General features: G+C 70.2%; 47 protein-coding genes (2 of these 47 only partly in view). 17 read left to right on the top strand and 30 right to left on the bottom strand.

Annotated elements, in window-relative coordinates; translation table 11 throughout:
• A protein-coding gene (locus IPN03_20680) for a DUF2238 domain-containing protein (GenBank protein MBK9376066.1) crosses the window boundary here: on the top strand, window positions 1–312 show its final stretch. 336 nt of this gene lie to the left of the window's left edge; only the last 312 of its 648 coding nucleotides appear in the window; its start codon lies off the left edge, out of view; it ends in the stop codon at window positions 310–312.
• Window positions 313–370: 58 nt separating this feature from the next.
• Here IPN03_20680 and IPN03_20685 read toward each other — a convergent pair whose 3' ends face one another.
• Window positions 371–703, bottom strand: a complete 333-nt coding sequence (locus IPN03_20685) for a hypothetical protein (GenBank protein MBK9376067.1) — start codon at window positions 701–703, stop codon at window positions 371–373.
• A 217-nt stretch (window positions 704–920) separates the two neighbouring features.
• A complete protein-coding gene (locus tag IPN03_20690; GenBank protein ID MBK9376068.1) occupies window positions 921–1,118 on the bottom strand; it encodes a YfhL family 4Fe-4S dicluster ferredoxin in 198 nt (65 codons plus the stop codon).
• A gap of 352 nt (window positions 1,119–1,470) precedes the next feature.
• On the opposite strand from IPN03_20690, the gene IPN03_20695 reads away from it, so the two are divergent.
• A complete protein-coding gene (locus IPN03_20695; protein MBK9376069.1) occupies window positions 1,471–1,887 on the top strand; it encodes a hypothetical protein in 417 nt (138 codons plus the stop codon).
• Between the two features lie 78 nt (window positions 1,888–1,965).
• Here IPN03_20695 and IPN03_20700 read toward each other — a convergent pair whose 3' ends face one another.
• A complete protein-coding gene (locus tag IPN03_20700) occupies window positions 1,966–2,583 on the bottom strand; it encodes a DUF502 domain-containing protein (GenBank protein MBK9376070.1) in 618 nt (205 codons plus the stop codon).
• Between the two features lie 178 nt (window positions 2,584–2,761).
• Here IPN03_20700 and IPN03_20705 point away from each other — a divergent pair, with 178 nt between their 5' ends.
• Complete coding sequence (locus IPN03_20705; GenBank protein MBK9376071.1) at window positions 2,762–4,543, top strand: long-chain fatty acid--CoA ligase; 1,782 nt, start codon at window positions 2,762–2,764, stop codon at window positions 4,541–4,543.
• 10 nt (window positions 4,544–4,553) lie between these two features.
• Here the strand turns inward: IPN03_20705 and IPN03_20710 are convergent, their stop codons facing one another.
• From IPN03_20710 to IPN03_20730, 5 genes are all read right to left on the bottom strand, one after another.
• Window positions 4,554–7,442 (bottom strand): FAD-binding oxidoreductase, encoded by a 2,889-nt coding sequence (locus IPN03_20710; GenBank protein MBK9376072.1) that lies wholly within the window; start codon window positions 7,440–7,442, stop codon window positions 4,554–4,556.
• A 79-nt stretch (window positions 7,443–7,521) separates the two neighbouring features.
• Complete coding sequence (locus IPN03_20715) at window positions 7,522–8,622, bottom strand: hypothetical protein (GenBank protein MBK9376073.1); 1,101 nt, start codon at window positions 8,620–8,622, stop codon at window positions 7,522–7,524.
• Between the two features lie 8 nt (window positions 8,623–8,630).
• On the bottom strand, window positions 8,631–10,328 hold the full coding sequence (locus tag IPN03_20720) for an L-lactate permease (protein MBK9376074.1): 1,698 nt from the start codon (window positions 10,326–10,328) through the stop codon (window positions 8,631–8,633).
• Window positions 10,329–10,511: 183 nt separating this feature from the next.
• The gene (locus IPN03_20725; protein ID MBK9376075.1) at window positions 10,512–11,159 is read right to left on the bottom strand and encodes a response regulator transcription factor; all 648 of its coding nucleotides are present in this window, start codon (window positions 11,157–11,159) and stop codon (window positions 10,512–10,514) included.
• Entirely contained in the window at window positions 11,156–13,474 is a 2,319-nt protein-coding gene (locus IPN03_20730; protein ID MBK9376076.1) for a PAS domain S-box protein, read from the bottom strand. The genes IPN03_20725 and IPN03_20730 overlap by 4 nt, the downstream gene beginning before the upstream one ends.
• A gap of 152 nt (window positions 13,475–13,626) precedes the next feature.
• On the opposite strand from IPN03_20730, the gene IPN03_20735 reads away from it, so the two are divergent.
• Entirely contained in the window at window positions 13,627–14,190 is a 564-nt protein-coding gene (locus tag IPN03_20735; GenBank protein MBK9376077.1) for a lactate utilization protein, read from the top strand.
• A complete protein-coding gene (locus IPN03_20740; GenBank protein ID MBK9376078.1) occupies window positions 14,187–16,349 on the top strand; it encodes an LUD domain-containing protein in 2,163 nt (720 codons plus the stop codon). Before IPN03_20735 ends, IPN03_20740 begins: the two co-directional genes overlap by 4 nt.
• A gap of 9 nt (window positions 16,350–16,358) precedes the next feature.
• Here IPN03_20740 and IPN03_20745 read toward each other — a convergent pair whose 3' ends face one another.
• Window positions 16,359–18,314, bottom strand: coding sequence for a transglycosylase domain-containing protein (locus IPN03_20745; GenBank protein ID MBK9376079.1), 1,956 nt, complete (start codon window positions 18,312–18,314; stop codon window positions 16,359–16,361).
• Between the two features lie 154 nt (window positions 18,315–18,468).
• Here IPN03_20745 and IPN03_20750 point away from each other — a divergent pair, with 154 nt between their 5' ends.
• From IPN03_20750 to IPN03_20760, 3 genes are all read left to right on the top strand, one after another.
• Window positions 18,469–19,110 carry a TetR/AcrR family transcriptional regulator gene (locus IPN03_20750; protein ID MBK9376080.1) on the top strand — a complete coding sequence of 214 codons (642 nt, stop codon included), beginning with the start codon at window positions 18,469–18,471 and terminating at the stop codon, window positions 19,108–19,110.
• Window positions 19,111–19,188: 78 nt separating this feature from the next.
• Window positions 19,189–20,223 carry a D-cysteine desulfhydrase family protein gene (locus tag IPN03_20755; GenBank protein ID MBK9376081.1) on the top strand — a complete coding sequence of 345 codons (1,035 nt, stop codon included), beginning with the start codon at window positions 19,189–19,191 and terminating at the stop codon, window positions 20,221–20,223.
• Window positions 20,220–21,836 (top strand): serine hydrolase, encoded by a 1,617-nt coding sequence (locus IPN03_20760; protein MBK9376082.1) that lies wholly within the window; start codon window positions 20,220–20,222, stop codon window positions 21,834–21,836. The genes IPN03_20755 and IPN03_20760 overlap by 4 nt, the downstream gene beginning before the upstream one ends.
• 36 nt (window positions 21,837–21,872) lie before the next feature.
• Here IPN03_20760 and IPN03_20765 read toward each other — a convergent pair whose 3' ends face one another.
• The 13 genes from IPN03_20765 to IPN03_20825 all read right to left on the bottom strand — a co-directional run bounded on the left by IPN03_20765 (window position 21,873) and on the right by IPN03_20825 (window position 37,206).
• Window positions 21,873–22,730, bottom strand: coding sequence for an alpha/beta hydrolase (locus IPN03_20765; GenBank protein ID MBK9376083.1), 858 nt, complete (start codon window positions 22,728–22,730; stop codon window positions 21,873–21,875).
• A 58-nt stretch (window positions 22,731–22,788) separates the two neighbouring features.
• Window positions 22,789–23,994 carry a thiolase family protein gene (locus tag IPN03_20770; GenBank protein ID MBK9376084.1) on the bottom strand — a complete coding sequence of 402 codons (1,206 nt, stop codon included), beginning with the start codon at window positions 23,992–23,994 and terminating at the stop codon, window positions 22,789–22,791.
• Window positions 23,991–24,836, bottom strand: a complete 846-nt coding sequence (locus tag IPN03_20775; protein ID MBK9376085.1) for an alpha/beta fold hydrolase — start codon at window positions 24,834–24,836, stop codon at window positions 23,991–23,993. The genes IPN03_20770 and IPN03_20775 overlap by 4 nt, the downstream gene beginning before the upstream one ends.
• Window positions 24,833–26,374 carry a long-chain fatty acid--CoA ligase gene (locus IPN03_20780; protein MBK9376086.1) on the bottom strand — a complete coding sequence of 514 codons (1,542 nt, stop codon included), beginning with the start codon at window positions 26,372–26,374 and terminating at the stop codon, window positions 24,833–24,835. The genes IPN03_20775 and IPN03_20780 overlap by 4 nt, the downstream gene beginning before the upstream one ends.
• Entirely contained in the window at window positions 26,371–27,363 is a 993-nt protein-coding gene (locus IPN03_20785; GenBank protein MBK9376087.1) for an alpha/beta hydrolase, read from the bottom strand. The genes IPN03_20780 and IPN03_20785 overlap by 4 nt, the downstream gene beginning before the upstream one ends.
• A gap of 29 nt (window positions 27,364–27,392) precedes the next feature.
• A complete protein-coding gene (locus IPN03_20790; protein ID MBK9376088.1) occupies window positions 27,393–28,385 on the bottom strand; it encodes a ketoacyl-ACP synthase III in 993 nt (330 codons plus the stop codon).
• Window positions 28,386–28,396: 11 nt separating this feature from the next.
• A complete protein-coding gene (gene fabG / locus IPN03_20795; GenBank protein ID MBK9376089.1) occupies window positions 28,397–29,179 on the bottom strand; it encodes a 3-oxoacyl-ACP reductase FabG in 783 nt (260 codons plus the stop codon).
• A 119-nt stretch (window positions 29,180–29,298) separates the two neighbouring features.
• Entirely contained in the window at window positions 29,299–32,091 is a 2,793-nt protein-coding gene (locus IPN03_20800; GenBank protein MBK9376090.1) for a TonB-dependent receptor, read from the bottom strand.
• A 286-nt stretch (window positions 32,092–32,377) separates the two neighbouring features.
• Window positions 32,378–34,240: a tetratricopeptide repeat protein gene (locus tag IPN03_20805; GenBank protein MBK9376091.1), complete on the bottom strand. Its 1,863-nt coding sequence runs from the start codon at window positions 34,238–34,240 to the stop codon at window positions 32,378–32,380.
• Window positions 34,237–35,115, bottom strand: coding sequence for a 3-hydroxybutyryl-CoA dehydrogenase (locus tag IPN03_20810; protein ID MBK9376092.1), 879 nt, complete (start codon window positions 35,113–35,115; stop codon window positions 34,237–34,239). The genes IPN03_20805 and IPN03_20810 overlap by 4 nt, the downstream gene beginning before the upstream one ends.
• Window positions 35,116–35,167: 52 nt before the next feature.
• Window positions 35,168–36,088 carry a polymer-forming cytoskeletal protein gene (locus tag IPN03_20815; protein ID MBK9376093.1) on the bottom strand — a complete coding sequence of 307 codons (921 nt, stop codon included), beginning with the start codon at window positions 36,086–36,088 and terminating at the stop codon, window positions 35,168–35,170.
• A gap of 13 nt (window positions 36,089–36,101) precedes the next feature.
• A complete protein-coding gene (locus tag IPN03_20820) occupies window positions 36,102–36,611 on the bottom strand; it encodes a hypothetical protein (protein ID MBK9376094.1) in 510 nt (169 codons plus the stop codon).
• Between the two features lie 13 nt (window positions 36,612–36,624).
• Window positions 36,625–37,206, bottom strand: a complete 582-nt coding sequence (locus IPN03_20825) for a sigma-70 family RNA polymerase sigma factor (protein MBK9376095.1) — start codon at window positions 37,204–37,206, stop codon at window positions 36,625–36,627.
• A 131-nt stretch (window positions 37,207–37,337) separates the two neighbouring features.
• Here IPN03_20825 and IPN03_20830 point away from each other — a divergent pair, with 131 nt between their 5' ends.
• The gene (locus IPN03_20830; GenBank protein ID MBK9376096.1) at window positions 37,338–38,474 is read left to right on the top strand and encodes a hypothetical protein; all 1,137 of its coding nucleotides are present in this window, start codon (window positions 37,338–37,340) and stop codon (window positions 38,472–38,474) included.
• Window positions 38,475–38,865: 391 nt separating this feature from the next.
• Here the strand turns inward: IPN03_20830 and IPN03_20835 are convergent, their stop codons facing one another.
• Window positions 38,866–40,920, bottom strand: coding sequence for a M13 family metallopeptidase (locus IPN03_20835; protein ID MBK9376097.1), 2,055 nt, complete (start codon window positions 40,918–40,920; stop codon window positions 38,866–38,868).
• A gap of 96 nt (window positions 40,921–41,016) precedes the next feature.
• Between IPN03_20835 and IPN03_20840 the strand changes: the two genes are divergently transcribed.
• The gene (locus IPN03_20840; GenBank protein ID MBK9376098.1) at window positions 41,017–41,763 is read left to right on the top strand and encodes an ABC transporter ATP-binding protein; all 747 of its coding nucleotides are present in this window, start codon (window positions 41,017–41,019) and stop codon (window positions 41,761–41,763) included.
• Complete coding sequence (locus tag IPN03_20845) at window positions 41,760–43,415, top strand: hypothetical protein (GenBank protein ID MBK9376099.1); 1,656 nt, start codon at window positions 41,760–41,762, stop codon at window positions 43,413–43,415. Before IPN03_20840 ends, IPN03_20845 begins: the two co-directional genes overlap by 4 nt.
• Window positions 43,416–43,419: 4 nt before the next feature.
• Here the strand turns inward: IPN03_20845 and IPN03_20850 are convergent, their stop codons facing one another.
• Complete coding sequence (locus IPN03_20850) at window positions 43,420–44,334, bottom strand: D-glycerate dehydrogenase (GenBank protein MBK9376100.1); 915 nt, start codon at window positions 44,332–44,334, stop codon at window positions 43,420–43,422.
• A 95-nt stretch (window positions 44,335–44,429) separates the two neighbouring features.
• On the opposite strand from IPN03_20850, the gene IPN03_20855 reads away from it, so the two are divergent.
• A complete protein-coding gene (locus tag IPN03_20855) occupies window positions 44,430–46,859 on the top strand; it encodes a SpoIIE family protein phosphatase (protein ID MBK9376101.1) in 2,430 nt (809 codons plus the stop codon).
• A 34-nt stretch (window positions 46,860–46,893) separates the two neighbouring features.
• On the opposite strand, the gene IPN03_20860 is transcribed toward IPN03_20855, so the two are convergent.
• Together IPN03_20860 and IPN03_20865 are read right to left on the bottom strand one after the other, a co-directional pair.
• Window positions 46,894–47,808 carry a formamidopyrimidine-DNA glycosylase gene (locus IPN03_20860; GenBank protein ID MBK9376102.1) on the bottom strand — a complete coding sequence of 305 codons (915 nt, stop codon included), beginning with the start codon at window positions 47,806–47,808 and terminating at the stop codon, window positions 46,894–46,896.
• 1 nt (window position 47,809) lies between these two features.
• Complete coding sequence (locus IPN03_20865; protein ID MBK9376103.1) at window positions 47,810–48,721, bottom strand: hypothetical protein; 912 nt, start codon at window positions 48,719–48,721, stop codon at window positions 47,810–47,812.
• 121 nt (window positions 48,722–48,842) lie between these two features.
• Between IPN03_20865 and IPN03_20870 the strand changes: the two genes are divergently transcribed.
• A complete protein-coding gene (locus IPN03_20870; GenBank protein MBK9376104.1) occupies window positions 48,843–49,847 on the top strand; it encodes an aldo/keto reductase in 1,005 nt (334 codons plus the stop codon).
• 4 nt (window positions 49,848–49,851) lie between these two features.
• Here IPN03_20870 and IPN03_20875 read toward each other — a convergent pair whose 3' ends face one another.
• The 3 genes from IPN03_20875 to IPN03_20885 form a co-directional block, all read right to left on the bottom strand.
• Window positions 49,852–50,958, bottom strand: a complete 1,107-nt coding sequence (locus IPN03_20875) for a hypothetical protein (GenBank protein ID MBK9376105.1) — start codon at window positions 50,956–50,958, stop codon at window positions 49,852–49,854.
• A 73-nt stretch (window positions 50,959–51,031) separates the two neighbouring features.
• The gene (locus IPN03_20880) at window positions 51,032–52,156 is read right to left on the bottom strand and encodes a glycosyltransferase (protein MBK9376106.1); all 1,125 of its coding nucleotides are present in this window, start codon (window positions 52,154–52,156) and stop codon (window positions 51,032–51,034) included.
• Window positions 52,153–53,328, bottom strand: coding sequence for a class I SAM-dependent rRNA methyltransferase (locus tag IPN03_20885; GenBank protein MBK9376107.1), 1,176 nt, complete (start codon window positions 53,326–53,328; stop codon window positions 52,153–52,155). The genes IPN03_20880 and IPN03_20885 overlap by 4 nt, the downstream gene beginning before the upstream one ends.
• A 53-nt stretch (window positions 53,329–53,381) precedes the next feature.
• Here IPN03_20885 and IPN03_20890 point away from each other — a divergent pair, with 53 nt between their 5' ends.
• Both IPN03_20890 and IPN03_20895 read left to right on the top strand, forming a co-directional pair.
• On the top strand, window positions 53,382–54,533 hold the full coding sequence (locus IPN03_20890; GenBank protein ID MBK9376108.1) for a hypothetical protein: 1,152 nt from the start codon (window positions 53,382–53,384) through the stop codon (window positions 54,531–54,533).
• A gap of 35 nt (window positions 54,534–54,568) precedes the next feature.
• A complete protein-coding gene (locus IPN03_20895) occupies window positions 54,569–55,114 on the top strand; it encodes a hypothetical protein (GenBank protein ID MBK9376109.1) in 546 nt (181 codons plus the stop codon).
• Window positions 55,115–55,126: 12 nt separating this feature from the next.
• Here IPN03_20895 and IPN03_20900 read toward each other — a convergent pair whose 3' ends face one another.
• Window positions 55,127–55,762, bottom strand: coding sequence for an O-methyltransferase (locus IPN03_20900; GenBank protein ID MBK9376110.1), 636 nt, complete (start codon window positions 55,760–55,762; stop codon window positions 55,127–55,129).
• 81 nt (window positions 55,763–55,843) lie between these two features.
• Between IPN03_20900 and IPN03_20905 the strand changes: the two genes are divergently transcribed.
• Window positions 55,844–57,067: a peptidase C1 gene (locus IPN03_20905; GenBank protein MBK9376111.1), complete on the top strand. Its 1,224-nt coding sequence runs from the start codon at window positions 55,844–55,846 to the stop codon at window positions 57,065–57,067.
• Between the two features lie 169 nt (window positions 57,068–57,236).
• Window positions 57,237–57,671, top strand: partial view of an AbgT family transporter gene (locus IPN03_20910; protein MBK9376112.1) — the start only. Its footprint extends 1,059 nt past the window's final position; 435 of the gene's 1,494 nt are visible here — the first part of the coding sequence; the start codon lies at window positions 57,237–57,239; its stop codon lies beyond the right edge, outside the window.

Here is a 57,671-nt window from a genome sequence, read left to right on the forward strand (position 1 = left end):
GGCTTCGTTCCGGCGATCCTCGCCCGGGAAATCCTCCTTCGGAGGACGCCGATCGGGCGGGGCGGCTGGCTCCTCACCCTGACGACCTCGGTCTGCCTCGCCTTCAGCGCGCTCTACGAGCTCCTCGAATGGGCCACGGCGCTCGTCACGGGTGAGGCGGCCACGGCTTTCCTGGGCACCCAGGGCGACATCTGGGACACGCAGTGGGACATGTTCCTCGCCCTCTGCGGCGCTCTCCTGGCCCAGGCGCTGCTCTCGCGCCTCCACGACCGCCAGCTCGCACGTCTGGCCTCGCACCGAGTCTCCGTGTAGCGAAAAGGCCGGGCTCCCGCAGGAGCCCGGCCTCGTTTCGCGCTCGGCGCGGAGGGTCTTACTTGGCGCCGGGGTTCGTACCGGCCTTGAGCTCGTCGAGGTTGCTCTTGCCGTCGGCGTCGCTGTCGAGGGTCTCGATCTTCGCGAAGTCGAAGGTCTTCTTCTCGGCCTTCGGGTCGACGAGGGCCTTCGCCATCATGTCCTTGCCGAAAGCGTTGATCTCGGCGTCGCCCTTCTTGGCCATCGCCTTGACGTGGCAGCTCGCGCACTTGGCCTTCGCCGTGGGGTACTTGCCGTTGAGGTCCTTCTGCATGTCCATCGTGGCGATGCCCGTGGAGGCGAGGACGATCGCGAGAACCGCGACGAGAACGGCGGCGGTGGTCTTCTTCATGTCTCTGGCTCCTTCTGGTCGGGGCGTAAGGCCCCTTTCACAGCTCGCTTCTTTCAAGTTCCCTGCCATCCGGAAAAGGGGACACCATGCGGCATCGGCTCGTGCCCGGACTGCTCCGAGATCATGTCGCGATATCGCCCTCCCGGAACGAGATCGACCGGGCGGCGGACCTTGTCGGTCTCCAGCGCCCGGCCCGTTCCGATCGTGTCTGAGGTCCTCAGGCGGTCGCGGGGACGATCGAACCCTCGGTCGGGCAGACCTCGACGCACTTCGGCGCATCGTAGACGCCGGAGCACTCGGTGCACTTCGCGGGGTCGATGACGTAAATCATGTCCCCCGGGCTGATCGCCTGGTTGGGGCACTCGGGTTCGCAGGTACCGCAGCTGATACAGTTCTCGGTGATCATCATCGCCATGACGGCCTCCTCAGGTGCGGGGGTCCCCTTCTCGATCCCGGCGGCCCCTCGCGAGCGCGGTCCGCGGAAGCGGCCCGGCGCCGAAAGGGAGGCTAGGCGAGGACCGCCGAGCCGCGCAATGATGCGAACGGATCATTCCCGTCGAAGGAGTCACGAGACCCTGTATCCCGTTGACATCGCGCCGGATCCGGTTCCAAATTCCCCTCGGGTGCCCGGCGGCGCGAGGACCGCGGGCGGGCGGGAGGAGACCGTCGGGGCGTCGGAGGCACCAGCGAAGAGAGAACGCCGCTGGAAGGCAGGGGAAGCCGGCGTCCGGCCCGTTTTCGAAAGCACGAACCGAAAGGAGACCGAAGTGAGAGTTCCGACCCGGATCCTTCTCGTCGCCCTCGTCTCGATTGCGCTGGCGCCGGCCCTCGTCGCGCAGGAGAAGGGACGCATCGACACCGCGATCGCCTCCGACAGCCGGGAGACGATGGCCGAACGCACCACCTTCCCCCCCACCCAGGCGAAGATCTACATCTTCGCGATGGTGGCCGACGCCCCGAAGGACACGCCGGTGAAGGCGGTCTGGATCGCCGAGAAATGCGAAGGCGTCGACGCGAACACGAAGTTCGCCGAGACCACGATGAAGTTCCCCGGTGGCGCCACCTGGATCCCCTACTCGTACTCGAAGCCGAACCCGCAGTGGGCGCCAGGGAACTACCGCGTCGAGCTCTTCCTCGGCAAGGAGCTCACGACCACCGTCAAGTTCACGATCGCGTCGAAGTAGCTCCCCCGGCAGCACGACGATCCCGAAACGGCCGCCCGACCCGGGCGGCCGTTTCGTCGTCGTGCGAGGCACGAGACGCTACGGGAATCGGAGGGTTCTCGCCGCCAGGACGTTCGCGACCGTCTCTGGTCCGTCCGTCGGTCGACGCGCCGCCCGGATCTCGGCCGCGCCCCCCGAGACGATGAACGCCATCGCATCGGCGCCCGGCGCCCCGAGCGGCGACACGAGACGCCGCGGGACGACGAGCATCTGCCCGGCGAAGTTGTAGGACTGTGGGAGGTAGACCGAGACGTGGTCCGGAAGGCCGATCTCGGGAAGCGCGTCGCGTGTGAGGAACCCGACTGCCCGGATGTCCGCGGCCTCGTTCACGACGACCGTCACCGGCCGGTCGAAGCCCTTCCGGTCTCCGACGAACGCGTCGGTCACGTCGCGGATCGCCGAGTAGAGGATCTTCACGAACGGGAGCCGGCGGAAGACGCCCTCCACGAGCTCGATCAGGCGCCTCGTGATGAAGTTCGAGGCGAGGGCTCCGATCACGACGATGAGAACGATCGTCGCGAGGAAACCGGCACCCGGGATCGGGAGCCCCACGACGGAGTCGATCGTCCTGAAGACGAACACGACGATGGCGATCGTCAGGACGGTTGGCACGAAGACGAGGAGCCCGCGGAAGAAGTAGCGGAGAAGGAGGCGCATGGCGCGCGCAGTCTACGGCTCGGCCCGGCCGAGGCCGGACGATCCGGGAGCGGGTCTCATTTCGAAGCCGCGTGAGCGCAGGTGCCGCCATTCCGCGAGGGACGTGGTAGAACTTCCACTTCCGAGACAGGCTGAGAGGAGGAGCGCCGTGGCCGAGACGTTCCGATCCGTCCCCCAGATGTTCCTGCAGCGCGTGGCGAAGACGCCCGATCGCGACGCGTTCCTGTTCCCGGAGGGAAACGGGTGGACCACCTTGAGCTGGCGCCAGGTCGGCGAGAAGGTGAAGGCGATCGCCTGCGGCCTCCGCGCGCTCGGGCTCGGGGACGAGGAACGCGCGTCCATCCTCTCCGCGACGCGGATCGACTGGATCCTCGCGGACCTCGGGATCCTCGCCGCGGGCGGCGCGACGACGACGATCTACCCGTCGAGCACGACCCCCGACTGCCTCTTCATCCTCCAGGACTCGGGAACGCGCATCCTCCTCGCCGAGAGCCGCGAGCAGGCCGACCGGATCGCCGCCAAGCGCTCCGAGGTCCCCGACGTCAAGGCGATCGTCGTCTTCGAGGGCGCCGGAACGGACGACGGGTACGTCCTGACGATGGACCAGCTGATGGCGAAGGGCCGGGCCTGGGACGCCGCCAACCCGGGACGTTACGAGGCGACCGTCGACGCCGTGAGGACCGACGCCCTCGCGACGCTCATCTACACCTCCGGGACGACGGGTCGCCCCAAGGGGGTGGAGCTGACGCACGATTGCTGGCTCTACGAGGCGGAGGCGATCGACGAGCTGAAGCTCCTCAACGAGGACGACCGGCAGTACTTCTGGCTCCCGCTCGCCCACTCCTTCGGCAAGGTCCTCGAGGCGGCCCAGCTCCGGATCGGCTTCTCCACCGCGGTCGACGGCCGGGTCGAGAAGATCGTCGAGAACCTGGGCCAGGTGAAGCCGACGTTCGTCGCCGCCGTGCCTCGCATCTTCGAGAAGATCTACAACAAGGTCACGACCGGGGCCAAGGACGCCGGCGGCGCCAAGTGGGCCATCTTCTCCTGGGCCTTCGGCGTCGGCCGCGAGGTCTCGAAGCTCCGCCTGGCCGGCCAGGAGCCCTCGGGTCTCCTCGCCCTGAAGCACAAGGTCGCCCACGCGCTCGTCTTCTCGAAACTCCACACGCTCTTCGGAGGCCGCCTCCGCTGCTTCGTTTCCGGGAGCGCCCCGCTCGCCAGGCCGCTCGGCGAGTTCTTCCACGCGGCGGGGATCGTCGTTCTCGAGGGCTACGGCCTCACGGAGACGAGCGCCGCCACCTGCGTGAACACGCTCGGGAAGCTCCGCTTCGGGACGGTCGGGGCGCCGCTGCCCGGGACGCGCATCCGGATCGCCGAGGATGGCGAGATCCTCATCCAGGGTCGCGGCGTGATGCGCGGCTACCACAACCTCCCCGATCAGACGGCCGAGACGCTCGACGCGGACGGCTGGCTCCACAGCGGCGACATCGGGCACGTCGAGGACGGCTTCGTGAAGATCACGGACCGCAAGAAGGACCTCATCAAGACTTCCGGCGGGAAATACGTCGCCCCGCAGATGCTCGAGAAGAGGCTCACGGTCGCCTGCCCCTACGTCAGCCACTCGCTCGCCCACGGCGACAACCGGAATTTCGTCTCGATGCTCGTCGCCCTGGATCCGGAGGCGATCACGAAGTGGGCGACCACCCACGGGCTCGAGGGGAAGAGCTATCCGGAAGTCGTGGCCTCGAAGGAGGTCCGTGACCTCATCGCGCCCTTCATCGACGAGGTCAACAAGGACGTCGCCACCTGGGAACAGGTGAAGAAGTGGACCATCCTGCCGGCCGACCTGACGCTCGAGTCGGGAGACCTGACCCCTTCGATGAAGCTCAAGAGAAAGACCGTCGAGCAGAAGTACCGCTCGCAGCTCGACGGGTTCTACGAGGAGACGACCGTCCGGCTCTGAGGGACGGACCTCAGCCCCGCGTCACCCTCTCGAGCAGGAACATGTACGACCGGTATATCTCCCCGGTCGCGCGCGTCATCCCGATCTCGCAGGTCCGGCTGCTCGAGAGGTGCTCCTGGCATCCCTTCGCCTTCACCTCGGCCGCCTCGTGCTTCGTCGCCGAGGCGGTCAGCTCGGGGTGGAGGAACCCTCGGTCCCCCGCGAAGGCGCAGCAGCCCGCCGACGCCGGAACGGTCACGTCGTCGCTGCAGAAGCGGGCGATCCCCTCGAGCTTGCCGCCGAGGTTCATCTTCGTCACCGAGCAGACCGGGTGCAGCGCGACCGGGCCGGACCTGAGCTTCGCCGCGAGTCGGGGAAGAAGCGTGTCGTGCGTGAACGCGACGCCGTCCAGGATCGTCAGCCGGTCGAACCGCGTCTGGTTCTCGGGCGTCAGCTGCGACCGGCACGTCTTGACGCCGTAGGTGCAGGGGCTCGTGTCGACGACGACCGGGAGCTTCCCGCCGTCCGACCAGGCCCAGAAACGCTCGATGGCGCGGTTCACGGTGAAGGCGTTCGCGTCGGTGTACCCCTTCGAGGAGAAGGGGACGCCGCAGCAGGTGCCTTCGACGTCTTCGGGGATCCAGACCGGTGAGCCGGCCCGCTTCGCGACCGTGACGAACGCCTCCATGAGCGACGTCTCGCCCGGCTCACCCGGCAGGGCCCCCATCGTCCGGGAGATGCACGCAGGGAAATAGACGGCAGCCGCCCCGTCCCTTGCGGTCGCGGGTCGCGCGGCCTTCGCCGCGTGCGGCATCTCGGCGCTCCACTGCGGGAAGGGCTGCCCGACGACGGCGCGGATCGCCCGGGTGACGCCGGCCATCGCCCCCGCCCCGAAGATCGAACTGACGGCGTGCCCGGCCCTGAGGCCCATCCTCATCGCCGGCTCGATCGTCGCGAAGCGACGGGCCAGACCGAGGGCGACCTTCTTCGCCCGCTCGGAGTGGCGCGCCTTCCGGAGCCTCTTCGTCAGCTGGCCGGTGTCGATGGAGACGGGACACGCCGTCGCGCAGAGGCCGTCCACGGCGCAGGTGTCGACCGCCGCGTACGGGAAGTCGGCCTCGAGGGCCGCGAGAAGGGGTGCGTTCCCGCCGGTCGTCTCGAGGCGCGTCATCTCACGCCTCAGGACGATCCTCTGGCGCGGGGTGAGGGTCAGCTCGCGGCTCGGGCACTTCGGCTCGCAGTAGCCGCACTCGATGCACTTGTCGACCTCTTCCTCGACGGTCGGCATCGGCTTGACGTCCTTCAGGTGGGCCCTCGGGTCGGGGTTCAGGATGACGCCGGGGTTGAGGATCCCCTCGGGGTCGCAGAGCTCCTTCACCCGCTTCATCACGGCGTAGGCCTCGGGCCCCCACTCCGTCTCGACGAACGGGGCCATGTTCCGGCCCGTGCCGTGCTCGGCCTTCAGCGCGCCGTCGTACTTCTTCACGACGAGCTCGACGACGTCCTCGATGAAGCGCGCGTACTGGTCGAGCGCCGCCTGGTCGTTGAACGACTGCGTGATGACGAAGTGGAGGTTCCCGTCCTTGGCGTGGCCGAAGATGATCGCCTCCGGGTAGCCGTGCTTGCCGAAGAGCTTCGTCAGGTCGACGGCGGCGTCGGCGAGGTGCTCGATCGGGAAGGCGACGTCCTCGATGAGGACCGTCGTGCCGCTCTTGCGGGCCGCGCCGACCGACGGGAACGTCCCCTGCCTGACCTTCCAGAGGAGCGCCTGCTCCACAGGGTCGTGCGTGAAGCGGGCCGGCTCGAGAAGGGCGAACGTCGCGACGACCGCGGCGGCGACGTCCTCGAGGCCCTTCCGCTCGGACTCCTCCGCCGCCTGGTACTCGACGAGGAGGGCGGCGGTTCCTTCGGGCACGGTGCGAATCGAGGCCGGTACCCCGGGCTGGGTCTCGACCGATCTCAGCGAGGCCCGGTCGAGGAGCTCCAGGGCCTTCGCGCCGGAGTCGCGCAGCGGGACGATCGCCGCGCAGGCGGCATGCATCGTCGGGAAGAGGAGGAGACCGGTGTACTTGACGGGGAGGTCCGGCACGGTGGAGAGGACCGCCTCGGAAATGAAGGCGAGCGTCCCCTCCGCCCCGACGAGGAGGTTGCGGAAGATCTCGACCGGCTTCTCGAAGTCGAGAAAGGCGTTCAGCGAGTACCCGGTCGTGTTCTTCATCCGGTACTTCGACCGGATGCGTGCCACGAGCGCAGGGTCGGCCTCGAGCTTCGCCTTCAGGTCGACGAGCCCCTGCCAGAGCGCCGGCTCGGCCTCGCGGAACTGCGCGTCGGCCCCCGGCGCCGCGGTGTCGATCCGCGTCCCCGAAGGGAGGAGGAACGAGAGCGACTCCAGCGTGTGGTAGGCGTTCTGGGTCACGCCGCAGCACATGCCGCTGGAGTTGTTCGAGAGGATGCCGCCCATCGTGCAGGTATTGATGGAGGCCGGATCGGGCCCCATCTTCACGCGGTAGGGCCTGAGCGCGTTGTTCACGGAGGCGCCGATGACGCCGGGCTGCGCCCGGAACCTCTTCCCGCCGTCCTCGACCTTCACGGTCCGCCAGTGGCGGGCGACCTCGACGAGGAGGCCGTCCGTGACGGCCTGCCCCGAGAGCGAGGTTCCCGCCGCGCGGAGCGTCATCGGGATCTTCGTCTCGCGGGCGAGGCGGAAGAGCGCGGCGACCTCGTCCACGGACTCCGTCAGAACGACGGCCTTCGGGATCAGCCGGTAGAAGCTCGCGTCGGAGGCGAACGCGATCCGGTCGATCGGCCTGTCGAGGACCCGGCCCGGGCCCGCGATGCGTTCCAGGGCGGACCGGAGGCCTCCCTCGTGAAACGCGGCTGCGGCCGGCAGGCCTTCGAGGACTTCCGTGGCGGTCGTCATGAGAGGCCCTCCTGCGCAGGCTCTTCGGGAAGTGCGGCGCCGGGAGGATTCTCCTCCCCGGCGCCGCCCGGGACCGGGTTCAGAAGTAGAACGCCTGCATCTGGACCGTGAACTGGTTCGTCGACTTCAGGGCCGAGCTCTTCGGATCGACCCGGAGGTACTGCGCCGTGATCTTGAAGTTCTGGCCGGAAACGTAGTAGCTCAGCCCTCCGCCGAACCTTTCCTGGTCCTTCGCCTTGTCGACGTCGTACGCGAATTTCTGGCTCTCGTACTTGAGGAAAGGCTGGACCTTGACCTTGGAGAGGTAGTAGGCGGCTTCGACGAGGAGGTCGTCCTGCTTCGGGATCGTCTTGATGAAGTCGCCGCCGTCGTAGTGGATCCACTGCACCTGGCCGCCGATCTCGTCGCCCTTGGCGACCGGGATGGAAGCGAAGACGTCGCCGCTGTAGGCCTTGTAGTCCTTCTGGACGTCGAACCCGCCGTTGACGTTGAGGATCTTCTTCTTCCCGAGGTTCGTGCCGGCGAAGACGTACCCCTTCTCCTTCTCGAAGAAGTTGTACTGGAGGTAGCCCGCCGTCCGCAGCGAGTTCCGCGAGGCGGCGTCGCGCACGCCCTGCATCACGGCCGCGCGGTACTCCAGGCGGCCGCCGTCCACGAGGTACCCCTTCGCCTGGACGCCGGTGTCGCGCAGGCCGACCGTCTGCGTCGGGCCGGCCATGACGGTGGACGTGGGGCTGATGTCGAGCGTGTAGAAGCTGAGCGTCGACTGGAGGATGTTCCGGCTGAGCGGCACGAGGAAGAGTCCCGCGTCGAGGATGAACGCGTCGTCGATCTTCCACGACACCCAGGCGTCCTGGATGATGAACCCGGTGTTCGTCGCCTTCACGCCGTTCGTCACCTTGCCGAGGTTGCCGCTGTCGGTCTGGAAGAAGAACGTGACGTCCTTGGCGACCTGGCCGCCCATGAGGAGCCGGGCGCGCCGCACGAAGAGGTTCTGCGCGTACCCGCCGTCCGCGGCGCTCTGGCTCCAGTCGGCCCAGCCCTGGAACTGGAAGCCGAACTTGAAGTTCACGTTGTCGTTGACCTTGATGAGGGCCTGGGCGTCGGCCGGCGCCGGGGCGAGGAGAAGGACGGCGGCGGCGGTCGCCAGGGCACGGCCCAGGAGGCGGGTGATCTTCATTTCTCTCCTCACTTTGCGACCGCTTCGACGGTCGGGATCATCCAGGGGAAGACGTAGGCCTGCAGGAAGACGAGGACGCCGACGAGGCACGCCAGGACGATCGAGTGCCAGAAGACGTAGCGGAGGATGACGCCCTCCTGCCCCTGCTGGTTCGTCGCGACGCTGGCGACGACGATGCTCTGCGCGTCGATCATCTTGCCCATGACGCCGCCGCTGCTGTTCGCCGCGGCCGCGAGGATCGGGTTGATGCCGAGCTTCTCGGCGCTGATCATCTGCAGCCCGCCGAAGAGGACGTTCGAGGAGGTGTCGCTCCCCGTCAGCGCGACGCCGAGCCAGCCGAGGAGCGGGGAGAAGAAGGGGAAGAGGACGCCGGTCGAGGCGAACGCGAGCCCCATCGTGGCGTCGAGTCCCGCATAGCGCGTCGAGAAGCCCAGCGCCAGCATGGCCCCGATGGTGAGGAGCGAGATCCTCACGCGCATCAGCGTCCCCCAGAAGACCTTGGCGATCTCCTTGAACGAGAAGCCGATGAGCAGGCCGCTCACGATGCCGGAGAGAAGGAGGCTCGTCCCGGTGGCCGAGAGCCAGTTGAACGTGAAGACCGCCTCTTCCGGCTTCTCGGCCTTCACGACCGGCGGGGCCTTGATGACCGCCTTGTGGAGGCCGGGGGCCTCCCACTTCAGCATCGAGACACCCTTGAGGACGTTCGGGGAGTCTTTCTTGCCCCCGTTGAGGACGTCCTTCACCTGCGGGAGACCCCACGCGAAGACGAAGACCGAGAGGAGGATCCAGGGCATCCACGCCATGAGAGCCCGCTTCGGAGTGTGGATCGGCCGGTTCGCAGCCTCGCTGGCCCGTTCCGCCTTGTTCTCGTGCTCGAAGCTCCAGGTCTTCTTCGGCTGCCAGAACTTCAGGAGGAGGACCGTCGCCCCCATCGACACGATGGCGCCGGCGATGTCGACGACCCAGGGACCGTGGTAGTTGCTGACGAGGAACTGCGTGACGGCGAAGCTGAGGCCCGAGGTCAGGCAGGCGGGCCAGACCTCCCACATCGCCTTGCGGCCGGCCATCGCCCAGACGAGCCAGAAGGGGACGAGGAGAGAGAAGAAGGGGAGCTGCCGGCCGGTCATGGCCGAGAGAGCCTGGACGTCGAGGCCGGTGACGGACGCCAGGACGACGATGGGCGTGCCGAGCGCGCCGTAGGCGACCGGGGCGGTGTTTCCGATCAGGGCGATCCCGGCCGCGAGAAGGGGCCGGAAGCCGAGGCCGATGAGCATCGCCGCGGAGATCGCGACCGGGGTCCCGAAGCCCGCAGCGCCCTCGATGAACGCGCCGAAGGAGAACGCGATCAGCAGCGCCTGGATCCGGCGGTCGTCCGCGAGACCCGCGACGGTGTGCTTGACGACCTCGAAGTCACCCGACTTCACGGTGAGGTCGTAGACGAAGATCGCGCAGAGAACGATCCAGCCGATCGGGAAGAGGCCGTAGGCCGCCCCGTACACGGCCGAGGTCAGCGCGAGCTTCGTCGGCATCCCGTATACGAAGATGGCGACTCCGAGGGAGGTCGCGAGTCCCAGGAGCGCGGCCTTGTGCGCCTTCACGTGGAAGAACGCGAGCAGGCCCAGCAGCACGACCACCGGAAGTGCCGCCACGAGGGCCGAGAGCAGCAGGTTGCCTGCTACCGGGGTGTAGATCTGGGTCCAGGTCAGCATTGTCCCCTCCTCTTCCCAACCAGATGGGCCTAAGGATGGGGACCATGATACCTAGGTGCAATGATGAAAGTGCATCAATTCACCCGTCTTTCTACTTAGAGACAGGGCCGGGGTGTCCACTGGATACGCCTCAACGGGAGACAGGACAGTCCCGATCCGCTTCCGGAGACTCCCGACCCTTCAGGGAGCGGAAAGGCCTTCCCTGATGGCGAAACGGGTCAGCTCGGCCGCCGTGTGGATCTCCAGCTTGTTCATGAGGTTCTGCTTGTGGACCTCGACCGTCTTCACGCTGATGGACAGTTCCAGCGCGATCTCCCGCGGCCGCATCCCGTCCGCCAGGAGCTTCAGGACCTGTCTCTCGCGAGGGGTCAGGCCGCCGAGCGACGGGGAGCCCGGGGCGGACGTTCGCTGCATGAGCTCCTCGACGACGAGCCCGGCGATCGACGGGCTGAGGTAGGTCTTCCCCTCCGTGATCGTCCGGATCGCCAGCGCCAGCTCCTCGAACGCCCCGTCCTTCAGAACGTATCCGAGGGCGCCGGCCCGCAGGATCTCCGCGACGAAACGCCGATCGGCGTACATGGAGAGCGCCACGATGCGCACTTGCGGGAGCTCCGCGAGGATGAGCCGGGTCGCCTCGACGCCGTTCAGCTCCGGCATGGCGATGTCCATCACGATGACGTCGGGCCGGAGGAGACGCGCCTGCGTGACGGCGTCGCGCCCGTCGGCGGCCTCTCCGACGACCTCGAGGTCCGGCTGCTGGCCGAGGAGGGTCCGGAGCCCCTCGCGGACGATCCGGTGGTCGTCCACCAGGAGGATGGTCGTGCTCATTCGCCCTGCCCGCTGGCCTCCGCCGCATAAGGTAGCACGAGGGTTACGGACGTTCCTTCTCCGGGGGCCGAACGGATGGAGACGCTCCCGCCGAGGTCGTCGAACCGCTCCTGGATGCTGAAGAGGCCGAAGCTCCGGCGGGCGTCGGGAAGGGCCGCCGCAGCCGGGACGTCGAAGCCCTCTCCATCGTCCTCGAGGGTCGCCTCGACGACGCCCTCGAGCCAGCGGAGGTGCAGGGAGACGCCGCTGGCGCCGGCGTGCTTGACGACGTTGAGCAGGAGCTCGCGGACCGCCGAGAAGACGAGGAACCGGCGTTCCTCGCCGAGGTCGCGCTGCGTTCCCTCTTTCGTCAGCCGGAAGGCGACGCCGTGCCGCTGCTCGACGCTCTCGCCGAGCCACTCCAGGGCGGCCTCCAGGCCGAGCTGATAGAGGATGGGCGGGCTCAGCTCCCACGTGAGCGAGCGCGTCTCCTGGACGGCGTCCCCGACGAGAGAGTGGACCTCCTCGAGGGCCGGGGCGAAGGGGGTCCCCTCGGCCCCCTGGCGGAGGGAGGCGAGCTTCACTTTCGCCATCGAGAGGACGGCTCCGAGCTGGTCGTGAAGGTGCGCGGCGATCGTCCGGCGCTCCCGCTCTTCGACCTGTGTCAGCTCGCCCGCCAGCCCGCGCAGCTTCTGGCGCGTCCGGTCCAGCTTCTCCGCCATGCGGCGGCGCTCGCTGACGTCCTGGACGATTCCCTCGTAGTGGTCGACGCGGCCCTTCTCGTTCCGGATCGCCCGCGCGTTCTCGAGGACCCAGATGAGTCCGCCGTCCTTCCTCCTGACGAGCGACTCGAAGCCTCGCACCTCTTCCGCGGACGCGAGCGACTCCTCGAACCTGGCCCGGCTGCCGGGCTGGACGTAGAAGTCCTTCCGGATGTCGGCGATGGCCTCGACCATGTCGGTCGGCGATGCGTAGCCGGCCATCGCGGCGAGGGCCGGGTTCACGGTCACGAACCGCCCGGACGGAGTCGACTGGTAGATCCCTTCCGCCGCGTTCTCGAAGATGCTCCTCAGATTCATTTCCGCGGCCCGAAGCGCCCGTTCCGTCCTCTCCCGCTCGAGGATGTCCCTCCGGAGCTCCTCGTTGGCCGTCGAGAGCTGCGCCGAGCGGACTCGGATCGTCTCCTCCAGCTGCTCCTGGTGCTCCCGCAGCGCCGCCTCGGCCAGCTTCCGCCGGCTGATGTTCAGCGCGAGGACCGCGTTCAGGACGCCGAGAAGGATCAGCGCCCCGGCGCCCGTGAGGATCAGGTTCCGGTAGCGGGAGTACGCCGACTCGGGGAGGTTGATCACGGTGCTCCCGGCCGGAAGACGGGAGGACGGGATGCCCCACCTCACGAGCTGGACATGGTCGAAGAGATACCGTCCCGGGAGGCTCCTCACGACCGGGATCGACGCCGGGTCCGCTCCGCGAAGGACTTTCAGCGCGATCGTCCCGGCCGTCTCTCCCTGGTCGAAGCCGCTCGCGAGCATGCCGCCCACGAGCCCGAACCCGAGGTTGAAGTCCCAGGCGCCGTACACGGGGACGGTCGAGGCCTCGGAGACGAGCCGGATGCTCTCGTCGTACCCGAAGACCCTTCCCTCCACGTCTCGGGAGAAGAACGTGAAGAAGACGAGGCTCGTGGGCGGAAGCGACCGGACCCGGGCGAGGATCTTCGCCATCGGCAGGCCGTCGAGCGGCTCGAGCGGCACGCCCTTCCAGGACGGGCCGATCTCGTCGAGCCGTTCCCTCACGGCCCGGCCCGTTTCCGTGTCTTCGTTCACGATGTAGATCCGGCTGGTCCCGGGATGGAGCGCGAGGGCCGTGTCGAGGCTCGCTCCGACGTCGACGTCCTCGCTCACGCCGGTGAAGAGCGGCCGACCCCTCAGTTTCTCTTCCCGGAAATAGTTCACCCCGCAGAAGACGACGGGCGTACCTGGAAAGACGTCGTCGCGATGCTCCACGAGGAACTCCATCGCGCGATCGTCGGTGGCCACGATGAGGTCGATCCGGTGGTCGAGGTACTTCCTCCGGTAAGCCTCCGGGAGCTGGGAAACGTAGCGGTCCTCGAAGAAGCGCTTCGTATCCATGTATTCGACGAAGACGTTCTCGACGCCGAGGGCCGGCTCGAGCGCCGCGGAGATCCCCCGGTTCTCGTCGTCGGTCCACTTGTAGCCCTTGTAATAGGAGTGGAGAACGAGGACCCTCTTACCCGAGGCTGCATCCGCCACCGCAGGCTGGGCGGTTGCGGCCGGTCCGACGAGGACCAGAAGAGCGAGGAGGAGCGGGCGGATCTTCATCGGGCAGGCCAGCGGGGAGGCTAGCAGGGCATCACCGGCCCGGGGGCGGCCTGACGGACGATCCTCCAAGAATTTCCTAGATACTTTTACCTAGTTCCAGCTAGACTGGGGGGCCAGGCACCGGGCATGACATCCCGGTCCGGGAGGTCGCGATGTTCGACACGTTCCGTACACGCGCCGAGGCCGTGAGCGCGGAGGTCCACAGGGTCGGCAGCGCTGCCGAGGCCGTCCAATTCGTCGAGGAGCTGCTCCGGCGTGAAGGGGCTGCGGACGTGCCCGGCCTCAGGGCGGTGTGGGCGGCCGGTCCGCTCGTGTCGCGCTCCCTCGCGTCGTCCCTCGCCTCGCGTGTCCCCGGCTTGACCTTCGACGTCACGCGGGAGGCGGCCACCGAGAGCCGCGTCGGCGTCAGCGAGATGGAGTGGGGGCTCGCCGACACGGGTACGGTCGTCCAGGACGCCACCGACCCCGTCCTCCGCCTCGTCTCGACGCTGCCGGAGATCCACGTCGCTCTCCTTCCCGCCAGCCGGATCCTCCCGGGGCTCGCCGACGTCGTGCCGAAGCTCGATCCGGGCCGCGCTCCTTACATCTCCTTCATCACCGGGCCGAGCCGGACGGCCGACATCGAGCGGGTCCTGACGATCGGCGTCCACGGGCCGTCGCGCCTCGTGGTCGTCGTCCACGACGGTGACGGTGCGAACCCGGAGGTGATGCCATGACGATGACGTTCCGCAAGGAGATCGGCGAGGCGCTCGGCAACCCGAACCTCGCCGGGGCCCTCGGCCGGTTCTACGAGGCCTACCCGATCAGCCGCGCGAAGGCGTACCAGGGAGTCGACTTCGAGGCGGTGAGGACGCGCATCGCCGAGGTGAAGGGAGACGCCGCCGGACGCTTCCCGGAGCTCGTGGCCCGGTTCAAGAAGGAGGCCGAGGCGCGCGGCGCGAAGGTCGTCCTCCTGAAGAGCCCCGAGGAGGTCCGGAGCTACATCGTCGACCTGGCCCGCGAGAAGGGCGTGAAGAAGGTCGCGAAGTCCAAGTCGATGGCCTCCGAGGAGGTCCACCTCAATGCGGCGCTCACCGAAGCCGGGATCGACGTGAAGGAGACCGACCTCGGCGAGTGGATCATCCAGCTGGCCGGCCAGCGCCCCTCGCACATGGTGATGCCGGCGATCCACCTGACGAAGGAGGACGTGGCCGAGATCTTCAGCAAGGAGGTCGGCGAACGGCTCGCGAACGACATCCCGCGCCTCGTGAAGGTGGCGAAGAAGGAGCTGCGCCCCGCGTTCCTCGAGGCCGACATGGGAATCTCGGGGGCCAACATCGCCGTCGCCGAGACCGGGACGCTCGTACTCGTCACGAACGAGGGGAACGCCCGCCTCGTCACGACCCTGCCGAAGATCCACGTCGCGATCGTCGGCCTCGAGAAGCTCGTCCCCGCCTTCGCGGACGTCGTCCCGATCCTCACCGCCCTCCCCCGCAGCGCGACCGGACAGCTGATGACGAGCTACGTCTCGATGATCACCGGCGCCGCGCCGAACACCGACGGGACGCCGAAGGAGCTGCACATCGTCCTGATGGACCACCGGCGGAGCGAGATGGCGGCCGACCCGGTCTTCAAGGAGGCGCTGCAGTGCATCCGCTGCGCCTCCTGCCTGAACGTCTGCCCCGTCTACCGTCACGTCGGCGGGCACGTCTTCGGGGACGTCTACACGGGCGGCATCGGCACCATCCTGACGGCCTGGACCGGGGCGATGGAGCGCTCGAAGGAGATCCAGGGGCTCTGCATCCAGTGCGGCAACTGCGTCGGCGTCTGCCCGGGGAAGATCGACATCCCCGAGCTCATCGTCGAGGTGCGCCGGCGACAGGTGCAGGACAAGGGGCAGCCGTTCGTCCAGAAGGCGATCTTCAAGGTCGTCAACAACCGCCGCCTCTTCCACTCGGTCCTGCGCTCGGCCTCCCTCGCCCAGAAGCCGTTCGAGAAGGACGGGTTCGTGCGGCACCTGCCGTTCTTCCTCTCGGGGCTCGCCGACTTCCGGAGCCTCCCCGCCATTGCCGACAGGCCCTTCCGCGACACGTTCAAGGAGATCCCGCAGAAGAAGGGAACCAGGAAGGCCGCGTTCTACGCCGGCTGCCTCATCGACTTCGCCTACCCCGGAATGGGCGAGGACGTCGTGAAGGTGCTCAACGCGGGAGGCGTCGAGGTGACCTTCCCCGAGGCCCAGACCTGCTGCGGCGCCCCCGCGCGCTACAGCGGCGCTTACGAGGTCGCCGCGCAGAACGCGATCGACAACCTCGAGGCGCTCCTCGCCGAGGAGGTCGACTGGGTCGTCTCGGCCTGCCCCACCTGCACGACGGCCCTGAAGCACGAGTTCGCGCGGGCGCTCCGGAGCACGGGGAAGACCGAGTGGCTTGCAAAGGCCGACGCCCTCGCCGCGAAGGTGATCGACTTCTCCTCCCTCGTCACGAAGCTCGTCGGGGACGGGTCGCTGAAGATCGATACGAAGAAGCTCCCGCCCGTCACGTACCACGACTCCTGCCACCTGAAGCGAACCCTGCACGTCTCAGAGGAGCCGCGCGCGCTCCTCCGGAAGGCCGGCCACGAGGTCGTCGAGATGAAGGAGTCGGACACCTGCTGCGGCATGGGCGGCTCCTACTCGCTCAAGTTCCCCGAGATCAGCAAGCCGATCCTCCAGAAGAAGCTCGCGAACATCCGCGACACGAAGGCCGGGACCGCCGCGATGGACTGCCCCGGCTGCGTCATGCAGATTCGCGGCGGGTTCGACAAGAAGGAGAACCCGGTCGAGGTACAGCACATCGCCCGGCTGCTCGCCAGGGCGCTGGATGAGGAGACCCCACCGGCAAACTCGAAAAGGCCCTGAAGGGGCGGCTCAGTCGGGCGCACCGTCCGCGCCGCTCGAGCCACCCTCCGCTCTGCCCGGCGCGGGCGGTGTTGAAAGCGCGGCCGGAGCAGCCGTGGGGGCGGTCGTCGGCGTCACGACGGGGGATCCCGCCTTCGCCTCGCCTGTCGGAACCTGGGGTGCGGGCGGCACCGGCGGCCCCTCCGCCTCAGGACCCAGGAGCTTCCCGGGCGCGTCGTCGGACGGCTCCCCTGGCAGGAGCTCGCTCTCGTTCGCGCCGGGCTCTTCGAGCGGTTCGACGATGGCGTCGGGCGGCGTCCAGCGGAGGATGAGGGGTGCGGCGAGCTCGGCCGCGAGCTCTTCGTCCGTCAGCGCGTCGACCGACCGGAGGCGCCGGAGGCAGGCGTTCACGAGCCTCGCGAACCCGCGCGAGAGGACGCCGCTGGCGAACGAGCCCTGGTACTTGACCGGACCCGGGATCAGCGAGACGAGGAACGCGCTCTCGCGGGGTGTCAGCTCGGACGGGTTCTTGCCGAAGTAGTGTCGCGCGGCGGGGCCGAGGCCGTGCAGACCCGGCCCCCACTCGATCACGTTCAGGTAGATCTCCAGGATCCGCCGCTTCCCGAGAGTCGGCTCGAGCAGGAGGGCGAGGGCCGCCTCCTGGAGTTTTCGCCGGTAGCTGCGCTCCCGCGTGAGAAACAGGTTCTTGGCGAGCTGCTGCGTGATCGTCGAGGCGCCGCGGGCCCGCTGTCCGCGAACCCAGTTGATCGACATCGCCACCGGGACCTCGCCCAGGTCGAGCCCGCTGTGCCCCCAGAAGTTCGCGTCCTCGGAGATCAGGAGCGCCCGGAGGAAGAGGGGCGGCACGTCGTCGAGTGGAACGAAGTCCGGGCTGGCGGGGTCGACCGTCACGAGTACCTTCCGGCCGTCGCGCCCCGTCATGGAACGCCGGAACGGACCGCGGAACTGCTCGAGCGCGGGCAGAGACCTCGAGGGAGGGTGAAAATCCAGACGCTCCTCGACGACGAACGACTTCGGGTCGAGCATCCGTCCCGTCACGCGGGCCTCGAGCGCCGCGCTCCCCAGATCGCCCTCGGTGGCTGGCAGGTCCAGGCCCGAGGCCGCCAGAAGAGTCGCGAGCTCGAGGCGCGGGATCGACGTCTCCAGGTCGAGCCAGAGGTCCCGGGGCGCCCACGCGGCGACGACCCGCGATCGCGCGCTCAGGCCCGCGGCCGCCCCGGAGGCGCAGGCCACGTCGAGCAGGCGGGCGTCCCGGTAGAGCTTCGCCGAGACGGAGCCCTCGGCGTCGAACGGTTCGCCGAGCGACTCCATCCCGGGCGCGTCCTCCTCGGGAGGCGCCGCGAGCCTCGCGCCGGCAGAGCGCAGGTTCGCTTCGATCTCGAGGCCGTCCTCCGGGATCTGTGTCAGGGCGGCGACGCCCGACACGACGCCGAGGTCTCCGACCCAGACGCCGTCCCGGCGCAGCGTGACGAGCCGTGTCAGGTCGAGACCCCCGAGGCGAACGCGAACCGCGCCCTTCCCCGGCCGCTCGAGACCGACCTTCCCTTCGCCTGATCGGCCCTCGAGCGCGAGGATCCCCTCCGACAGGGAGATGTCCCAGCTGCTCGGCGGCACCGACAAGGAGAGGCCCTGCGGCAGCTCGGCCGTCAGGCCGCCGAGGTCGAGCCGGCGCAGGTGCCCGAGCGCTCCGAGCCCGACCAGCCCCACCCGGACCTCGACGCTCGGCAGACGCGCGCTCGTCCCACGACCGGTCACCCGGACATCGGCCAGGCTCGCCCTGAACGGAAGGCGCACGCGCACCCGGCCGACCGACAGCGCGAAGCCCCGTTCCGCCGCCTCGGCGACGATCCGCTCCCGGATCTTCCCCTCGAGGACAGCTTCGACCACGGCGATCCCGCCCCTGAGCGCCGCGCCGGCCGCGAGGGCGGCGGCGGCGAGGAGGAGGAGGTGGCGCGAGCGGGACATGCGGATCTTCGGACTTTACCGGCACGGGGCCTCGCGCGGGACCAACATTCGCTTCGAGACGACGACTTCGTGGGGAAGGGCCTGGCGTCCCCGTCAGCGCTCTTGACGCGGCGCATTCCTCCCCCTACGGTGGGTGAGCGAGGCGCGAGGCGGGATGGACCAGGAAGAGAAATCGGAAAGGAGCCGGGCGCAGATCCTCGAAGCGGCGCTCGACCTCTTCTCGCGACAGGGCTACCGCGGAACGAGCATCCGCGACATCTCGAGGGCGGCCGGCGTCTCCACCGGCAGCGTCTACCACCACTTCCACGAGAAGGAAGAGCTCTTCGACACGCTCCTGTCGGAGTACTGGACCGCCATCGAACGCCCCGACTTCCCCTTCAACCGGGCCCTCGCCTCCGGCGCGTTCCCCGACCGGCTGGAAGAGCTGGCCGAGGCGGCGGAGGAGAGCGTGAAGACGTGGCAGCGGCACATCGCGCTCATCTACGTCGACGTCGTCGAGATGCAGGGGACCCACATCCAGCGCTTCTACTCCGGCATGGCGGACCGCTTCGCGGCGTTCCTCCACCGCGACCAGGCCCACGGCGGCCCCGCCGCGCGCCTCGCACCCGAGGTGGAGCCGCTCTCGGCGGTCATGCTCGCGAGCCGCATCTTCCTGCAGTACTACGCCGTCGAGCTTCTCTTCCGGGTCCCCGACCAGTTCGGCAAGCCCTCGAAGGCGGCCATCCACGACATCGCCGAGATCCTCCGGCGCGGGATGCTCCGCGAGGGCCGCGCCGCAGTCGTTCCGCCGCCCTGAAGGCGCAGTTTCAGCCCGCCAGCGCCGGCCGTGCCGCAAGGCGGCGAGGACGAGATCCCCGGAAGGAGAAGGCAGGCGATGAACTCCATAGGCGCGGTTCTCGACGCGGTCGAGCGGGTCCCGCTCGCGGTCCTTCCCACGCCGCTGCAGGAGGCCCCCCGCCTCGCGGCGCACCTCGGCCTCAGGCGGCTCCTCGTCAAGCGAGACGACGCGACCGGCCTCGCCATGGGAGGGAACAAGGCGCGGAAGCTCGAATACGACCTCGCCCCCGCCCTCTCCGCGGGCTGCGACGTCGTCGTCACGGTCGGCGGCACGCAGTCGAACCACGCCGCCATGACGGCGGCCGCGGCACGCCGGCTCGGGCTCGACGTGAAGCTCGTCCTCGGCGGGCCGGACATCGCGCGGCGAAAGGGCAATCTCCTCCTCGACGCCGTCTACGGGGCCGAGGTCCGCTACCTCGTCGACGACGACGACAACGACTCCCTCGCCGCGGCGATGGACGCGTGGGTCGCCGAGCTTCGCGCCGGGGGACGACGGCCCTTTGCGGTTCCCCTGGGCGGAAGCACGGCCGCGGGCGCCCTCGGGTACGTCCGGGCGATGCGCGAGCTCGCGGCCCAGGTCGGCCCCGGGAAGGTCCAGCTCGTGACGGCCGTCGGGTCGTGCGGGACGTTCGCCGGCCTCTGCCTCGGCGCCCGCCTCTTCCTCCCGGGCGCGCGGGTCGTCGGGATCAGCGTCTCGCGCAGCGCCTCCCAGATCGTCGAGCGAAGCGCGGAGCTCGTCGCCGGGAGCGCGCGCCTCCTCGGCCTCGAACCGCCGCTTTTCGCGCCGGACCTCGAGTGCCACGACGCCTTCCGCGGCGACTACGGCGTCGCAACCGCGGCCGGCCGCGAGGCGATCCTGACCTCCGCCCGGCTCGAGGGCCTCCTCCTCGACCCCGTCTATACCGGCAAGGCGATGGCGGGCCTCTTCGGCCTCGCCCGCGCCGGCCTCCTCGACCCCGGCGTCCCGGTCGTCTTCCTCCACACGGGTGGCCTGCCGATCCTCTTCGCGTTCGAGGACGCGTTCGACGACGCGGCCCCGTTCACGAGGGTCAGGACCGGGAGCGCCCGATGAGGCCTCGCCTCTCTCTCACCGCCGTTTCAGCCGCTGAATCGCTCGCCGTCCTCGCGCTCCTCGCGGCTCTCACGGCCTCTGCGCTCGTCGCACAAGTCCCGTCTGACGGGAACGTCGCGGCTCTCGTCGCCTCTCTCGCCGACCCCGACGGCTCCGTCCGGGAGCGCTCCGCGGCCGCGCTCGGGAATGCCGGCGCCGCGGCGGTCGAACCTCTCGCCTCGGCCCTCGCCGACCCGGACCCGTTCGTCGCCGGCGCTGCCGCCGACGCCCTCGCCCGCGTCGGGGCTGCGAGTGTTCCCGCGCTCGTCCGCGCGCTCGGCGACGGGCGAGAGAAGGTCCGCGAAGGGGCGGCCATCGCCCTCGGGAAGCTCGGGGAGACGTCGCGGGACGCCGTGCCGGCCCTCGTCCGGGCCCTCGCCGACCCGAAGGAGAACGTCCGCTGGACGGCGTCGAACGCGCTCGGCGCCGTCGGCCCGGGGGCCTCGGCCGCCCTCCCGACCCTCCGTGAAGCGCTCGCCGACCGGGACGAGGACGTCCGCCGCGGCGCCGCGCTCGCGCTTGCGCGCATCGACCCGGAGGGCTGGCTCCGCGCCCCCTCGTGGGAGTCGACGGTCGCGACGATCGAGCGGCTCGTCCCTCTCCTGATGCGCGAGCTCCACGTCCCCGGTGTCTCCATCGCGCTCGTGAAGGACCGGAGGGTCGGCTGGACGAAGGCCTGGGGAGTGACGGACGCGAAGGCCGGGACGCCCGTCACGCCCGAGACGCTCTTCGAGGCGGCGTCGATGACGAAGCCGCTCCTGGCCTGGGCCGTCCTGAAGCTCGTGGAGGAGGGAAAGATCGACCTCGACCGGCCTCTCGCGGACGTCGTCGCGCCGCCGCCGGTCCCGGCCCAGGAAGAGTTTCGGAGGATCACGCCCCGGATGGTCCTCTCCCACACGAGCGGACTGCCGAACTGGCGGAAGGGGGGAGAGGAGCGGGACGGGCCGCTGCCCGTGCTCTTCGAGCCCGGCTCGCGCTTCGGCTACTCCGGCGAGGGGATCTACCAGCTGCAGCGCGTGGTCGAGAAAGTGACGGGCACGCCCCTCGAGGAGCACGCCCGCCGGACGCTCTTCGTCCCGCTCGGGATGGGGCGGACGTCGTTCGCCTGGACCCCGGCCCTCGACACCGGGCTCGCGACCGGCCACGGGGCCGACGGGATTCCGCTCGAGAGGGCGCGCTACCGCCACGCGAACGCGGCCTACTCGCTCGTGACGACGGCGCCCGACTACGCGCGGTTCCTCGCCGCCATCCTCGACCCGGAAAGCGCGGCGCCCTACGGGCCCGCGCGCGTCCTCATCGCCGAGATGCTCCGCCACCAGGTTCGCGCCGACGCGCGGGACCCGATCGAGCGGCCCGGGAGAGCGCGCGGCGGCGCCGTCCACTGGGGCCTCGGGTGGGGCCTGAACGAGACGCCGGGCGGCCAGATCGTCCACCACAGCGGCGCGAACAGCACCGGCTTCCGCTGCTACAGCCAGCTCTCCCCTTCGCGCGGCACGGGCATCGTGATCCTGACGAACGGTCTCGGCGGCGGAGAGCTCTGGACCCGCCTCGTCAGCACGATCGGGGACCTCTGAGGACGACCACCCTCAGAACCGGATCGACTTCGCGATTCAGAACGACGTCGACTTCGTCTCCAGGAATCTCCGCAGGACGCAGAAGAAGGCGTCGGGCCGCTCGAGGTAGACGACGTGGCCCGAACCCTCGATCGGCTCCCAGCGCGCGTCCCGGAAGACCGAGAGGAGCTTCTTCTGCACCCACGGAGGGATCGTCCGGTCCTCGGCGCCGGGGACGACGAGGACCGGGCCCGGAAACGCCGCGTAGCCGGCGAGGTTCCCGTCGAGCGCCTCGAAGAACGGGTCCTGCGCGAGCGTGAGCCGGATGAGCGCGTGCGTCTGGTCCTTGTACCGGTCGTGGAAGCGCGCCCGCAGGACCGGGAGGTTCGCCTTCATGGCGGCGACGAACGCCTCGCCGAAGATCTTCTCGTACATGTAGTGCGTGTAGAGCTCGAAGACCTCGGGGCCGCCGCGGTAGAAGCGGAGGGAGATCTCCTGGTACATCGAGAAGAGCTCCTCGTGCGAGAGGAGGATCCCCGAGAGGGTCAGCGTGTGAAGGCGTTCCGGGTGGAGGCGCGCCACCTCCGCCGCGACGAAGCCCCCGTACGAGACGCCGACGGCGTGGACCCTCTCGATTTCCAGGACGTCGAGGATCTTCGGCAGGTAGCCCGCGAACGCCGGGATCGAGTACGGCTCGTCGGGCGCGGAGGACTGCCCCTGCCCGAGGTAGTCGTAGAGAACGACGTCGTAGCTTTCGAGGAGACGAGGCAGGACCCCGAACCACGCCCGCGTGTGCATCGCGAGGCCGTTCAGGAGACAGACCGCCTCCTTGTCCCCCTTCCCGACGTACTCCCAGCGGATCCGGTGATCGCCTTCCTGCAGAAACCCTTCACGGTCAGGCGCAAGATCGCCCATCAGAAGCTCTCCTCCCCGTCGAACGCCGCAACCAGGCGGTGCCAGGCCGTGGACGGCCTCAGCCCGCGGGCGTGAGGACCGTCGCGACCGTCGCGCAGACCGGCCCGCCGATATTGAACGTTGCGGCGGCTCTGGCGTCGGGGACCTGGAGCGCCTTCGGGACCTTCCCGAGGAGCTGCCACGCGCACCAGCCGATCATGGCGATCCCCGTCGCTCCGATCGGGTGTCCCTTCGCGATGAGGCCGCCCGACGTGTTGATGCCGCAGTCCCCGTCGACCCGCGCCTTCCCCTCCCGCCAGTAGCGGGCGCCCTTTCCCGTCTCCGCCTTGCCGATCACCTCGGCGCCGATCGCGCCCATGACGCTGAAGCAGTCGTGCACCTCCGCGACGTTCACGTCGCTGGACGAAAGGCCCGCCCGCCTGTAGGCCGCCGCCATCGCGGCCAGCGCCGCCTTCGGCCGCAGGACGTCGCGCCCTTCCTTCTTGAGCGGGTCCGTCGCCTGGCCCCAGCCGGCGAGCCGCACGCAGTCGGCCTTCGCGACGCCGAGGCGGGCGAGCCCCTCTTCCGTCGCGAGGAGCATCCCGGCCCAGCCGTCGGAGATCTGCGAGCAGTCGTACGTCTTCAGCGGCAGGCCCTCGACGACGTAGCGGTTGATCCCCTCGATCTTCATGGCCGCCTCGAGGGTCACCTGGTTCTTCTGCATCTGCGCGAACGGGTTCTCCCGCGCGTTCTCGTACTCGGCGACGGCGATCGCCGCGAGGTCCTCCTCGGTCGCGCCCCACTCGTCCATGTAGGCCTTCATGACCTCGGCGAAGAGGTGCGGGAAGACGAAGGTCTTCCCGGGGCGCTCGTCGGGGTGCGAGTAGAGGCCGAGGACCTTTCCGATGAGCTTGCCGTCCATCTTCCCCTCGGCGTCGCGCATCTTCTCGAAGCCGACGGCGAGACCGACGTCCCCTTCCCCGAGCATCAGCTTGCTGGCGACGGCCAGGATCGCCTGGCCACCCGTCGCGCAGGCGTTCTCGACGCTTTCGATCGGCTTGGCGTCGAGTCCCGGCGTCATGGCGAGAAGGCCCGAGAGGAGACCCTGTTCGTTGAGAGTCAGGTTGCAGACGGCGCCGACCGTGGCGACGTCGACCGCCGCGCATTCGGCTTTCACCGAGGCGCACGTCTCCTCGGCGGCCGTCCGGAGAATCTCCGGCACCGTCATCCCGAGGAGCTTTCCGAATTTCGACTGCTGGTAGGCGGCGATGTAGATCGGCTTCACGAGCTTCCTCCGTCCCGCTCGGTGCGTTGCTCCGGAGTCTCGCCCGCGAGCGGATGACGGGCGAGGAAGGCGAGGAGGAGGTCGATTGTCTCTCGCGGCTTCTCGACGACGAGGGCGTGGCCGCTTCCGGGGACGACGGCCAGCTCGCCTCGCGAGAGCCCGGCGGCGAGGGCTTCTCCGCCGGCGCGCGGCATCGCCCGGTCGCCCTCGGCCAGGAGGACGAGGACCGGACAGGTGATCCGCGGAACGAGAGGGGCGACGTCGAGCCCCTCGAGCGCGCCGAGGAGGCACGCGAGGCCCTCGAACCACGCGTCCGGGAGATGCGTCACGAGGGCGCGGCGCGAGGCGAGCTCCCGGGCGTGCGCGGCCGCCCACTCCTCGGAGAAGGCGAAGGCCGAGATGAGGTCGTAGACCTTCTCGCGCGGGCCGCCGGCGAGCGACTCGCGGCAGGCGACGGCCATCTCGCGGGCCTCGGCCCACATCTCGCCCGAAACGTGATCGGCGACGGTCATCGCGACGAGCGACGCCACCCGCTCCGGGGCCGCGGCCGCGAGGTGCAGGCCCGCGAAGGCGCCGTAGCTCGTCCCGGCGACGTGGCACCTGCCGACGCCGAGGTGGTCGAGGAGGCGGAGGAGGTCCTCGACGTGGCCGGGAAAACCCGAAAGGGACACGCCGGGAGAGCGGAGCTGGCCGCGGAAATCGCAGCGGACGACCCTGTGACGCTCCGCCAGCGGCGGGACGAACTCGTCCCACGCCGAAAAGCTCATCATCCCGCCGTTCAGGAGCAGGAGCGGCTCGCCGAGGCCCTCCACCTGGTGGGCGAGGACGCCCGACCCGTTCACAAGGCCCCTCGTCCCGCGAGGAACCGGTCCCTCAGCTCGGCCTTGACGACCTTGCCATACGCCGTCCTGGGGAGGACGTCGACGAAGACGACCTCCCTCGGGAGCTTGTAGCGCGCGAGGCGCGCCTCGGCGAACGCGAGGAGGTCGGGTTTCGAAAGCGCGGCACCCGGTCGCGTCACGACGAACGCGACGCCGACCTCCCCCCAGGTCGGGTCGGGAACGCCGACGACGGCCGCGTCCTGGACGGCCGGGTGGAGAAGGAGCTCTCCCTCGATCTCGGCCGGGTAGACGTTCACGCCGCCCGAGATGAGCATGTCCTTCCGCCGTCCCGCGATCGTGAAGAACCCGTCCCCATCTCGGCGCGCGAGGTCGCCGGTGTGGAAAAACCCGTCGTCGTCGAGCGCGGCGGCCGTGGCGGTGCGGTTGTTCCAGTAGCCCTTCGAGACGTGCGGTCCGCGCAGGCAGAGCTCGCCCACCTCTCCCGACGGCACCTCGCGTCCCGCGTCGTCGACGAGCCGGGCGTCGGTCATCATGAGCGGCCGCCCGATCGAGCCCTTCTTCGCGACCGACTCCTCGACGGACATCGCGAAGCAGTTCACGCCGACCTCGGTGAGGCCGTAGCCCTGCTTGAAGACGATGCCCCGCTTCTGGTACGCGTCGATCAGGTAGAGCGGGAGCGGCGCGCCGCCGCTGATGAGCCAGCGGATCGAGGAGAGGTCGGCGCCTTCGAAGGACGGGTGCTCGAGGAGCAGCTTCCAGATCGTCGGGACGCCGAGGACCACCGTGCAGCGTTCCGCCGCGACCGTCGCCCAGATCTCGGCCGGCTCGAACCCGGCGTGGAGGACGACCGTTCCGCCCGCAGTGAGGATCGGAACCAGGAACGCCCCGAGTCCGCCCGCGTGGTAGAGCGGCGTGAAGAGGGGGCTGACGTCGTTCTCCGTCAGGCCCCAGCAGACCGCGGTGTTCCAGCCGTTCCACGCCGTCATCCGGTGCGGCACCATGACGCCCTTGGGCTTGCCGGTCGTCCCGCTCGTGTAGAGAAGGGCGTGGAGATCCTCGCCGTCGCAGCGCGTCCTCTCGAAGGGCGCCTCGGAAAGGACGGCGAGCTCGGCGGCCCACGAGAGGTCGCCCGCCGCGGCGGGGGCGTCGAGGGCGACCCGGCGCGGGATATCCGCCTCGACACGGAGCGCGGCAACGGTCTCGGCGAACTCACCTCCGTAGACGAGGGCCGAAAGGCCCGCATCCTTCGCGATGAACGCCAGCTCGTGCGGGGTCAGCCGCGTTCCGAGAGGAACGAGGACGATGCCCGTCTTTGCCGCCGCGAAGAAGAGGTCGACGTACGCGACGCGATTGTGCGCGAGGAGACCGACGCGGTCTCCCTTCGCGATGCCGAGCCGGTCGCTGAGGAGCGCGGCCGCCCTCTCCGCCCGGCGATTCAGCTCCCCGTACGTGAAGCGCTCCCCGGTCGGGACGAAGACCAGCGCCGTCTTCCCGGGCGAGAGTCGGGAACGCTCCCCGAGGACGTCGGCATGGATCACGGAACGGTCTCCGGCACGGGCGTCGCAGGACCCGTCGCCAGCGTTCTCTGCGGCTCCACGCCCGTGGCCGCCGCATCCGGGACAGGCCCGGCGAGCAGCTTCGAAAGAGCCTCGGCGAAGGCCGCCGGGCACTCCTGCTGCGGGACGTGGCCGCAGCGCGGCAGCGCGGTCAGCCGGACGCGGGTCAGCTCCGCGCGCATCCGCTCCGCGTAGGAGAGCGGCATCATCCGGTCCGAGGCGCCCCAGAGTATGTCGACCGGAATGGTCAGCTCGCCGAGGCGCCCCTCGAGGACGAACTTCTCCATGCCGTCGCTCGCGGCGGCCAGCCGGGCGATCGGCCCCTTCGCGGCCTCGCGCACCACGTCGTCGAGGACGAAGTCGGGAACGCGAATCGAGCCGGGGTCACGCAGCGCATCGACCGTCTCTCGCGCTTCGGCCCGGTCCTTCGGCTGGAGCGTCAGCCCTTCGGCGACGTGCTTCAGCGGGCCGCCATTGACGAGGACGATCCGCTCGACGCGTTCCGGGTGCTCCTTCGCCCAGAGGCAGGCGAGCCAGGCGCCGAGCGAGTTGCCGACGATCGTCACCCGCTCCGTCGGTGCCGCCTCGTCGAGGACCGCCGAGAGACCCGAAAGGAGCGTTTCGACCGGCAGCGGCCCCTTCCCGGGCGCGCTGTCGCCGTGGCCCGCGAGGTCGGGAATGACGAGCGTCCGCCCCGTCAGGAGCTTCGGCGCGACGATCGACCAGCCCGCGGCCTGGTCGCCCGCGCCGTGGAGGAGGACGAGGACCGGACCGCTTCCGCCCTTGAAGACGGTCTGCGGGCCGACCGGCGAGGCGATCGCCGACTTCGAAAGCCCCGCCGAGAGGAGCGCCCGCCTTCCGGACGCCGCGTACATGGCCAGCGGCCTCATCCGGGCTATGAGGAAGACGACGATTCCCGCCAGCACGAGGAAGAGGACCGCGGCGAGGAGGATCTTCACGGGTCGAGTCATGCGTATCTCCGAGCCGCGGTCGGCGGGCTTCAGGTCATCCGGAACGCGACGCCGGCCTGGTTGTACCCGACGCCGGAGCCGATCATGACGACGAGGTCGCCCTTTTTCACCTTCCCCAGCTCGAGGGCGTCGTCGAGCGCCATCGGGATGCAGGCCGAGCCGGTGTAGCCCCACTTCTCCATGATCGTGTGGGCCTTCTCGACCGGGATCCCGAGGTCTTCCATGACGAGGTCGATGGAGGGCTTGCGCACCTGGGTGAAGATGATCTGGTCGACGTCGGAGAAGCTGAAGCCGCCCTCCTTCGCGAGCCGCCTCGCGAGGCGGGGCCACCCCTCGTGGTTGATCTCGGGCGGGTAGCGCTCGGCCATCTTCACCTTCGTCCGGCCGGACGCCACGTTCTCCGCCGTCGTCGGCTCGGCCGTGCCTCCCGCGAAGATGGCCCAGTGCTTGGCGTATTCGCCGCCGGCCTGCATCGCGGCGTTGATGAACCCGGGCTCGTCGCCCGCCGTCAGGATCGCCGCGCCGGCGCCGTCGCCGTAGAAGAAGACCATCGGATCGTTCGGGTCGGCGAGCTTGTGCATCAGGTAGACGCCGACGACGAGGACGTTCTTCAGCGCGGGATTCGTCGCGATGAGGCCGGCTGCCGCGGCGAGGCCGGTGGGGAACGACGCGCAGGCGCAGCCGACGTCGAACGTCCCTGCGTTCTTCGCGCCGAGCTTGTGCTGGAGGACGACCGACGTCGCCGGAGTGACGTAGTCGGGCGAGTCGGTGCCGAGGATGATCAGGTCGACGTCCTCCGGAACGAGGCCGGCCCTCTCGATCGCCTGCTGCGCCGCGGGAAGCGCCACGTCGGACGTGGCCCACTCCTCCGGCGCGTAAAAGCGGGTCCGGATCCCGCTCGACGCCTCCATCTTGTCGACGAAGTCGGGAAACTGCGGCCAACGCGCCTTCAGGGCCGCGTTCGGAACCTCGATCGGCGGCACGAACCGCCCGGTCGAGACGATGCGCGCGAAGCGAGCCATCGTCCCTCCTCCTACGTCCCCGTGACGAGGCCGCCGTCGACGGAGAGGACGGTGCCGTGAACGAACGTCGCCTGGTCGGACGCGAGCCAGACGTAGGCGTTCGCGATGTCGTCGGGCTCGCCCATGCGGCCGATCGGCGTGTGGGCCACCATCCCCTCGAGGACCTTCGCGGGCATCGCCTTGAGGATCTCGGTCGCGACGAAACCGGGGCAGACCGCGTTCACGCGGATCCTGAACTTCCCCAGCTCGCGCGCCCAGGTCTTCGTCATGCCGATGACGCCGGCTTTGGTGGCGACGTAGTTCGTCTGTCCGAAGTTGCCGTAGAGGCCGACGACGGAGGAGGCGTTGAGGATGACGCCGCCGCCCGCCGCGATCATGTGCGGCGTCACGGCACGGGTGCAGAGGAAGACTCCCTTGAGGTTGACGCCGAGAACGGCGTCCCACTGCTCGTCGGTCATCGTGGCGACGACGGCGCCGTCCTTGTACTTGACGAGCTGGGCGTCCCGGACGATTCCCGCGTTGTTGACGAGGACGTCGACGCGCCCCCATCTATCGATCACCGCGGCGACGGCCGCCGCGACCGACGCGGTGTCGGCGACGTTCACCTTCGCGGCGAACGCGTCGGGCGCCCCCGCGGCCTTCAGCTCCCCGGCGAGGGGCGCCGCGTCCGCGACGTCCCAGGCGGCGACCTTCGCCCCTTCCTTGGCGAAGCGCAGGGCCGTGGCCCGGCCGATTCCGGCGGCGGCGCCGGTGACGATCACGGTGCGTCCCGCGAGTCCTGTCTCGATGCTCATGATGGAACCTCTCCTTCCGCCGGCCCGAAGGCCGCGGTCCTCGCCCCGCAGGCCGCGGGGCGGAAAGTCCGGCGGGCCCCAGAGCCCGCCCGCCGGACGCATGACGAGGGCTGTGGACCCTAGAAGGCGAACCTCACGCCGACCTGGATCTCGCGGGACGGAAGCGTCGCGCTCGGCTTGCCGAAGTTCGGGTTCGCCCTCGCGACCGCCGCAGGGTTGGCGATCGTCGGGCCGGAGAGAAACTCCGCCCCGTCGATCGAGGAGACGTCGTAGTTCGTCGTGTTGAAGAGGTTGAAACCCTCGACGATCAGCTCGAGGCTGCCGGCCGAGCCCAGGGTAAAGGCCTTCGCGAGGCGCAGGTCGAAGCTGCGGTAGAGGGGGCCGTCCACCCCGAAGCGATCGACGCCGGGCATCCGGTCGCTCGCCTTGCCGTCGCCGTTGTAGTCGTAGCCGTAGCGGCGGGTCCAGGGCTGCCCGGTCCCGTAGTTGAAGATCGGCGCGAGGGTGAGCTGCCACGGAAGGCGGAAGACGCCGGAGACGACGAAACGCATCCGCTCCGCCGAGCGGGCACGGCCGTACTCGTTCTCGAGATCCGCCGGATCGCTCGGGTACCCCGTCGGGAACTCGGGGCTGAAGTCGTCGTTGCGGTTGTACTTGCTCGCGAAGGTGACGGAGCCCATGACGAGGTGGCCGCCCTTGAGGTTTCCGTTCAGGGAGAAGGTGAGCGCCTTGTAGTCGGACTCGCCGTCGTTGGAGTAGACGTTCACCTGGTTGTACTGCTTCAGCGGGCGGGTCGGGTTCGCGTTCCCGTTCCAGTTGACGTCGTGGACGATGAGCTCCTTGTCGCCCTTCACCCAGACGCCCTCGACGTCGAGGTAGAGGCCGGTCTGCCAGAGCCGGGAGGTCAGGCCCGCGCTGAACTGGCTCGCTTCCGGGGCGACGACCGTGTCGTCGAGAAGCGTGATGTCGATCGGGAGCGGAATGCCCGTCGTCGTCGGGTTGTTCGGGTCGAGGGCGAAGGCCGGGAGGCCGTAGAGGAGGCCGTTCACGCGCGTGTAGAGCTTGCGGCCGGTCTCGCCGTTCTGCTGCAGCTCGGTGAAGGACGGGACGAGGAGGTTGCGGCCGACGAAGAGACCCCAGCCGGCTCGTCCGACGAACTGCCCGGTCTTCGTGACGTCCCAGGAGAGGCCGATGCGCGGCTGGAAGTTGTTCGTGTCCCTCTCGCGGGGCTCGGTAACGAGCGCGTGCGTGAAGCCGGTGTTGTTCCCGTTGGTGTCGATGTCGTAGCGGAGGCCGAGGCTCACCGTCAGGTTCGACATCGGCCGCCAGTCGTCCTGGACGAAGGCCGCGATCCGGTCCGTCGTGACCGTCACGTCGCTGGAGCCGACACCGTAGCCGTAGGCGATCGGAAGGGCCTTCGTGTCGGTGGCCCAGAGGAAGAGGCCCGTCGCGTACGTGTCGATGATCGAGCGGTCCTTGACGTGCTGCCAGCCGGCGCCGACCTTGACGTCGTGCGTGCCGCTCCTGCCGGTGAGGTGGAAGTAGAGCGTGTCCCGGATCTCGAACTGGTCTCCCTCGCCGAGGAGGTCGCCGAGGATGTTGCCGCCGGTCTTGAGCGTGATGCCGTTGGAGAACCAGTCGGCGACGGCATCGGAGTTCGTCGGCTCGAAGTACTTCCGGCTGCCGTACTGGGCGCGGAGCTCGTTCGTGGTGGAGGCTCCGAGGACCGCGGTGTGGCCCGCGGTGAAGTTGTAGTTGTCGCGCTGGAGCTCCTGCCCGTAGGAAGCGTCCTGGACGCCCCCGACGCGGAAGTTCTCGAGGCGGTACCGCTCGTAGTCGGCCTTGAGGAGCAGCGACTGCGATTCGGTGAGGCCGTGCGTGATCGAGCCGAAGGCGAGGATCTGGTCGGTGGGCACCTCGAGGTCGGCGGCCAGGCCCACGAAGGCGCCCTGGGGCCGGAAGAGCGTGGGCCTCACCTCGTCGACGTACTCGCCCGACAGGAAAAAGTGGGTCCTGTCCTTCACGATCGGTCCGCCGAGCGAAAGCCCGTACTGGCCGCGTCGGAAGTCGACGCTGGAATCCTGCTCGAGAGCTCCCTGCGCACGCATGGACGCGTCGCGGTAGTACGCGAAGAGCGAGCCCTTGACCTCGTTCGTGCCGGTCTTCGTGAGGACCGTCAGGGCTCCACCGGCCGATCCGCCGACCTCGGCGTCGAACCGGGAGTTGACGACGCGGAACTCCGCGATGGCGTCCTGGGAGACGCGTGTCTTGGCGAGCCCGAGGGCGGGGTCGGTGTAGTCGACGCCGTCGACGAGGATCGTCGACTGGCTGGCGTTGCCACCCGAGCCGATGACCGGACCGCCGGTGACGAAGCGGAACTCGCCCCGTTCCCGCTGGACGCCGGGAGCGATGAAGGCGAGCTTCTCGAACTCGCGGTTGGCCACCGGCAGGGCCTTGATCTGCTCCGGGATGATGTTCGTGGAGGAGTCGATCTTGTAGACGTCGACGAGGGGGGCCTCGCCGATCACGGTCACCGACTCGGCGATCGCCTTCGCGCGGAGGACGACCTTGACCCTGGCCGTCTGGCCGATCCGGAGCGTCAGCGCCTGCTCCACCGGCTCGAAGCCCTGGAGGGCAACCCGAGCGGTGTAGCCCGCCGCCGGAGGGACGGCCGGGAAGCGCGCCGCACCGGTCGTCGAGGTCACGGACGTGCGGGCGAAGCCGGTCTCGGCGCGCTTGAGCTCGACCGAGACGCCGGGAAGGGCGACGCCCGTCTCGTCGACGACGGCGATCTCCACGGTCGCGTCGGCGGTCTGCGCCGACGCGGTCTCGGCCCACTGCAGCGCCGGCAGGAGCAGGGCCCCGAAGAGGGCGACGGCACGCAGGAAGGGGGTTCGGGTCAGCCTCGTCATCTCGTTCCTCCCGGGCGACTTCGCGCCCTCAGTCAGAAAAGCCTCAATCCGCAAGGCGAGAACGACGGGACGCGAAGACCTCCGGGCACCGCTCTCTCGAGAAGTGTCGCCGGATCCCGTCCGCGAATCCCGCTCATCAAAATACCGAACACTCGGTATGTTTTCTCCGACGCGATTCTGGGAAGACCCCATGAGGCCTGTCAAGGGAAATCGGAGAGGGAATCGGAGACGGACGAGAGTGGCGCTGAGCGGGGCCGCCACGCCTGTCCACCGGCGACTCGTGGCCTCAGCCCGACCGACTCTTGCGCCGCCCCGGGCGGCTCGAGACCTTCTCGGTCAGCTGCAGGTTCCGCCGGATCTGCTCGAGCATCCGGGCTTCCAGCCCACCGTGCCGTTCGGTCGACCGCCCTCCCCGGCGTTTGGCACGGTCGAAGGCCTTGCGCGCCGCCCTGGCGTCGCCGACGGCGAGGTACGCGAGCCCGAGGTGGGCGAGGCCGGTCGGGGTCTCCCCCAGCTCGGCGGCGCGGGACAGGCACTCCACCGCGCGGGTGAATTCCTTGCGCTTGTAGTGCACCCAGCCCTTGGCCGCCAGGGGGAACTGCCTCATGTCGCGGGGCGAGAGGCGCAGGGCCCTCTCGGCGTCCTCGAGCGCCTCGTCCAGCTGCTCTCCCATCTCGGCGCGGGCCGCGGCCCGCTGGAAGTAGCCGATGGAGCGCGCGTAGTTCGACGTGACGACCTCGAGCATCTCCCCCGCCACCTGCGTTCCTTCCCGGAACTTACCTTCCGCGCGGAGCGCTTCGAGAAGAGTTGCCCAGGCGGCCGCGGCGACCGGCTCTTCGGGCTTGAGTGCGAGGACACGGCGCGTCGTTGCCACCGCCTCGACCGTCCGCCCGACGGCGGAGCAGACGAGCGCGAAGGCGATCTGGAGGGTCGGGTTCTCGGGGTCTGCCTTCATCGCCCTCCGGTAGAGGGCGAGCGCCTTCTGCGGGTCTCTCGAGGCCAGCGCGGCTGCCCGCCCGGCCCTTTCGGCGGCCGCGCCGGTCAGCCCACGAAGCATTCCGGCTCCGGCAGGACCGAGGAGCTTCCTGGCTTCCTGCAGCTCGATCCGGTTCGGGTTCAGCTCGAGAGCCGCCTGGAACCGCTCGGCCGCCTTCTGGGTCCACCCCCGGTCGAGGTAGCAGAGTCCGAGCTGGAACAGGCCGTCCTCGTCGTCCGGGTCGAGCTTGACCGCCCGCTGGAGCGCGTCGATGGCGTCCCTCAGGCGGCCCCGCTCGTAGGCGATCGTCCCGAGAAGGGAGAGCGCCTGCGCGTTCTCCTCGATCTGGACCGCCCGCTTCAGGAGCGCCTCGGCCTTTGCCAGCTGGCCCGCGCCGGCGTGGATCGCTCCGAGCGCGAAGGCCGGAAGGAACGCATCCGGCCTGAGGGCGATCGCCCGCTTGAGGAAATCGACGGCCTTCTCCGGGCGCCCCATGTCGTTCTCGAGGACGCCCGAGTAGACGAGGGCCTCGAAGTGCTGCGGCCGACGCTCCAGGACGAGCTTCAGTGCCGGCGCCGCCTTGCCCGCCTCTCCGTCGTTGAACCAGCTCTCGCCCAGGAAGAAGGCCAGCTCCGCATTCCGGCGATCGAGCTTCCACGCATCTTCCAGGATCGCCATCGCCTTGTCGGGATCGAGCGCGAAGAAGGCGAGCTCGGCCTCCCCGAGGAGGTCGGCGAGCCTCTCGCGGCCGGCCCCCTTGTGCTCGGCGAGAATCCGCTCCTTGCGTTCGAGGAAGCGCTCGCGCTTCTCGAGGACGGTCATGTGCTGGTCGACGCGCCCTTCCCAGAGCTCGACGAACTCCTGCTCGACGAGAAGCCCCTTCCGCTCGAGGAGGTCCTTGAGGGCGAGGAGGCCCGTCTGGATGACGAAGCCGTTCTTCTCCTGCCGGTGGAACCCTTCGAGGAGGGCCTTCAGCGTCTCGGCACTCCGCTTGACGATCTCCTCGAGGACGGAGACGCGCTCGAGGAGGTGCTCGTCGAGGGAGATCCCCTCTCCCGAAGGTCCCTCGTCGTACGTCTCGCTCGACCCGGAGACGACGAGGAGCTTGTTCTGGCACTTCCGGCAGAACTCCTGGTCGAGGTCGTTCGCCGCACCGCAGACCTGGCAGATCAAGCCGGGACCTTCTCCCCGCCAGGTCCCGCGTAGCGGTAGAACCCGCGCCCGGCCTTCTTGCCGATCCAGCCGGCGTCGACCATCTGGACGAGGAGAGGGCACGGGCGGTACTTGTCGTCCCCGAGGCCGCGGTGCAGGACCCTCAGGATCGCCAGGCAGGTATCGAGGCCGATGAAGTCGGCGAGCGTGAGCGGCCCCATCGGGTGGTTCATCCCGAGCTTCATGATGGTGTCGACGGCCTCGGGCGTGGCCACGCCTTCGTGCACGGCGAAGACCGCCTCGTTGATCAACGGCATGAGGACCCGGTTCGAGACGAAGCCGGGAAAGTCGCGGCACTCCACCGGGACCTTGCCCATCTCCTTCGCGGCGGCGACGACGGCCGCCGCGGTCTCGTCCGACGTCGCGATGCCGCGGATCACCTCGACGAGCTGCATGACCGGGACCGGGTTCATGAAGTGCATCCCGATGACGTTCCCGGGGCGCTTCGTCGCGGCCGCGAGGCGCGTGATCGAGATCGACGACGTGTTCGAGGCCAGGATGGCCTCCGGCTTCAGGATCGCGTCGAGGCGGGCGTAGAGATCGCGCTTGACCCTCTCGTCCTCGACGATCGCCTCGACGACGAGGTCGGCCTGGGCGAAGTCGGCGACGTCGCCGGACGGGACGATCCGCGCGAGGGCCGCATCGGCGGCCTCGGACCCGACCTTCCCCTTCTCCACCTGGCGCGCGAGGTTCTTCCGGACGACGGCGAGCCCCTTGCCGGCCAGGTCCGCGGAGACGTCCGCCAGGACGACGTCCTTGCCCGCGAGCGCGGCGACGTGGGCGATTCCCGCCCCCATCTGACCCGCTCCGATGACTCCGATGCGCGCGATCGGCATGTCGACTCCTCATCCGGTCCGCGTCGGAGGCGGCACCGGGCGCCGAAGCGTATCAGGGGGAGGAGAGCCCCTCAAAAACCGGCTTCAACGCATCTCTGCGCGTCACGGCGACGAGCGAGGCGCCGATGCCGAGGAGCGACGCGACCGCCCAGACGAACGGCCCTGCGACCGGAACGAGCGAGAGAACGCCGAGGAGCGTGAGTCCGACCGCGAGCGCCGCCGGGTCGCCGAAGAACGGGCTCCCCCGTGTCGCTCCGCGCGTGAGGCGCCGACCGAGGGCCACGAAGACCGCCGCGAGGCCGAACGCCTTGGCGGATCCCAGGATCGCCAGAAGGAGTGCCGAGAGAACGAGGCCCGCCGTCGCCGGCAGGACGAGGAGAAGGAACGCCGAGACCAGCAGCGACGACAGGACCCCTGCGGCGCCGATGGCCGCCATCGTCGCCAGGCGCCGTGGCAGGGACCCGGCGGCGGCCGAGACGGGGCGGGGAGCGAAGCGAATGAGGACGAGACCGACGACGAGCCAGAGACCGAGGAGGACGAGCCGGAACGCGAGGAGGAGCCCGCTCGCCGGCCTCGCCGCCAGCGGCGAGGTCTGGAGCTCTGCTGCGAAAGCCGCCTCCAGCTCGCCGATGGTGAGGACACGACCTCCGACGGCCCGGCGGGGGTCGTCGGCGGACCGAACGACTCCCCCGACCGCGAGGAGGTCGCCCCGGACCTGGGCTCCGGACTCGAGAACGACGTCTCCGCCGAAAGCGATGACGTCCTTCTCCACCCTGCCCGCCACCCGGACGGTCCCGCCGATGGCCACGAGAGTCCCCGCGAGGACGCCTTCCACCACCGCGTCCCGGCCCAGGACGACGAGATCGCCCCCGTGGACCTCCCCGACCCTGACCACGGACGCCTTCTGCGCCCACGCCTGCGAGGAGGCGGCGAGGAGTGCGACGCTGACGAGGAGCAGAAGCCGCCGGGCCATCTCTGGCCCCGGCTCAGCCCTGGCGGGGGGCGACGGCGGACGCTGGTCGCCGAAGGCGGACGAGCGCCATCCCGAGTGAGAGAGCCGTCCCGACAGCCACCGCGCCAATGAGAGCGACGGCGCTCCGGGGCACTTCCTGCGCCGCGCGCCCGGTTCCCTCGGCCAGAAGGGGCAGTGCCGCGACGAGAGTTGCCGCGGGCCGGCCGAAAGCAACGGCCACGAGCTCGGCCCAGACCGTGAACGCCGTCCCGGGGCCGAGGCTCCAGAGGGGCGTCAAGGCCAGTCCGAGACTCCCGGCCAGGAGCCCGAGGCCGATTCCGGCCGGCAGCCTCCAGTACGCAGCCCGGGAAACCTCCCAGGGCGCGAACGGCCGACGATCCAGGACGCGCGAGGCGAAATCGGCCGGGAGCTCATCCCCTTGCGGGACCGTAACCAGCTCGTCCAGAAGAACTTCGAGCCGCCGGTCGCGTTCGAGTTCGCCCGGGGCCGGGGCGGAGTCGGTGTGGATCGCGTTTGTCGTCATCGTCCCGATCTCTCTATACGGTGCCTTTCGGCAAAAGATCTCGAAGGGCCTGCCGGGCCCGGAAGAGCTTGTTCTTGACCGTGCCGAGGGGCATCCCCTTCAGCTCGGCAATCTCCTCGTACGCCAGCTCCCCGTGGTGCCTGAGGCTGATCAGCTCCCGGTAGTCGTCCGGTAGACGTTCGATGGCCAGGTCGAGCGCTTCCCTGAGCCGGGTCCTGGAAAGCTCCTCGAGAGGATCGGGCTTGCCGTCCACCGGGTCGATCTTCCGCCCGTCGGACTCTTCGTCCGCCGGAAGCTGGAGCGGTATCGCCCGGATCCTCCGCCGGCGAAGGTGGTCGATCGAGGCGTTGCCCGCGATCCGGAAGGCCCAGGTCGAAAAGCGGTACCGCGGGTCGTACGAGTCGAGGGCCGAATAGATCTTGAAGAAGACCTCCTGGGTCACGTCGCGGGCGTCCTCGGGATCGCAGAGGTACCGCGAGACGAACCGGAAAAGACGCAGCTTGTAGCGGTCGACGAGAACCGCGAACAGCTCTTCCTCTCCCGCGAGGATGCGGGCGACGAGATCGCCGTCGGAGACCACCCCTTCAGAATCCACGTGACGATCCTGCCACAGCGCGCAAAGAGCCTCCGAGCAAGGGGAATGACGCGGCGAGGCCCGATCCCACGCGGAATGTTCGTGCGTGAGCCCCGCCCGGGATCGTGCACTCCGGTGCGGAAGGTGATTGCATGAAACAGCACACGATCCTCCCGGTCCTCCTCCTCTCCCTCACTGCGTCCTTCGCCGCGCCGGCCTCCGCGCAGACGTACCCGACCGTGGACGTGGCGACCGCCCCCGCCAGCCCGGCGCCGGGCGACTCCGTCGTCCTGAAGCTCTCGGGGCTGTGGCCCGACGGGTGCATTCCCGAGGCCGCGCGCACGAGCCTGGTGCAGGAGGGCACGCTCCTCAGCGTCACGTTCAACTACTCGGGCTACTCCGCGTCCTGCACTGCGGTCATCACTCCCTGGAGCCTCGACGTTTCCGCCGGCGACCTCGCCGCCGGGAGCTACACGGTCGAGGTGATGCGCACCCGAACCCTCATGCCGGTGGAGAAGATCGGGGAAGGTGCCTTCACCGTGGCCCCGCTTCCCGAGGTGACGGTCTGGCTCCCTGGCTTCTCCGCGCCCGGTGCCACGTACTCCCTCGCGAGCACGCTGACCGCATTCAACAACACCGACAGCGTTGCGGCGGTCACGTACGTCGGGGCGTGGGACGCGCTCGGCGAGCACGAGACACCGGATCCGGTCACGCTCGAGTCCCATTCCTCCGGCATCCTCGATTCCCGCTCGCTGCGCTCGGGCCAGGCCGTCCAGATGCTCTCCCTGCGCGCCCCGCGCCGCGTCGCCCTGCGCGCCACCCTCGAGCGGCTCGAGACGGTTCCCGAAGGGCTTCCGAAGGTCCCCGAGTCGCTCGGCCGCGTGGAGCTGCCCGTCTTCACCGAGCTCTTTCCCGCCGGTTCGACGGCCGTCGCCGGCGACGTCTCTCTCTCGGCGCTCGAGTGCGCGAGCGGCCCCGAAGCGCGCCGCCGCGTGAACCTCACCCTCTTCAACGCCGGAACCGAAGCCGCGACGTTCCACGTGTCCGCGCTCCGCATGCTCGGCGGTCCCGGCGGCAGCAGCCCGGAGCAGGAGTACACGGTTCCGGCGCAGTCCCTCGTCCAGTTCAACGCCCTGTCGCTGGAGGGCCTTCCCGTCTGCGAGGCCGGCGGCGCCTGGTTCCAGATCACGGGCGACCAGCCGTTCCTCGCCTACGTCTCCACCGTTCGCCCCGAGAACCTCCCCGGCGTCCTGCCGTACGAGATCTTCCCGGCGCGCGCCGACCGCTGACGCGTCCGCGCGGCGCTCATCGCCGCTGATCCTCTTCTCCCCGAACGGGGGCTGGCCGGGCCGGCCCCCGTTTCCGTTGCGCGGCCGGCACGCGAGCGAGGAGGAGACCGAACCCCGCCCGGCCGCAGCGGACTCGGAAGCGGGTCGGGCGCGCGCAGCGGCGGCCGTGAGACGTACCGCCAATCCCGCGGCCCCCTGCCGAAGCGACGTGACGGCGAAGCGGATTCTTCCGGCCCTCCGGCGCTCCCGGCCCACCGGTCCTCCAGCTTCTCCGGCGTCAGAGCATCGGAACGGACGCGGACCCGCACGCCCGGAGGCGTGGGACGGGGCGCGGAGGAGCACTTGCCTCCGCTCCCTGTCCAGACTCAATCCCGGTGTCGCGAATGCGCCCCTACCAGATGCTCGGCCGCTCGGCCTCGGGCATCACCATCGGGCCGGCTCCCGCGCAGCCGAAGGCGGCGTGGAACTCGGGGAGGGCCGAGAGCGGGCCCAGGACGCGGAAACGTCCGGGGCTGTGGGAATCGGTGTTGAGCCGGACCCGGAGCGCCTCGTCGCGGATGTTGTTGCGCCAGACGGCGGCGTAGTTGAGGAAGAAGCGCTGGGCGGGGGTGTACCCCTCGACCTTCTCCGCGGCGTTGGGGTCCTTGCCGAGCGCCTTGCGAAGCGCCTCGTACGAGACCTTCAGGCCGCCGAGGTCGGAGACGTTCTCGCCGAGCGTCATCTTCCCGTTGATCGCCTGGTCGGCGAGCGGCCTGTACGCGTCGAACTGCTTCACGACGAGGGCGGTCCGCGCGTCGTACGCCTTCCGGTCCTCTTCGGTCCACCAGTTCTTCAGGTTCCCGTCGGCATCGTAGCGGCTGCCGGAGTCGTCGAAGCCGTGCGTCATCTCGTGCCCGATGACGACGCCGATGCCGCCGTAGTTGACGGCGTCGTCGCCGTCGGCCCAGAAGAACGGCGGCTGCAGGATGCCGGCCGGGAAGACGATCTCGTTCATCGTCGCGCTGTAGTAGGCGTTGACGGTCGGGGGTGTCATCCCCCACTCGGTCCGGTCGATCGGCTTGCCGAGCTTGCCGAGGTTGCGCTTCACCTCGAAGGCGTTCGCGGCGACGACGTTGTCGAAGTAGGACGCGCGGGAGACCTCGAGAGCCGTGTAGTCACGCCACCTGTCGGGGTAGCCGATCTTCACGCCGAACGCGGCGAGCTTCTTCTGCGCCGCCTTCTTCGTCTCGGCGCCCATCCAGGGGGCCGCTTCGATCCGGTCCTTCAGCGAGGCTCGCAGGTTCTCCACCAGGATCTTCATCCGCTCCTTCGACTTCGCCGAGAAGGCTCTCTCGACGTAGATCTGACCGAGCGCTTCTCCGAGGGCACCGTCGGTGGCGGCCTGGACCCGCTTCCAGCGCTCCTCCTGCTCCGGGACGCCGTTCAGCGTCCGGCCGAAGAAGGCGAACGCTTCCTCGTCGAACCGCTTCGGAAGATAAGAGGCCGAGACGCGCACGAGGTGCCACCGGAAGTAGGCCTTCCAGGAATCGAGCGGCTCGGAGGCGGCCATCGCCGCGAACGCCTTCGCAAACTCGGGCTGCCTCACGTTCAGGTCCTGGCTCTCGGAAACGCCCATCGCGACGAGGTAGGCCTTCCAGTCGTAGCCGGGGGCGGCTTCCACGAGCTGCGCCACCGTCCGCTTGTTGTAGTTCTTTTCGGGGTCGCGCAGCTCGACGCGCGTGCGTGCGGCCATCGCGAGCTTCGTCTCGAGATTCATCACGACGGCGGCCTTCGCCTTCGCGGCGTCGGCCGGCTCGCCGAGGAGCTCGAGCATCTTCGCCACATGGGCGACGTACTTCTCGCGGATCTCCTTCGACTTGGCGTCGTCCTTGACGTAGTAGTCCCGGTCGGGCAGGCCCAGGCCTCCCTGGCCGATCATCGGGATGGTGCGGGTGGTCTCCTTCTGGTCCTGGGAGACGAAGAAGCCGTAGCCGGCCATCAGACGCCGGCCGTGCAGCTCGGCGACGAGCTTCGGCAGGTCGGCGGCCGACTTCACGCCGTCGATCTTCGCGAGCCACGGCGCGAGCGGTTTCGTCCCCGCCTTCTCGATGGCGGCCTCGTCCATCCCCGCGGCGAAGAAGTCGCCCACCTTCTGCTTCACGCTCCCCTTCGGCCAATCGGCCTTCGCGGAGGTCTCCTCCAGGATCGACTTCAGGACGGCCCGGTTCCGGTCGGCCAGCTCCTCGAAGGAGCCCCATCGCGACTTGTCGGCCGGGATCGGATTCGCCTTCAGCCAGCCGCCGACGGCATGCTGGTAGAAGTCCTCGCACGGCTTCACGGTCGGGTCGAACGTCGCCGGATCGACGGGCTTCAGAGCCGGAGCAGCTGCCGGGGCCGACGGTCCGGCCGCGACGGCGGACATCGTGAAGGCGAGGGCGAGGATCATCAGAAGGGACGTCGAGCGCATCGGTCCTCCTTGCTGCCCCGAGAGTACGCGACGGTGCGGCCCCGGGGTTTCGTCCTGGACGCGACGCCCCCCCGACGGCTCCCGTAGGATGGAGCGATGTCCAACGGGCCCACCGCCCTCGCGTTTTCGGCGGCCTCCAAGAGCTACGGCGACGTCCTCGCCCTCTCCGGCCTGACGCTCGAGGTCCCGCCCGGCGTCGTCTTCGCCCTCGTCGGGCCGAACGGCGCGGGCAAGACGACGACGATCGGCCTTCTCACCGGGCTCCTCGCTCCGACATCCGGCACGGCGACGATCTTCGGAATCGACGTCGCGGCGCACCCGGTGGAGGCCAAGCGGCTCCTGGGATTCGTCCCCGACCGCCCCTACCTCTGGCCTCGCTGGACCCCGCGCGAGTCGCTCCGTTTCGTCGGGGCGGTCTTCGGGGGGCGCGGCCGCGCCCTCGAGGACCGCATCGAGAGCGAGGTGCGGGCTTTCGGCCTCGACGACGTCGCGGACCGGACGAACGAGACGCTCTCCCACGGCACGCGGCAGAAGGTCGCGCTGGCGCAGGCGTTCCTCCACGACCCCCGGCTCTTCGTCCTCGACGAGCCGATGGTCGGCCTCGACCCGCTCGCCCAGAAGCTCCTCGTCGGCAGGCTCCGGGAGAGGACGTTGCAGGGTGCCGCCGTGCTCCTGACGACCCACCAGCTCTCCCTCGCCGAAGACGTTGCCGACGACGCCGGAGTCCTCGTGAAGGGCCGGCTCGTGGCTCGCGGCGCGCCGCTCGGGATGACGGCCCGCGGCCGGACGGGCCGGCTGTCCGAGCTCTTCTTCGACCTGGCGGCGGACGGCGGGGAGCCGTGAGCGCCGCGCGTGTCGCCCTCGCGACCTCGCTGAAAGCCGCCCTGCGCAGGCTGTCACCTCGCTCGACGTGGGAGGCCGCCGGAGCGCTCTCCGTCGTCGCCGCGGCTCTCGCCCTGGTCCTCGCCGAGTACGCGGGGCTCGCGTTCCTCCTCAGGCTCTCGTCCCGGGGATTCGCCGAGCTGCCGTCGCTCGTCCCGTCGGTCCTCCTCGAGCGCCTCCTCGGGGGCGCCCTTTCCGGCACGGCCGTCCTTCTCCTGCTCGGGTCGCTGACGACGGCCGTGTCGACGCTGTTCCTCTCCGAGGAGCTCGTTTTCCGGATGGCGCTCCCGATCCCGCACGCGCGTCTCCTCCTCCGGCAGACGGCCCTGACGGTCACGCTCTCGGCCGGGCCCGCGCTCTTCCTCGCTCTGCCCGCGTTCGTCCTGGCCGCGCGCCATGCGCCGTCCGCCATCGCGGGCGCCGGCGCCCTGGCCGCCGCGTTCCTCTTCGTCGCGCTGCTGGCAGGGACTCTCGGCTCGGCGCTCGCGCTCGGCGTCGTCGCGCTCTTCCCACCGCGGCGCGCCCGCCTTCTCGCGGCGTTCCTCTCGACCGCGGGGCTCGCCGCCGCGCTGCTCGGAGTCCGTGGCGCCAGGCCCGAGCGGCTCCTCGATCCGGCCGCCGCGCTCGACCTCCTGCTTCGCCTCGGAACGTCGCCGGTGGACGATGCGGGCTGGAACCCGCTCGCCCTCGCCGCGCGCGCTGCGACCAGAGGGCTCCAGGGGGAAGACGCCGGCCTCCTGGTGGCGCTCGCGCTCCTCGCGTCGGCCGTCGTCCTCCTCGTGATCCAGTCCACGATCCTCGCGCCGGTCCACCTGAGGCTCCTTCGCCGGAGCCGCGAGGAGGGCGCACGGACTGCCGGCCGCCGCCCCGACCGGCTCTCCGCCTCCGAGACGGCCGAGCTCCTCCGGGCCGAAGCGCGGACGCTCCTGCGCGACGCGGCCACCCCGGCGCAGCTCGGCACGCTCGCCGCGGTCTTCGTCCTCGACCTCCTGAACCTGCGGCTCCTCCCGTCCGGCGACGCCGCGTCCCGCGACGTCGTCCACGGCCTCCAGGCGGGCCTCGGCCTCTTCCTCGTCTCGGCGCTCGCGCTCCGGTTCGCCTACCCCGCCGTCTCGACCGACGGCCGGGCCGCGCTCCTGCTGCGAACGCTTCCCCACTCCCCCGCCCGCCACCTCGTCGCGCGGTGGGCCGTTCGCGCCGTCCCTTCTCTGGCGGCCGCGCTCCTTCTCGCGATCGTCTCGGCGGCCGTCCTGCGGGCCTCCGGGTTCGCCCTCGCAGCGGCCCTCGCTGCCGCGGCCGTCGGCGGCCTCGCAATTCCTGCCCTCCAGCTCGGCCTCGGGGCCCTCTTCCCGCGCTACGACGCCCCGAACCCTGTCTCCGTCGCCCTCGGTCCGGGAGGCCTCTTCGCGATGACGCTCTCGACGCTCCTCGCCGTCGTGCCGGTCCTCTTCGTGAGTGAAGGGCTCCGGAGCCTCCTCGAGACGCTCCTCGGCGTCCGGCTCGACGCCCGCCTGCTCCTGTCGGCCTGGTGCGCGGCTGCGGCCGCTCTCGCGGCGGGGGCGATGCTCGCCGCCGCGAGGCGCCTGCCACGCGCCGACCTCTCGGCCGGCTGAGCGCTCACGCGACCCGGTACTGCGGCGGATGGCCGCCCAGGACCCGGACGACCTCTTCGCAGGCCGTCCGAGCCATCGCGAGGCGGGTCTCGCGCGTCGCCGAACCGAGGTGTGGGAGGAGGACGACGTTCGCGAGCGTCAGGAGCGCCGGGTGAACCGCCGGCTCCTTCTCGTAGACATCGAGCCCCGCGCCGCCGAGATGACCCGAGACGAGGGCCGCGGCGAGAGCGGCCTCGTCGAGGATCGGCCCGCGGGCGGTGTTGACGAGGATCGCGCCTCGCTTCATCCGCGCCAGCTCGTGGGCGCCGAACCGGCCGCGCGTCTGGGGCGTGAGCGGCGCGTGGATCGTCACGACGTCCGACGCGGCGAGAAGGCGCTCGAAGGCCGCGGGCGGATCGCCTTCCGACGCGGAGACGACACGCATCCCGGACGCCTCCGCGCGACGGGCCACCGCCCGTCCGATCCGGCCGAAGCCGAAGACGCCGAGGGTTCGGCCCTCGAGCGAGAGCCCCATCAGCTCCAGCGGCTTCCAGCCGTCCCACTTCCCGGACCGGATCAGCGCGTCCCCTTCGCGGAAACGCCGGGCCACGGCGAGGATGAGGAGCCACGTCAGGTCGGCGGTCGCCTCGGTCAGGACCCCGGGCGTGTTCGTCACGACCACACCCCGCCTCCGACACGCGTCGAGGTCGACGTTGTCGGTACCGACGGCGCAGTTGGCGACGACCTTCAGGTGCGGCGCGAGGGCGAGGAGGGCCTCGGTCACCTTCTCCCGCGGGGTCGGGATGACGGCGACCGATTCAGGAATGTGCACGGCCGCCTCGGCGTCCCAGCCGCCCGGACGTCCGACGACGACCTCGAAGCCCGCCAGGATCTCGCCCGTGGAGGGCTCGGGGAGGGGCTGCGACACGAAGACTTTCACCCGGACAGGTTACCGCCACCTGAAAGGTACGATCCCGCCTCGCATGGAGCAGCTCTGGCGAACTTTTGCCGCTCCCCGTCCGTAGATAGCGGGACATGAAGGCGACACGCGCCCTTGCCCTTGGCGTACTCGGGGCTTTGTTCATCGCGCTGGTCCTGCCTCGCTTCGAGGCGGCACAGCCGCGGGGCCTCTCCGTTACCCGGCCCCGGGCCGTCGGGATCGCCGACGCCGAAGCCCGCCGCCTCGGCATTCCGGTGGACAGGGCGTTCCGGACGGAGACGTGGGAAGAGAACCCCCTTCTCGAGCAGGAGCTCTCCAGGGACACGGCCGCCCGCCGCCGCCTCACGACGGACGCCGTCGTCGGTCCCCGCCTCGGAGGCTTCCGCGTCACCTACTTCCGGCCGGGGCTCGAGAAGTTCCCGGAGTTCGGTTACGTCGTCGTCGGGCTTCGCGGCGAGATCCTCGGGGCCCGGCTCCGCGCCCGCGCCGAGGAGAAGGGGGCGCAGCCCGCCATCGAAGACCTGCGCCCGGCCGCCGACCGCTTCGCCGCGTCCAGGTCTTTTCCGGGAGCGCCCCGTCCCGCATTCGACAGCGCGCGGCCGAACGTCCTCAGAGAGAGGACCGACCACACCTTCCGCTATCGCGTACCGCACGCGGGCCCGCCCGAGACCGTCTCGTTCTTCCTGAACGTCTACTTCGTCGGGGACCGCCTGACGGGCTGGGATCTGTACGAGGAGTACAGCGACGGGCGCGCCTTCCGGTACGAGCTGGGCGGAAGCATCGTCACCACCCTGCTGAGGTTCGTCTCCGTCTTCGGCCTCCTCTTTCTCCTCCTCGGGATCTTCCTGAAGAAATACCACGCCGGGGAGGTGGGAGTCGGGACCGGAGCCTGGCTCTTCGGCGGCCAGCTCCTCCTCCTGCTGCTCGTCGACGTGGCGCTCTACCGGGCCCAGGGCTACGGGGTCGGCTTCGGCGGCACGGACGCTTTCCAGACGGCGGCGGCGCAGGCCGCGTTTCGGTTCCTCTTCTTCGACGTGCCGCTGGCGACGCTGGTCTTCCTCTCGTGGTCGGTGGGCGAGAGCTACGCCCGCGAGCGGTGGGGCGACCGCCTCGCGTCGTTCGACGCGCTCCTCCGGAGAGATCCGTTCAATGCGACGGTCGGAGGCTCGCTCCTCACCGGACTCCTCCTCTCGCCCGCGGTCGCCGCGTCCGCGCTCGTCCCGTTCCTGCCGTCGATCGCCCTCGGGAAGGCGGTTCCCGTTCTCGGCGACCTCTCGAGCCTCGTCCTGTCGTCCGAGGTCGGTCCGGCGACGGCGGTCCTGGTGGCGCTGGGCAGCGCGATTCCCGTCGCCGTCGTGGCGATCCTCTTCGCCCTTTCGGCGTTCCACCGCCGCCGGTTCCTCCTGCTCGGCTTCGTCGCTTCCGCCGTCATCGGATCGGTCCTGGCCATCGGACCCGCGCCGGTCGGCCCCGAGGTCCTCAGGTTCCTCCTCGGCTTCGGCGCTCCGCTCGCGGCCGCAGCGGTCTTCATCGCCTCCGACCTCCTCGCCTCGGCCGTGTCGCTGTTCGGTGCGACGCTCCTCCTCGGCCTCCTTCCCCTCCTGCGCTCCTTCGAGGGGCCGGCGCTCCACGGCGCAGCCGCGGCCCTCCTCGTGCCCCTGCTCGTCCTTCTCCTCCTCGCGGTGGCGGGGCTCGTCACGAGGCGGACCGTGGAGTACCGCTACGAGGACCTGGCCCCCCACGTGAAGCGGATCGTCGAACGCGAGCGCGTGAAGGCCGAGATCGACGCCGCGAACCGCATCCAGGCGGCCCTCCTCCCGCCGAGCGACCCGAAGCTGCCGGGAGTCGTCGTCGCGTCTCACTACCGGGCCGCCACGGAGATCGGGGGCGATTACTTCGACTTCATCCCGCTCTCCGAAGGACGGCTCGGCCTCGCCTTCGGCGACGTCTCGGGCCACGGCCTCACGAGCGGCATCGTGATGGCGATGGCGAAGTCGGCCCTCCTGGTCCAGACCGGGCACGACCCCTCGCCCGTGCGCGTCATGGAGGTCCTGAACGACACGGTGAGGAAGACGGCGCCGAAGCGGATGCTGATGACGTTCTTCTTCGGCGTCCTCGACCCGCCCACCGGCACGCTCCGCTACTGCTCCGCCGGGCACCTCGACCCGTACGTCGTCCGCGCGGGGGGCGGGGCGGTCGAACCCCTCTCCGCCTGGGGATTCCCGCTCGGCGTGAAGCGGCGCGAGCCGTTCGTCGAGCACGTGGCGCAGCTCCACCCCGGCGACCGGCTCGTCCTCTACAGCGACGGTCTCATCGAGGCGCTCGACGACGACGGCGAGCCGTTCGGCTTCACCCGCTTCGAGGACGTCCTGCGCGACGCGGCCCGCGACGGCGCCGGCGAGATCCGCCACTCGCTCCTGGCGGCCGTCAAGCGGTTCACGCGCAACCGCCCGCCGGAGGACGACCAGACCCTCGTCGTCCTCTCGCTCGGCGCCGGTCAGGCCGCCGGAGAAGCGGCGGCCTGAGGACCGCGAGCGCCCCGGCCGCCGGGGCTCGCCGTCACGGCTCGCGCCGGGCCGCTCTCGCTTCCTCGAGCTCCTCGGGCGTTCTCGGCCAGTCGTCCTTCAGGAGGCGCGAGAGCGCGCGGTCGGCGAGGAGCCTGCCGCCCGTCTGGCACGCGGCACAGTAGTTCGCCTCGTTGGCGGCGTAGACGAGCCGCTGCACCGGGTCTCCGCACACGGGGCACGGCCGGCCGTACTTGCCGTGGACGGCGAAGTCCGGGCGGAAGGCTGTGACCTTCTCGGGGAACCGGTCCCCCGCTTCCTCGCGGAGCTTCCCGAGCCACGACTTCAGCGTCGATCGCGTCGCCTCGAAGAGTCTCGCCACCTCGTCGTCGCGCATCTTCTGCGTCAGCGCGAACGGGGAGATCCCCGCCGCGTGCAGGATCTCGTCCGAGTACGCGTTCCCGATGCCGCTGAAGAGGCGCGGGTCGGTCAGCGCTCTCTTGACGGTGTGGCTCTCGGAGCGCAGGGCCGCTGCAAACGAGGCGGTGTCGGCCTCGAGCGGCTCGATCCCCCCGCGCGAGAGGGCCAGGAGCTCCTCCTCGGTCGCGACGACGTGCAGCGCCGCCCTTTTCTTCGGGCTCGCCTCCGTCAGGAGAAGCGTGGCTGCCTGCACGTCGAAGGCGGCGAGCCCCACCTTCTTCGGCACGGGCGCCTGCACGGCGTCCTTCCAGTGGAAACGCCCCGCGATCATCAGGTGGACCGCGAGGAACGGCCCGCCTTCGAGCTCGAAGACGACCCGCTTGCCGAGCCTGCGGAATCCGCGGATCACCTTTCCCTCGGCGGACGAGAGCGGCGGAGAGACCGTCCGGAGGAGGAATGGCGAGGCGAGGCGGACCCTATCGAGCGTCCGCCCTGCGAGCCTCCGGGTCAGGTGCTCGACGTAGAGCGCGACGTCGGGGAGCTCGGGCACGTCACCTCGGCACTTTCGTCAGGACGAAGTAGATGATCGCGTGTGCGAAGCCTGCCCAGATCAGGGCGAACGCGAGAATGCCCCACGGCCTCTTCTCGGAGTGCGCCACCATCGCCGCTCCTCCCCCGGGGAGGAGCCTCACGATGACCGACTTGCCGCGGTGCTTGGGCACCAGGCCCCCCTTCGCGGCGTCCCAGAGCCCGATGGCGGTGACCGTCTCTCCGGGCGCGATCACTTTCTCCGTCAGCGTGCAGGCCGAGAAGTCCGCCGCGGTGGACACCTTCATCCGCATGTCTTTTCGCACCGAACCGTCGTCGTCGGACATGGCGTCGTCCATCGTCGAGAGCATCGCGCCGATCTTCGTGATTCCCATCTCCGTGAACTCGGTCGATCCGACGTAGCGGATCGCCCGGTCGAAATCGCCCGGGTCCTTCATCTCCTTCTCGGGGAATTCGCTCAGGAGGCTGAAGCCGAGGAGGTGGACGCCCCCCCGGTTCGATCGGATCACCGAGGGAGCGAGGGCGAATCCGGCGAGCGTGGAACCGCCGGGGCGCTCGTGGCCCTTGGAATCGACCGTGGACGGGTTCTTCGCGTCGTACTCGTAGGCGACGCAGGGCCGTCCGCTGAACGGCGCCTCCAGCGGCGCGCCGAGCGGCTCGATCGGGCCCCAGACCGCCTCCTCCTTCCCGTCCTCGAGGGGAAGGCCCTGCTCGGCCCGCTTCAGCGCGCCCGCGTCGCCCGAGCCGAAGATCACCGCCTTCAGCTGGGAGACGACCATGACGAGGCCGAGCGCCCCGAAGCCCGCGAGGATGAGCGCCGGCACGGTCTCGACCTTTCCCCAGAGGAGGTAGAGGTAGCCCCCGAAGAGGCCGAGAAGGACGACGGCGGCGATGGCGCAACCCTTCTTGATCATGGCTTCTCCCTCTCGTCGCGCCGGGCGGCGCTCGCATTCCTCGATTCACCTGGATGTTGGCGGCGGAGTCTACCCGCTCGGCATACTCTTTCGCATGCGGCCGCCGCCGCGGGAGGACGCCATGGAATACCGAAACCTCGGACGCTCGGGCCTGAAGGTCTCCCCCCTCTGCCTCGGGACGATGATGCTCGGCCGCTGGGGAAACACCGACGAGACCGCGTGCGTGAGGATGGTCCACCGCGCGCTCGACGCGGGGATCAACTTCGTCGACACCTCGAACAACTACGGCGAGGGCTCGTCGGAGGAGATCGTCGGGAAGGCGCTCGCGGGACGTCGGAACCAGGCCGTCCTCGCGACGAAGGTCTGGTCGCGGATGGGCCCGGGCGCGAACGAGCAGGGGCTCTCCCGCAAGGCGATCCAGGAGCAGGTGGAAGCGAGCCTGCGACGGCTCGGGACCGACGTCATCGACCTCTACCAGATCCACCGTCCCGACCGGACGACGCCGTGGGAGGAGACGCTCGCGACCCTGACGGATCTGGTGCGCCAGGGAAAGGTGAGGTACGTCGGCTGCTCGACGAGCCACGCATCCGATCCCGGCATCAGCCCCTGGACCGTACGCCTCGAAGCCTGGGAGCTCGTGGAAACGCTCTGGCTCTCGGAGAGGCACGGGTGGGAGCGGTGGATCTCTCTCCAGCCTCCCTACTCGATCCTCCGCCGGACGATGGAGGTCGACCACTTCCCGGTCACGCAGCGTTTCGGCCTCGGCAACCTCGTCTGGAGCCCGCTCGAAGGGGGCTGGCTGACCGGCAAGTACCGCAAGGGGCAGGCGAATCCCCTCGACACGCCCCGGGCCGTCAAGTGGGTTGGAGACCTCGGCAACCCGAAGTTCGCGCGGAGGATCGAGGTCGTCGAGGAGCTGTTACGGCTCGTGGAGGAGAAGGGAACGTCGCTCGCGCGCTTTGCGCTGAAGTGGACGCTCCGGAACCCTGCGGTCACGTCGACGATCATCGGACCGCGGACGCTGGATCAGCTCGAGGACGCGATCGCCTCGCTCGGCGTCGTCGTCTCGGACGAGGACACGGCGCGCGTCGACGCGCTCGTCCCGCCGGGGACGAGCGCGCTCTAGAGACTCAGCCGGCTCCGCCCGAGTCAGAGCCCTGCGGCCCCGGGCCGCCCGGCCCGCCGCTTCCCTGCGGGCGGCCACCACCGCCACGACCACGGCGGCGTCGACGGCGGTTTCCGCCCTCGCGGCCCGCCCCGCCATCCGGCGGCGGCGGGGTACCCTCGGCCCGGGGCGCCTGGGGCCGGCTCTGGGGACGAGGCTCCAGGGGCCTCGGGGCACCCTGCTGGGGCGCGCCGCCGGCCTGCTCGGGCCTGGGACGGTCGTGCTGGGGACGATCGTCGCGGGGACGGTCTCCCCGCGGCCGGTCCCCGCGCGGCCGATCGCCCCTCGGACGCTCCCCCCGGGGCCTGTCGCCACGCGGGCGATCGCCCGACGGACGCGAACCACCCTGTTGCGGGGTGCCCTGCGGGGCTCCCGCCGGGCCCGGTGTGGCCTGGGGCGCGCCCGCCGCCGCGACCATCGCCTCGCCCTGTGCCGCGCCCTCGGGCCGTCCTCCCCGGCCGCGGCCACGTCGCCGCTTCTTCCCGCGCCCTTCGGCCTCCGGCGCCGGGCCCCTCTGCGGCTGGGCCGGAGCCGGAGCCTCGCCGCCACGCGAGCGTCCCTTGTCCCGGTGCGCCCTGCGGCGGGCATCCTCGGCCTCGCGCTGCCGGCGCTTCTCTTCCTTGCGCTTCTCTTCCTCGACCTTGCGGGCCGCCTCGCGCAGCGCCTCTTCCGCCCGCCAGGCGGTGTCGATCTCGTCCGCCTCGGCCTTCTCCTCCTCCGAGAGGACGGAGCGGAAGGCCACGACGATCTCGGAGCTTTCCGCCTGGGCACGGATCGCCTCGACGAGGCGCGCCCTCACGGGCGTGTGCGCCTCGTCGGCGACGAGGGGAACGGCGGCTCGTTCCGCAAGGACCATCCTCGTGAAGAAAACCTGCTTCTCTTCCTCCGGCTCGGCCCCCTTCACCGTCAGCACGTAGAAGTCGCGGTCATGGTCGAAGTCGTTCCCGACCATGCGGAAACGCGGCAGGGCCTCGTGCACGAGCTCGGCCAGCACTTCGAGGTACTTCTCTCCGAGCTCCCAGGTCTGCTCCATGGAGACGACCCGGTCCCGGAACATCTTCGGCATCGCCATTCGCGGTGGTCCTCGTCCGCGCGCATCGGGCGCACGGGGTCGCGAGGAGTCTAGCCGGTCCCTCCGGAACCCGTCAGGGTGCGATTCCGCCCAGAGAGAGGATCGTCCGCGCGTGCGCTTCGGGCGTGAAGCGTCGGCCGAGCGCGACGGCCCCCGCGCCGAGGCGTTCCGCGAGGCCCTCGCGGACGAACCGGAGCAGGGCCGCGGCGAGGGCACCCGCGTCGCCTGGCGGGACCAGGAGACCGGATATTCCATCTTCGACGACGACCGCGAGCCCGGGGACGTCCGACCCGATGACGGGACGGCCGTGCGACACGGCGTCGGCGGCGATCCCCGATCCGGTCGCGTGACGGTAGGGGCAGACGACGGCGTCGCACGCGTCGAAGAGGAGTCCACGCTCCTCGGCCGGGAGGAATCGAAGGAAGAGTCGGACCCCCGCCGGGACGGGACGGGACTCGAGACGCTTCGCCTCTCCCCACGGCTCTCCCGCGAGGAGGAGCACCGCGTCCGGAACCGCACGTCTCGTGGTCGCGAACGCCTCGAGAAGGACGTCCCACCCCTTGTACGGCCGCAGGAGTCCGCTGAAGAGGAACACCGGTGCGCCCTGCGGGAGGCCGAGGCGCGCCCGCGCCTCGCCCCTCGGGACGGGCAGAACCGGCTCCGACGGGTGGGGCACGAGAACGGCCCGGGCCTCGGGTACCTCGCAGCGCGCCGTCGCGAGGTCTCCGGCATTCTGGACGGCGAGGACGTCGGCCCTCCGGAGCGCGAGGCGGGCGAGCGCCCTTCGGGGCGCGCCCGCCTCGTGGTCGGCGAGGTTGTGGCAGAGGAGGACGCGGACCGCGTCCGGAACCTCGGCGCGGTGGGAGGCGAGGAAGAGGGCGAGGTGCGGCGCGAAGACCGACGTCCAGAATGCCGCCACGACGAGGCCCGCCCCCCGCTGGGCCGCGACCTCGGCCGCGCGCCGGAACGAGAGCGGGTCGAAGCCGTCGAGAAGCGCCGCGACCTCGAGGTCGGCCGGGAAGGCGCCGTCGCCGCGGTCCGCCTCGCCCGGATAGAGCGCGCGCGGGTACATCCGCGAGAAGGTGATGACGAGGGGCGGCTCGCCGAGACGAGTCATCGCCCGCGCGAGCCTCACCGTCTGGTCGGCGATGCCGCTCCGCCACGGCGGGACCGGCCCGATGAGGACGACCTTCGTCACCGCGAAAGGAGGAACGCCTTCAGGTACTCGGTCTCGGGGCAGTCGATCGAGACCGGGTGATCGGGCCCGGCGCCGCGCCGCTCGAGGATGCGCGCCGGCACCCCGGCGTCGAGCGAGGCGGCGAAGAGGACCTTCTGGAAGAGGTCCGTCGAGACGGGGCCCGAGCAGGAGCAGGCGAGGAGCAGGCCACCCGGCGCGAGGAGCTTCAGCGCGAGGCGGTTCACGTCCTTGTAGCCCCGGCAGGCGCGATCGACGTCGGGCGTCTTCTTCGCGAAGGCGGGCGGGTCGGTGACGACGACGTCCCACGACTCGCCCCGGGCCACGCGGGAGCGAAGGTCCTCGAACGCGTCCGCCGCGACCGTCTCGACGCGAGAGAGATCCTGCCCGTTGGCGACGTGGTTCTCGCGGGCGAGCGCGAGCGCCGGCTCGGAGACGTCGACGTGGGTCACGCGCGAGGCGCCGCCGGCCAGGGCGGCGACGCCGAAGGCTCCCGAGTAGGAGAAGAGGTTGAGGACGCTCCGCCCCGCGGCGAGACTCCGGACGAGGTGGCGGTTCTCCCTCTGGTCGAGGAAGAAGCCGGTCTTCTGTCCGCCCGCGAGGTCGGCGACGTAGGTGACACCCCTTTCCCGGAAGGGGACGCGACCAGGCGGGGGGGCTCCCGCCAGGAGCTCGTCCTCGAGAGGCAGGCCCTCGCCGTGGCGGCTCGCGAGGTCGTTGCTCTGGAGGATCGCCGTCTGCGGCAGCAGCTCCCGAAGGGCCGGCAGCCAGAGAGGCCGTGCCGCCTCCGTACCGGCCGTCGTCGCCTGCACGACGAGAACGTCCCCGTACCGGTCGACGACGAGACCTGGCAGGCCGTCTCCCTCGGCGTGGACGAGACGGTAGCCGTCCGTTTCCGCGGGTACGAAGCGTTCGCGGAGCCTCGCGGCGGCCTCCAGGCGCGCTCTCACGAACGCCGCGTCGATCGGCCCGTCGTCGAACCTCCAGATCCGGGCGGCGATCGAGGAGCGGGGGGAGGCGAACCCGCGGCCGAGGAGCGCGCCGGACGCGGCACGGACCTCGACCTCCTCCGCGGCAACTGACGGGTTCCCCGAAAGGGCGCGAGAGAAGACCCACGGGTGGCGGCGGCGGGCGGCGTCGTCGCGTCCCGGTCTGAGGAAGATCGGCTTCAGCATGCGATTCGCGAGTTTAGGCGGGAGGGGTTGGCCGGTGTACGCTTTCGGAGCCGATGGAGCTCGTCCTCGCCCTCCTCCTCGCGGTGGCCCTCGTCGCGCTCGCCACCACCTGGAGCGCCCTCCGCACGGAGCGTGCGCGGGTGCGCAGGTCCGAGACCCGACTCGCCCCGGCCCGTCCCGAATCCGCTCCCGCCCAGACGACGGCCGTTCCTGGGGAGCCGCATCCGGAGGGAAAAAACACCGCCGAGCCCCTCCCACCCCGACCCGGGCCTCCGTCACTCCGGGTCCTGCCGGTGAAGGGGTCCCTCTCGCTCGAGCGTCTCGCGGCGGCTCTCGAGCCTCCTGCCGCTCGCCTCGCGACGAGCATCGAGGGGTCGGAAGCGGCCCTCTCGGCCGCCGCGGAACGTCTCAGGACGCCGATCCCTCCTTCGGCACCCGTCCCCGAGCAGTGGGAAATCACCGCCCCCGAGCTCGATGCCGAGGGCGTCGAGAGAGCGCTCGCGACCGCGGAGCGGATCTCGGACGAGCGCTCTCGCCTCGCCGACGAGGTCCGAAGCCTCCGGTCCGCCCTCGAGCGCGTCGCCTCGCTCGACGGAGGGCTGGCCCGGGGCCTCACGGAGCTCTCGCGCAGCGCCGACGCCCTTCTTCCCTTCGCCTCGTCCCTTTCCGGCCTCGCTGACCGGGCCAACCTCCTCGGCCTGAACGTCTCGCTCCTCGCCGCCCGCGCCGGCGACGCCGGGGCGCCCTTCGAGGAAGCCGCAGCCGAGCTTCGCGGCCTCTTCGAGGAATCGCGGCGGCTCTCGCGAGAGCTCTCCGAGGCCGCACGCCGGACCAACGGCGGCGTGAGAAAGGTGGCGACGTTCGTCGAGGAGTCGGCGGGCGCCGCGGCCTCGGGACAGGAACGCGGGGGACTGGCTTGCGAACGCCTCGGGACGCTCGACGGCCTCTGCGAGCAGCTCGAACGCACGCTCACCGAATCGATCCGCTCGACCCGGGCCGCTTCCGACGAGGGGGCGATCCTCTCGCGGCGGCTCGAGGCCGCCCGCACCTCGCTCGAGGCCCGCGCCGCGGAGGCGGCCCGATTGCGCGCCGACGCGGAAGCCGCGCGCGCCGCGCTCCGGTCGACCGTCGAACGGATCGAGGCTCTGCGTCTCGACGGAGGGGCGCTGCACGCCGCCGTCGTCCGTGTCACGTCCACCGCTTGACACCGGGAAGGCACGTTCCCAGACTTCGAAGACCGATGCCGACCGACACGCTCTCTCCCGAAGTCGTCCTTTCCGAATGGCGCACCGGCAATCTCGAGGATCTCGTCGAGCTGGGAATCTCGGCCGCGAAGGCGGGTGAGTACGAGCGGGGACTCGTCTTCCTCGCAGAGGCCTATCGCCACGTGGGCAAGGACCAGCATCGCCTCTCGGGGCCGCTCCTCTCGTTCTACGGCCTCTGCCTCGCGCTCCACAGGGGACGCATCAAGGAGGCCGCCGAGTTCTGCTGGCTGGGCGTCGAGAAGGACCACTACAACCCCGACGTCTACCACAACATGGCGCGCGTCTGGGTGGCGGGACGGAGCCGTCGCAAGGCCGTGGAGGCGCTCGAGAAGGGCCTCGCGCTCGACCCGAAGCATCCCGGGCTGAGGCGCCTGATGACCGAAATGGGAATGCGGAAGGCACCCGTCATCCCGTTTCTCCATCGCGACAACCCTCTCAACGTCTCGCTCGGAAAGATGCGCAGGCGGCAGAGCGAAGCGAAGCCTCCCGGCGGTCCCGGCTCCTCCCGGACCTCGCGCTGAGGCGCCCGTCGGTCAGCGGATCCGGCGTGAGACCGAAACGCCGTCCCTGAGGGGCACGATGGTCGTCTCCAGGTCGGGGTGTGCGTAGCTGAGCCGGGTGAACTCCCGGATCGCGGCCGTCTCCGCGTCGTCTTCGCAGGATGGGAGGCGGAGGCGGCCGTCCCACAGGACGTTGTCCGTGACGAGGAGCCCCCCGATACCCAGGCGCGGCACCGCGCGCCGCAGGACGTCGGGATATCCCTCCTTGTCCACGTCGTTGAAGACGAGGTCGAACTCGCCCCCGGTCTCGTCGAGACGCGTCAGCGCATCGCCGACGAGCACCGTCACCCGTTCCGCCACGCCCGCCTCCGCGAGATTCCGGCGCGCCTCGGCGGCGTTCTCCTCCGAGCCGTCCGTGTAGAAGACGTGGCCGTCGGGCCCGACGGCCCGCGCGAGCCAGATGGTCGAATAGCCGATGGCGCTCCCGAGCTCGAAGACGCGCCGCGCCCCGGTCAGCCTCGCGTACTGGGCCAGGAGCCTTCCCACCGCCGGGCCGACGATCGGGATCCCGCGGCGCGCGGCGTCGGCCTCCATGCGCGCCAGGACCGCGTCCCGCGCTGGAAGGACCGAGAGGAGGTAGTCGTCGAGCCCTGCGAGGAGGATGGACATGCTCGCGAGTGTAGCCGCCCCTCACCGGTCGTTGCCCGCCGCGCCCGATCGCGCCAGACTCTCCCGGTCCGGAGGTTCGCCATGAAGCATTCCTCTCTCGTCATCCTGGCGGCGTCACTCGTCGCCACCCAGGCGGTCCACGCCCAGGAACGCCGCGACGGGGCCGTCTTCGCCGAGAAGAAGGACGCGAGGTACGACGCGATCAAGGCCGAGGTGCGGAAGAAGGAAGAGCCCGCGCCGAAGAAGCGGATGTGGGTCGACTTCTCCGCGGTCGACGCGCCGAGAGCCGTGTCGGAGTTCACGAAGGTCTGGCACCAGCCTCCCGTCTGCCAGGGGCTTTCGGGCATGTGCTGGTGCTTCTCGACGACGTCGTTTCTCGAGTCGGAGGCGTACCGGCTCACGAAGCGCGAGCTGCGGCTCTCGGTCCTCCACACGGTCTACTGGGAGCACGTCGAGAAGGCGAAGGGCTGGGTGAAGTCCCGCGGGGCTTCGGTCTACGGAGAGGGCTCACAGCCGGCAGCCGTCCTCCGGGCCCTCCGCAACCACGGCGCCCTCCCCGCCGAGGCCTACACGGGCCTCCCCGGGGGACGGAAGGAGCACGACCACGAGTCGACCCTCTACGCCGAGATCAAGGCCTACCTCGACGGCGTGAAGGCCGCGGGCGCCTGGAACGAGGAGGCCGTCGTCTCGACCGTCCGCGCGATCCTCGACCACCACCTCGGCGCGCCGCCCGAGACGGTCGTCGTCGACGGGCAGGCCCTGACGCCGAGGGAGTACCTCGCGAAGGTCGTCCGGCTCGACCCCGACGACTACGTCGGCTTCCTCTCCACGATGGAGAAGCCGTACTGGGAGAAGGCCGAGTACGAGGTCCCGGACAACTGGTGGCACGGGAAGGAGTACGTCAACGTCCCGCTCGACACGTTCCTCTCCGCCATCAAGGGCGCCCTTCGGAACGGCTTCTCGGTCGGCGTCGCGGGCGACATGTCCGAGCCGGGCTACTCCATCGGCCCTCCGGGAATCGCCGTCGTCCCGACGTGGGACATCCCCTCGGCGTACATCGACGAGGCGGCCCGGCAGTTCCGCTTCGGCAACGGCAGCACGACGGACGACCACGGCCTCCACGTGGTCGGCTGGCTGACGCGGGGCGGCAAGGACTGGTTCCTCGTGAAGGACTCCTGGTCGAGCTCCTGGAACAACGACCACCCCGGCTACTACTTCTTCCACGAGGACTACCTGAAGCTGAAGATGCTCGCCTTCGTCGTCCACAGGGACGCCGTGAAGGAGCTGCTGACCCGCGTGGGGTGAGGGGGGGGGGCCCCCGGGGGCGGGGCCGGGAATAGCCACTTCCGTCTCCGCGTTGAGACACAGTCCTCAGCGGCTCGACCGGAGGGGACCGAGGTGACGGGTGGCAAAGGGCAGGAAGGGCCGTGCAGCGGCTGGCGGCGGCGCGGCAGGGAGTGATCTCTTCTCTCGGATGCTCGGGATCGTGGAGAGGGCCGGGAACACCCTCCCCCACCCGGCGACGATCTTCCTCGTCCTTTCCATCGCCGTTCTCGTCGCCTCGGCGATCGCCTCGTGGGCCGGCGTCTCCGCGGTTCACCCCGGTACGGGCAAGACGATCGCCGTCGTGAACCTCCTCACCGTCGAGGGGCTCCACCAGATCCTGAACAAGGCCGTCACGAACTTCACCAGCTTCGCCCCCCTCGGGACGGTCCTCGTCGCCCTCCTCGGCATCGGCGTCGCCGAGGGGAGCGGCCTGCTCGGAACGCTCCTGCGCCTCCTCGTCCTCTCGGCGCCCCGACGGCTCCTCACGTTCGTCGTCGTCTTCGCGGGGGTCCTCTCCAACGCGGCGAGCGAGGTCGGCTACGTCCTTCTCATCCCGCTCGCGGGGGTCCTCTTCCTCGCCGCG

The sequence above is a fragment of the Holophagales bacterium genome, from assembly GCA_016719485.1.
Lineage (GTDB): Bacteria > Acidobacteriota > Thermoanaerobaculia > UBA5066 > UBA5066 > UBA5066.

Coding starts and splice junctions, on each gene's coding strand:
- IPN03_20685 (MBK9376067.1), bottom strand. CDS start 703: ATGAAGAAGACCACCGCCGCCGTTCTCGTCGCGGTTCTCGCGATCGTC.
- IPN03_20690 (MBK9376068.1), bottom strand. CDS start 1,118: ATGGCGATGATGATCACCGAGAACTGTATCAGCTGCGGTACCTGCGAA.
- IPN03_20700 (MBK9376070.1), bottom strand. CDS start 2,583: ATGCGCCTCCTTCTCCGCTACTTCTTCCGCGGGCTCCTCGTCTTCGTG.
- IPN03_20705 (MBK9376071.1), top strand. CDS start 2,762: ATGTTCCTGCAGCGCGTGGCGAAGACGCCCGATCGCGACGCGTTCCTG.
- IPN03_20710 (MBK9376072.1), bottom strand. CDS start 7,442: ATGACGACCGCCACGGAAGTCCTCGAAGGCCTGCCGGCCGCAGCCGCG.
- IPN03_20715 (MBK9376073.1), bottom strand. CDS start 8,622: ATGAAGATCACCCGCCTCCTGGGCCGTGCCCTGGCGACCGCCGCCGCC.
- IPN03_20725 (MBK9376075.1), bottom strand. CDS start 11,159: ATGAGCACGACCATCCTCCTGGTGGACGACCACCGGATCGTCCGCGAG.
- IPN03_20730 (MBK9376076.1), bottom strand. CDS start 13,474: ATGAAGATCCGCCCGCTCCTCCTCGCTCTTCTGGTCCTCGTCGGACCG.
- IPN03_20735 (MBK9376077.1), top strand. CDS start 13,627: ATGTTCGACACGTTCCGTACACGCGCCGAGGCCGTGAGCGCGGAGGTC.
- IPN03_20740 (MBK9376078.1), top strand. CDS start 14,187: ATGACGATGACGTTCCGCAAGGAGATCGGCGAGGCGCTCGGCAACCCG.
- IPN03_20745 (MBK9376079.1), bottom strand. CDS start 18,314: ATGTCCCGCTCGCGCCACCTCCTCCTCCTCGCCGCCGCCGCCCTCGCG.
- IPN03_20750 (MBK9376080.1), top strand. CDS start 18,469: ATGGACCAGGAAGAGAAATCGGAAAGGAGCCGGGCGCAGATCCTCGAA.
- IPN03_20755 (MBK9376081.1), top strand. CDS start 19,189: ATGAACTCCATAGGCGCGGTTCTCGACGCGGTCGAGCGGGTCCCGCTC.
- IPN03_20760 (MBK9376082.1), top strand. CDS start 20,220: ATGAGGCCTCGCCTCTCTCTCACCGCCGTTTCAGCCGCTGAATCGCTC.
- IPN03_20765 (MBK9376083.1), bottom strand. CDS start 22,730: ATGGGCGATCTTGCGCCTGACCGTGAAGGGTTTCTGCAGGAAGGCGAT.
- IPN03_20785 (MBK9376087.1), bottom strand. CDS start 27,363: ATGACTCGACCCGTGAAGATCCTCCTCGCCGCGGTCCTCTTCCTCGTG.
- IPN03_20790 (MBK9376088.1), bottom strand. CDS start 28,385: ATGGCTCGCTTCGCGCGCATCGTCTCGACCGGGCGGTTCGTGCCGCCG.
- fabG (MBK9376089.1), bottom strand. CDS start 29,179: ATGAGCATCGAGACAGGACTCGCGGGACGCACCGTGATCGTCACCGGC.
- IPN03_20800 (MBK9376090.1), bottom strand. CDS start 32,091: ATGACGAGGCTGACCCGAACCCCCTTCCTGCGTGCCGTCGCCCTCTTC.
- IPN03_20810 (MBK9376092.1), bottom strand. CDS start 35,115: ATGCCGATCGCGCGCATCGGAGTCATCGGAGCGGGTCAGATGGGGGCG.
- IPN03_20815 (MBK9376093.1), bottom strand. CDS start 36,088: ATGGCCCGGCGGCTTCTGCTCCTCGTCAGCGTCGCACTCCTCGCCGCC.
- IPN03_20820 (MBK9376094.1), bottom strand. CDS start 36,611: ATGACGACAAACGCGATCCACACCGACTCCGCCCCGGCCCCGGGCGAA.
- IPN03_20830 (MBK9376096.1), top strand. CDS start 37,338: ATGAAACAGCACACGATCCTCCCGGTCCTCCTCCTCTCCCTCACTGCG.
- IPN03_20835 (MBK9376097.1), bottom strand. CDS start 40,920: ATGCGCTCGACGTCCCTTCTGATGATCCTCGCCCTCGCCTTCACGATG.
- IPN03_20840 (MBK9376098.1), top strand. CDS start 41,017: ATGTCCAACGGGCCCACCGCCCTCGCGTTTTCGGCGGCCTCCAAGAGC.
- IPN03_20855 (MBK9376101.1), top strand. CDS start 44,430: ATGAAGGCGACACGCGCCCTTGCCCTTGGCGTACTCGGGGCTTTGTTC.
- IPN03_20865 (MBK9376103.1), bottom strand. CDS start 48,721: ATGATCAAGAAGGGTTGCGCCATCGCCGCCGTCGTCCTTCTCGGCCTC.
- IPN03_20870 (MBK9376104.1), top strand. CDS start 48,843: ATGGAATACCGAAACCTCGGACGCTCGGGCCTGAAGGTCTCCCCCCTC.
- IPN03_20875 (MBK9376105.1), bottom strand. CDS start 50,958: ATGGCGATGCCGAAGATGTTCCGGGACCGGGTCGTCTCCATGGAGCAG.
- IPN03_20885 (MBK9376107.1), bottom strand. CDS start 53,328: ATGCTGAAGCCGATCTTCCTCAGACCGGGACGCGACGACGCCGCCCGC.
- IPN03_20890 (MBK9376108.1), top strand. CDS start 53,382: ATGGAGCTCGTCCTCGCCCTCCTCCTCGCGGTGGCCCTCGTCGCGCTC.
- IPN03_20895 (MBK9376109.1), top strand. CDS start 54,569: ATGCCGACCGACACGCTCTCTCCCGAAGTCGTCCTTTCCGAATGGCGC.
- IPN03_20900 (MBK9376110.1), bottom strand. CDS start 55,762: ATGTCCATCCTCCTCGCAGGGCTCGACGACTACCTCCTCTCGGTCCTT.
- IPN03_20905 (MBK9376111.1), top strand. CDS start 55,844: ATGAAGCATTCCTCTCTCGTCATCCTGGCGGCGTCACTCGTCGCCACC.